This window comes from Sphingobium terrigena, assembly GCF_003591655.1.
GTDB classification, from domain to species: Bacteria; Pseudomonadota; Alphaproteobacteria; order Sphingomonadales; family Sphingomonadaceae; genus Sphingobium; species Sphingobium terrigena.
On record NZ_QVRA01000025.1, the window covers coordinates 1 to 56,419 of the forward strand.

General features: G+C 60.0%; 52 protein-coding genes and 8 pseudogenes (1 of these 60 cut by a window edge). 26 read left to right on the forward strand and 34 right to left on the reverse strand.

What is annotated here, in order from left to right; translation table 11 throughout:
* Window positions 1-1,488, forward strand: a 1,488-nt coding sequence (locus D0Z70_RS19525) for a Tn3 family transposase (RefSeq protein ID WP_119749360.1), incomplete at its 5' end; no start/stop codon positions are given.
* Between the two features lie 430 nt (window positions 1,489-1,918).
* Here D0Z70_RS19525 and D0Z70_RS19530 read toward each other — a convergent pair.
* The 3 genes from D0Z70_RS19530 to D0Z70_RS19540 form a co-directional block, all read right to left on the reverse strand.
* Complete coding sequence (locus D0Z70_RS19530) at window positions 1,919-2,662, reverse strand: TorF family putative porin (protein ID WP_119749362.1); 744 nt, start codon at window positions 2,660-2,662, stop codon at window positions 1,919-1,921.
* Window positions 2,659-3,108 carry a hypothetical protein gene (locus D0Z70_RS19535; RefSeq protein WP_119749364.1) on the reverse strand — a complete coding sequence of 150 codons (450 nt, stop codon included), beginning with the start codon at window positions 3,106-3,108 and terminating at the stop codon, window positions 2,659-2,661. The genes D0Z70_RS19530 and D0Z70_RS19535 overlap by 4 nt, the downstream gene beginning before the upstream one ends.
* 92 nt (window positions 3,109-3,200) lie before the next feature.
* Entirely contained in the window at window positions 3,201-3,353 is a 153-nt protein-coding gene (locus D0Z70_RS19540) for a DUF465 domain-containing protein (RefSeq protein WP_338054921.1), read from the reverse strand.
* 427 nt (window positions 3,354-3,780) lie between these two features.
* Here D0Z70_RS19540 and D0Z70_RS24680 point away from each other — a divergent pair, with 427 nt between their 5' ends.
* Window positions 3,781-4,065: a hypothetical protein gene (locus D0Z70_RS24680; RefSeq protein WP_147418796.1), complete on the forward strand. Its 285-nt coding sequence runs from the start codon at window positions 3,781-3,783 to the stop codon at window positions 4,063-4,065.
* A 47-nt stretch (window positions 4,066-4,112) separates the two neighbouring features.
* On the opposite strand, the pseudogene D0Z70_RS19545 reads toward D0Z70_RS24680, so the two are convergent.
* Window positions 4,113-4,535 (reverse strand): annotated as a pseudogene (locus D0Z70_RS19545) (bifunctional ornithine acetyltransferase/N-acetylglutamate synthase); the annotation flags it as partial.
* A 463-nt stretch (window positions 4,536-4,998) separates the two neighbouring features.
* Here D0Z70_RS19545 and rnk point away from each other — a divergent pair.
* From rnk to D0Z70_RS25795, 3 genes are all read left to right on the forward strand, one after another.
* Window positions 4,999-5,415, forward strand: coding sequence for a nucleoside diphosphate kinase regulator (gene rnk / locus D0Z70_RS19550; RefSeq protein ID WP_119749368.1), 417 nt, complete (start codon window positions 4,999-5,001; stop codon window positions 5,413-5,415).
* A 4-nt stretch (window positions 5,416-5,419) separates the two neighbouring features.
* A complete protein-coding gene (locus tag D0Z70_RS19555) occupies window positions 5,420-5,716 on the forward strand; it encodes a hypothetical protein (protein WP_096063962.1) in 297 nt (98 codons plus the stop codon).
* A gap of 578 nt (window positions 5,717-6,294) precedes the next feature.
* Window positions 6,295-6,681 carry a hypothetical protein gene (locus D0Z70_RS25795; RefSeq protein WP_338054922.1) on the forward strand — a complete coding sequence of 129 codons (387 nt, stop codon included), beginning with the start codon at window positions 6,295-6,297 and terminating at the stop codon, window positions 6,679-6,681.
* Window positions 6,682-6,691: 10 nt separating this feature from the next.
* On the opposite strand, the pseudogene D0Z70_RS25800 reads toward D0Z70_RS25795, so the two are convergent.
* Together D0Z70_RS25800 and D0Z70_RS19570 are read right to left on the reverse strand one after the other, a co-directional pair.
* Window positions 6,692-6,916: pseudogene (locus D0Z70_RS25800) on the reverse strand (TehB-like domain-containing protein); the annotation flags it as partial.
* A gap of 11 nt (window positions 6,917-6,927) precedes the next feature.
* On the reverse strand, window positions 6,928-7,371 hold the full coding sequence (locus D0Z70_RS19570; RefSeq protein ID WP_037479448.1) for a globin domain-containing protein: 444 nt from the start codon (window positions 7,369-7,371) through the stop codon (window positions 6,928-6,930).
* Between the two features lie 93 nt (window positions 7,372-7,464).
* Here D0Z70_RS19570 and D0Z70_RS19575 point away from each other — a divergent pair, with 93 nt between their 5' ends.
* From D0Z70_RS19575 to istB, 3 genes and pseudogenes are all read left to right on the forward strand, one after another.
* Window positions 7,465-7,926, forward strand: coding sequence for an RrF2 family transcriptional regulator (locus tag D0Z70_RS19575; protein ID WP_037479447.1), 462 nt, complete (start codon window positions 7,465-7,467; stop codon window positions 7,924-7,926).
* Window positions 7,927-7,939: 13 nt separating this feature from the next.
* Entirely contained in the window at window positions 7,940-8,614 is a 675-nt protein-coding gene (locus D0Z70_RS19580) for an HPP family protein (RefSeq protein WP_119749376.1), read from the forward strand.
* 316 nt (window positions 8,615-8,930) lie between these two features.
* Window positions 8,931-9,494, forward strand: a pseudogene (gene istB, locus D0Z70_RS19585) (IS21-like element helper ATPase IstB); the annotation flags it as partial.
* 332 nt (window positions 9,495-9,826) lie between these two features.
* Here istB and D0Z70_RS19590 read toward each other — a convergent pair.
* The 3 genes and pseudogenes from D0Z70_RS19590 to D0Z70_RS25225 form a co-directional block, all read right to left on the reverse strand.
* The gene (locus tag D0Z70_RS19590; protein ID WP_119749443.1) at window positions 9,827-10,855 is read right to left on the reverse strand and encodes an IS110 family RNA-guided transposase; all 1,029 of its coding nucleotides are present in this window, start codon (window positions 10,853-10,855) and stop codon (window positions 9,827-9,829) included.
* Between the two features lie 191 nt (window positions 10,856-11,046).
* Window positions 11,047-11,612 (reverse strand): annotated as a pseudogene (locus D0Z70_RS19595) (Tn3 family transposase); the annotation flags it as partial.
* A 224-nt stretch (window positions 11,613-11,836) separates the two neighbouring features.
* Window positions 11,837-12,106 (reverse strand): hypothetical protein, encoded by a 270-nt coding sequence (locus D0Z70_RS25225; protein WP_119749378.1) that lies wholly within the window; start codon window positions 12,104-12,106, stop codon window positions 11,837-11,839.
* 38 nt (window positions 12,107-12,144) lie between these two features.
* Between D0Z70_RS25225 and D0Z70_RS19605 the strand changes: the two genes are divergently transcribed.
* From D0Z70_RS19605 to D0Z70_RS19620, 4 genes and pseudogenes are all read left to right on the forward strand, one after another.
* Window positions 12,145-12,891 carry a carbonic anhydrase gene (locus tag D0Z70_RS19605; RefSeq protein WP_119749380.1) on the forward strand — a complete coding sequence of 249 codons (747 nt, stop codon included), beginning with the start codon at window positions 12,145-12,147 and terminating at the stop codon, window positions 12,889-12,891.
* Window positions 12,888-13,583 carry a DUF2490 domain-containing protein gene (locus tag D0Z70_RS19610; RefSeq protein WP_119749382.1) on the forward strand — a complete coding sequence of 232 codons (696 nt, stop codon included), beginning with the start codon at window positions 12,888-12,890 and terminating at the stop codon, window positions 13,581-13,583. The genes D0Z70_RS19605 and D0Z70_RS19610 overlap by 4 nt, the downstream gene beginning before the upstream one ends.
* Window positions 13,584-13,676: 93 nt before the next feature.
* Window positions 13,677-13,928 (forward strand): annotated as a pseudogene (locus tag D0Z70_RS19615) (tyrosine-type recombinase/integrase); the annotation flags it as partial.
* A 386-nt stretch (window positions 13,929-14,314) separates the two neighbouring features.
* Window positions 14,315-15,136 carry an IS5 family transposase gene (locus D0Z70_RS19620; protein WP_011950763.1) on the forward strand — a complete coding sequence of 274 codons (822 nt, stop codon included), beginning with the start codon at window positions 14,315-14,317 and terminating at the stop codon, window positions 15,134-15,136.
* 142 nt (window positions 15,137-15,278) lie between these two features.
* Here the strand turns inward: D0Z70_RS19620 and bioD are convergent, their stop codons facing one another.
* Genes bioD through D0Z70_RS19635 form a run of 3 tightly spaced genes read right to left on the reverse strand, consistent with a single transcriptional unit; the run spans window position 15,279 to window position 16,781 of the window.
* Window positions 15,279-16,001, reverse strand: a complete 723-nt coding sequence (gene bioD, locus D0Z70_RS19625; protein ID WP_328804712.1) for a dethiobiotin synthase — start codon at window positions 15,999-16,001, stop codon at window positions 15,279-15,281.
* On the reverse strand, window positions 15,961-16,437 hold the full coding sequence (locus tag D0Z70_RS19630; RefSeq protein WP_239019036.1) for an acyl-CoA thioesterase: 477 nt from the start codon (window positions 16,435-16,437) through the stop codon (window positions 15,961-15,963). The genes bioD and D0Z70_RS19630 overlap by 41 nt, the downstream gene beginning before the upstream one ends.
* Window positions 16,434-16,781 (reverse strand): hypothetical protein, encoded by a 348-nt coding sequence (locus D0Z70_RS19635; RefSeq protein ID WP_119749384.1) that lies wholly within the window; start codon window positions 16,779-16,781, stop codon window positions 16,434-16,436. Before D0Z70_RS19635 ends, D0Z70_RS19630 begins: the two co-directional genes overlap by 4 nt.
* 283 nt (window positions 16,782-17,064) lie before the next feature.
* On the opposite strand from D0Z70_RS19635, the gene D0Z70_RS19640 reads away from it, so the two are divergent.
* Complete coding sequence (locus D0Z70_RS19640; protein WP_119749386.1) at window positions 17,065-17,973, forward strand: hydrogen peroxide-inducible genes activator; 909 nt, start codon at window positions 17,065-17,067, stop codon at window positions 17,971-17,973.
* Window positions 17,974-17,977: 4 nt separating this feature from the next.
* Here the strand turns inward: D0Z70_RS19640 and D0Z70_RS19645 are convergent, their stop codons facing one another.
* Genes D0Z70_RS19645 through D0Z70_RS19665 form a run of 5 tightly spaced genes read right to left on the reverse strand, consistent with a single transcriptional unit; the run spans window position 17,978 to window position 26,172 of the window.
* Entirely contained in the window at window positions 17,978-19,363 is a 1,386-nt protein-coding gene (locus D0Z70_RS19645; RefSeq protein ID WP_119749388.1) for a TolC family protein, read from the reverse strand.
* Between the two features lie 46 nt (window positions 19,364-19,409).
* Window positions 19,410-20,468: an HlyD family secretion protein gene (locus tag D0Z70_RS19650; RefSeq protein WP_119749390.1), complete on the reverse strand. Its 1,059-nt coding sequence runs from the start codon at window positions 20,466-20,468 to the stop codon at window positions 19,410-19,412.
* Between the two features lies 1 nt (window position 20,469).
* Window positions 20,470-22,176: an ABC transporter transmembrane domain-containing protein gene (locus D0Z70_RS19655; protein ID WP_119749392.1), complete on the reverse strand. Its 1,707-nt coding sequence runs from the start codon at window positions 22,174-22,176 to the stop codon at window positions 20,470-20,472.
* Window positions 22,177-22,219: 43 nt separating this feature from the next.
* Window positions 22,220-24,772: a DUF2309 domain-containing protein gene (locus D0Z70_RS19660; protein ID WP_119749394.1), complete on the reverse strand. Its 2,553-nt coding sequence runs from the start codon at window positions 24,770-24,772 to the stop codon at window positions 22,220-22,222.
* A gap of 44 nt (window positions 24,773-24,816) precedes the next feature.
* On the reverse strand, window positions 24,817-26,172 hold the full coding sequence (locus D0Z70_RS19665; protein ID WP_119749396.1) for a proton-conducting transporter transmembrane domain-containing protein: 1,356 nt from the start codon (window positions 26,170-26,172) through the stop codon (window positions 24,817-24,819).
* A gap of 106 nt (window positions 26,173-26,278) precedes the next feature.
* On the opposite strand from D0Z70_RS19665, the gene D0Z70_RS19670 reads away from it, so the two are divergent.
* From D0Z70_RS19670 to D0Z70_RS25855, 11 genes and pseudogenes are all read left to right on the forward strand, one after another.
* A complete protein-coding gene (locus D0Z70_RS19670) occupies window positions 26,279-27,142 on the forward strand; it encodes a LysR substrate-binding domain-containing protein (RefSeq protein ID WP_119749399.1) in 864 nt (287 codons plus the stop codon).
* Between the two features lie 339 nt (window positions 27,143-27,481).
* Window positions 27,482-28,480, forward strand: a complete 999-nt coding sequence (locus tag D0Z70_RS19675; protein WP_239019037.1) for an efflux RND transporter periplasmic adaptor subunit — start codon at window positions 27,482-27,484, stop codon at window positions 28,478-28,480.
* On the forward strand, window positions 28,480-31,581 hold the full coding sequence (locus tag D0Z70_RS19680; protein WP_119749401.1) for an efflux RND transporter permease subunit: 3,102 nt from the start codon (window positions 28,480-28,482) through the stop codon (window positions 31,579-31,581). Before D0Z70_RS19675 ends, D0Z70_RS19680 begins: the two co-directional genes overlap by 1 nt.
* Window positions 31,578-32,954, forward strand: a complete 1,377-nt coding sequence (locus tag D0Z70_RS19685; protein ID WP_119749403.1) for an efflux transporter outer membrane subunit — start codon at window positions 31,578-31,580, stop codon at window positions 32,952-32,954. The genes D0Z70_RS19680 and D0Z70_RS19685 overlap by 4 nt, the downstream gene beginning before the upstream one ends.
* 10 nt (window positions 32,955-32,964) lie before the next feature.
* The gene (locus D0Z70_RS19690; protein WP_119749405.1) at window positions 32,965-33,639 is read left to right on the forward strand and encodes a response regulator transcription factor; all 675 of its coding nucleotides are present in this window, start codon (window positions 32,965-32,967) and stop codon (window positions 33,637-33,639) included.
* On the forward strand, window positions 33,639-34,982 hold the full coding sequence (locus D0Z70_RS19695) for a sensor histidine kinase (RefSeq protein ID WP_119749407.1): 1,344 nt from the start codon (window positions 33,639-33,641) through the stop codon (window positions 34,980-34,982). Before D0Z70_RS19690 ends, D0Z70_RS19695 begins: the two co-directional genes overlap by 1 nt.
* A complete protein-coding gene (locus D0Z70_RS19700) occupies window positions 34,979-35,758 on the forward strand; it encodes a COG4705 family protein (protein ID WP_239019038.1) in 780 nt (259 codons plus the stop codon). Before D0Z70_RS19695 ends, D0Z70_RS19700 begins: the two co-directional genes overlap by 4 nt.
* A 152-nt stretch (window positions 35,759-35,910) precedes the next feature.
* A pseudogene (locus D0Z70_RS19705) lies at window positions 35,911-36,225 on the forward strand (DedA family protein); the annotation flags it as partial.
* Between the two features lie 114 nt (window positions 36,226-36,339).
* A pseudogene (locus D0Z70_RS25515) lies at window positions 36,340-36,693 on the forward strand (transposase); the annotation flags it as partial.
* A gap of 136 nt (window positions 36,694-36,829) precedes the next feature.
* The gene (locus D0Z70_RS19715; RefSeq protein WP_119749453.1) at window positions 36,830-37,705 is read left to right on the forward strand and encodes an aldo/keto reductase family oxidoreductase; all 876 of its coding nucleotides are present in this window, start codon (window positions 36,830-36,832) and stop codon (window positions 37,703-37,705) included.
* Window positions 37,706-37,813: 108 nt separating this feature from the next.
* A pseudogene (locus D0Z70_RS25855) lies at window positions 37,814-38,267 on the forward strand (transposase); the annotation flags it as partial.
* 681 nt (window positions 38,268-38,948) lie between these two features.
* On the opposite strand, the gene D0Z70_RS19725 reads toward D0Z70_RS25855, so the two are convergent.
* From D0Z70_RS19725 to D0Z70_RS19745, 5 genes are all read right to left on the reverse strand, one after another.
* Window positions 38,949-40,079, reverse strand: coding sequence for a site-specific integrase (locus D0Z70_RS19725; protein ID WP_119749455.1), 1,131 nt, complete (start codon window positions 40,077-40,079; stop codon window positions 38,949-38,951).
* Window positions 40,080-40,332: 253 nt separating this feature from the next.
* Window positions 40,333-40,872 carry a lytic transglycosylase domain-containing protein gene (locus tag D0Z70_RS19730; protein ID WP_239019040.1) on the reverse strand — a complete coding sequence of 180 codons (540 nt, stop codon included), beginning with the start codon at window positions 40,870-40,872 and terminating at the stop codon, window positions 40,333-40,335.
* Window positions 40,844-43,807, reverse strand: coding sequence for a MobF family relaxase (gene mobF, locus D0Z70_RS19735; RefSeq protein WP_119749409.1), 2,964 nt, complete (start codon window positions 43,805-43,807; stop codon window positions 40,844-40,846). The genes D0Z70_RS19730 and mobF overlap by 29 nt, the downstream gene beginning before the upstream one ends.
* Entirely contained in the window at window positions 43,804-45,837 is a 2,034-nt protein-coding gene (locus D0Z70_RS19740; protein WP_119749411.1) for a type IV secretion system DNA-binding domain-containing protein, read from the reverse strand. The genes mobF and D0Z70_RS19740 overlap by 4 nt, the downstream gene beginning before the upstream one ends.
* On the reverse strand, window positions 45,834-46,136 hold the full coding sequence (locus D0Z70_RS19745) for a hypothetical protein (RefSeq protein WP_119749414.1): 303 nt from the start codon (window positions 46,134-46,136) through the stop codon (window positions 45,834-45,836). Before D0Z70_RS19745 ends, D0Z70_RS19740 begins: the two co-directional genes overlap by 4 nt.
* A 488-nt stretch (window positions 46,137-46,624) precedes the next feature.
* Here D0Z70_RS19745 and D0Z70_RS25520 point away from each other — a divergent pair, with 488 nt between their 5' ends.
* Window positions 46,625-46,996: a hypothetical protein gene (locus D0Z70_RS25520; RefSeq protein ID WP_239019041.1), complete on the forward strand. Its 372-nt coding sequence runs from the start codon at window positions 46,625-46,627 to the stop codon at window positions 46,994-46,996.
* Window positions 46,997-47,074: 78 nt separating this feature from the next.
* Here the strand turns inward: D0Z70_RS25520 and D0Z70_RS19755 are convergent, their stop codons facing one another.
* The 6 genes from D0Z70_RS19755 to D0Z70_RS19780 all read right to left on the reverse strand — a co-directional run bounded on the left by D0Z70_RS19755 (window position 47,075) and on the right by D0Z70_RS19780 (window position 51,367).
* On the reverse strand, window positions 47,075-48,073 hold the full coding sequence (locus tag D0Z70_RS19755; RefSeq protein ID WP_119749416.1) for a DUF2493 domain-containing protein: 999 nt from the start codon (window positions 48,071-48,073) through the stop codon (window positions 47,075-47,077).
* Between the two features lie 371 nt (window positions 48,074-48,444).
* Entirely contained in the window at window positions 48,445-48,819 is a 375-nt protein-coding gene (locus D0Z70_RS19760; protein ID WP_119749418.1) for a DUF6915 family protein, read from the reverse strand.
* 11 nt (window positions 48,820-48,830) lie between these two features.
* Window positions 48,831-49,319: a DUF6878 family protein gene (locus D0Z70_RS19765; RefSeq protein ID WP_119749420.1), complete on the reverse strand. Its 489-nt coding sequence runs from the start codon at window positions 49,317-49,319 to the stop codon at window positions 48,831-48,833.
* 158 nt (window positions 49,320-49,477) lie between these two features.
* Window positions 49,478-49,708, reverse strand: coding sequence for a DUF6117 family protein (locus D0Z70_RS19770; RefSeq protein WP_119749422.1), 231 nt, complete (start codon window positions 49,706-49,708; stop codon window positions 49,478-49,480).
* A gap of 65 nt (window positions 49,709-49,773) precedes the next feature.
* Window positions 49,774-50,787: a DUF2493 domain-containing protein gene (locus D0Z70_RS19775; RefSeq protein WP_119749424.1), complete on the reverse strand. Its 1,014-nt coding sequence runs from the start codon at window positions 50,785-50,787 to the stop codon at window positions 49,774-49,776.
* Between the two features lie 76 nt (window positions 50,788-50,863).
* A complete protein-coding gene (locus D0Z70_RS19780) occupies window positions 50,864-51,367 on the reverse strand; it encodes a DUF736 domain-containing protein (protein WP_119749426.1) in 504 nt (167 codons plus the stop codon).
* A 347-nt stretch (window positions 51,368-51,714) separates the two neighbouring features.
* On the opposite strand from D0Z70_RS19780, the gene D0Z70_RS19785 reads away from it, so the two are divergent.
* Window positions 51,715-53,148 carry a DUF6880 family protein gene (locus D0Z70_RS19785; protein WP_119749428.1) on the forward strand — a complete coding sequence of 478 codons (1,434 nt, stop codon included), beginning with the start codon at window positions 51,715-51,717 and terminating at the stop codon, window positions 53,146-53,148.
* 17 nt (window positions 53,149-53,165) lie between these two features.
* On the opposite strand, the gene D0Z70_RS19790 is transcribed toward D0Z70_RS19785, so the two are convergent.
* The 6 genes from D0Z70_RS19790 to D0Z70_RS19815 form a co-directional block, all read right to left on the reverse strand.
* Entirely contained in the window at window positions 53,166-53,372 is a 207-nt protein-coding gene (locus D0Z70_RS19790; RefSeq protein WP_119749430.1) for a hypothetical protein, read from the reverse strand.
* A 151-nt stretch (window positions 53,373-53,523) separates the two neighbouring features.
* On the reverse strand, window positions 53,524-53,811 hold the full coding sequence (locus tag D0Z70_RS19795; RefSeq protein ID WP_119749433.1) for a type II toxin-antitoxin system RelE/ParE family toxin: 288 nt from the start codon (window positions 53,809-53,811) through the stop codon (window positions 53,524-53,526).
* Window positions 53,811-54,080 carry a type II toxin-antitoxin system ParD family antitoxin gene (locus tag D0Z70_RS19800; RefSeq protein WP_043150469.1) on the reverse strand — a complete coding sequence of 90 codons (270 nt, stop codon included), beginning with the start codon at window positions 54,078-54,080 and terminating at the stop codon, window positions 53,811-53,813. The genes D0Z70_RS19795 and D0Z70_RS19800 overlap by 1 nt, the downstream gene beginning before the upstream one ends.
* Window positions 54,081-54,184: 104 nt before the next feature.
* A complete protein-coding gene (locus tag D0Z70_RS19805) occupies window positions 54,185-54,508 on the reverse strand; it encodes a DUF5983 family protein (protein WP_130754530.1) in 324 nt (107 codons plus the stop codon).
* Between the two features lie 44 nt (window positions 54,509-54,552).
* A complete protein-coding gene (locus tag D0Z70_RS19810) occupies window positions 54,553-56,220 on the reverse strand; it encodes a sensor histidine kinase (RefSeq protein WP_130754528.1) in 1,668 nt (555 codons plus the stop codon).
* Window positions 56,221-56,347: 127 nt separating this feature from the next.
* Window positions 56,348-56,419, reverse strand: partial view of a DUF5983 family protein gene (locus D0Z70_RS19815; RefSeq protein ID WP_130754526.1) — the end only. The gene runs 333 nt beyond the window's last position; the window shows 72 of its 405 coding nt (coding positions 334-405); the start codon falls outside the window, past its right edge — the gene reads right to left on this strand; the stop codon is at window positions 56,348-56,350.

Genomic DNA, 56,419 nt, shown 5'->3' on the forward strand with positions numbered 1-56,419 from the left:
CCGGCCACCTATGCGGCGCTTCGCGAGAAGGGACCACTGCCGCTCGCCATCGAAACGGATTTCGAGCGCCATATTGAGGAAAGGCGCACCAGGCTCGACACGGCCATCGAACAGGTAACGGTCCTCGCGCGACAAGGCGAGCTGCCCCAGGTCAGGCTTGACGAAAACGGCCTCATCATCTCGCCGCTGAAGGCGGCAACGCCGCCCGCTACCGAAATTGCCCGTCGCGCAGCCTATGATCGCCTGCCACGGGTGAAGATCACCGACCTGCTGCTTGAGGTCGATGCTTGGACCGGGTTCAGCGAATGCTTCATCCACCGACGTTCGGGCCGGGAGGCCGACGATCGCAATGCGCTTCTCACCGTCATCCTCGCCGATGGCATCAATCTCGGCCTCACGCGCATGGCGGAAACCTGCCGGGGCGCAAGTCTGCGCCAGCTTGCTCACTTGCATGACTGGCACATCAGCGAGGCCGCCTATGGCGAGGCGCTGGGAAGGCTGATCAACGCCCATCGCACCATGCCGCTCGCCGCGCTGTGGGGAGACGGCACCACCTCGTCGAGCGACGGACAGCAGTTTCATGCCGGCGGTCGTGGGGCCGCGATCGGTGACATCAACGCGCGCAGCGGCAACGAACCGGGCGTCGCCTTCTACACCCATGTCTCGGATCGATATGATCCCTTTGCGAGCCGGGTGATCGCGGCGACCGCAGGCGAAGCGCCCTATGTCCTGGATGGCTTGCTGTATCACCAGACCGGCATGACGATCGAGGAGCACTACACCGATACGGGTGGAGCATCGGACCATGTGTTCGGTCTCATGCCCTTCTTCGGCTACCGCTTCGCGCCGCGCTTGCGCGACATTAAGGAGCGTCGTTTGCACCTCCTTCCCGGCCAGGAATCCGGCCCCTTGCTCGCCGGCATGACGACCGAACCGATCGCATTGGGCCATGTCGCGGCGCATTGGGACGAACTGCTACGGTTCGCCACGTCGATCCGCACCGGCACCGTCACTGCTTCGGCGATGCTGCGCCGGCTATCCGGCTATCCGCGACAGAACGGACTGGCCCTCGCGCTGCGCGAGCTTGGCCGCCTCGAACGCTCGATCTTCATGCTCGACTGGCTGCGCGACATCGACCTGCGCCGGCGCACCCAGGCGGGCCTCAACAAGGGCGAAGCCCGCAACGCGCTCGCCCGCGCGCTCTTCTTTAACCAGCTCGGCGAATTGCGTGATCGGCGGTTCGAAAACCAGACTTATCGCGCCTCCGGCCTCAACCTGCTCGTCGCCGCCATCATCCTGTGGAACACTCGCTATCTCGAAATGGCGCTGGCTGACATCGGCACGCCCGACGAGATCGCGCGCCACGTCGCGCCATTGGGCTGGGAGCATATCTCGCTGACGGGGGACTATAGCTGGAATGTCGAAGATCGGCCCGATCCGGATGCCTTGCGGCCGCTGCGCGCCGTCAGCTCCCTGCTCGCCGCGTGAAGTTCGCTATCCGTTCGCCCTTAGCGTGCAGATACGTCACTTTCGTGTAGTCACCCCNCTTTTAGAACGCGTGAAAGTGCATTCGGCCATACGCCGTGCAGACAAAAATGTTATAAAACTGCGTTGAGGCTCACACGGATAGACCTTTAGGATATAACCATTTCGGCGTTAACAAGGTGCGGATTCTAAAAGCCAGCTATCCGCTATTCAGAATCACAACCGAACGGCTGTGATCCTAGCATTGGTGGGATTCCTGTTAGTGATCGGCGTCAACATTTTCTCGTTTCTACGCTCTTGACTGATTTTGGGAAGCCGCTCGCGTTCAGAAAACGCGAGCGATTGTGGGAACCACTAAATTAACGGCAAAGCGTCGATTGCTCGCCGATCGCAACCTGTTGGTATCATCGGATGATGGAGCATCTGGTAATCCTCAGAACGAAACCTGTACGCGCCCTACGATTCTGTCTCCGGCGTTGCGTTGATCGGCAAACCGGCTGGCAGTGGCGGTGCGGGAGACTTCAGTCCCAATATAATCGACGCCGATCGTCAGACGGTCACGACGATGCTCGAGACCCAGCCGCCAGTTGGTGTAACTGCCGCCCGGACGAAGACGCTGCGCCCGACTGGGGTCGCGGACGCTGCCGGACGAGTGGCCGACCTCGGCCAGCATCGTCAGCGGCGTACCAGGAATACCGGCATTGGCGTTCGCATAGGCATACACGTTGCTGCCACCGATCGCGCGCTGCGACGGCGCGCCGATCACGCCGACCGTGGCGTAAAGCGGACCATAGGCATAGCTTGCCGACACGCCGGCCTCGACATAGTCCATGCGGCCCCGCGCGCCCGCGAATGCGTGGCCGGTGGCGTCGGTACGGATACGCACCGCACCCAGATCCCAGTCGGTTCCCACCGAAAGGTCGACGACCGCATCGGCGCCACCGTGTCGCACGCTGTTTCGAAGCGTTACCACGCGCGCCGATGCATCAAGCCGGCCGCGCGAGACGCGAATATCGCCTGCCAGCGCGGCACGTCCTTCACTCCAACTCAGCCCGCGGCGTTCCTCCTCGCTCATTACCTCCAAGGTTACCGAACCGGCATCCTGTGCAAACGCGGGCGTGATCAGGCCGCAGCTCGCGGCACCGAGCACTCCCGCCAATTGAACGCGGCGGATCATCCAGCGCGCTGCGGACTGTGGATCTGGTCGAGCTCGACGCGCAGCATCTGCTCGTCTTCCTGCGCCAGCTTTACCAGATGCTGCTGCATGTCCGCGGACTTCGTCGCGACCTCCTTCCTGATCGCGCCATGGCTCGAAACGCACCAGCCGGGCCGGGTGCCCGAAATCACCGGTTCGCTATTCATGCTGCGCACCAGCCTGGTACCCGATGCCGCGACCGCGTGTCGCGCCACCGACATGCTCGCCGCCCAGTCGCAGCGTAGCGACGACGGTCTTCCGCCAGGTGCAACCGCGCCCACCTGCTTATGGGTGATGACCACGTCGCCGCGATATTTGACGGCGACCGGACCGCTGCGGTGATCCACCTGGTTCTGATGATCGACAGTTATGCCGAGGGCCGCACCGGTAGCAGCAAGCACCAAGCCGGCAGTTAGAAAATAGGCCATTTTCGCTCTCCTTTTGTCATCCCGATCCATTCTGATCGGTGAAGCCAATCCTTACGGACGATGATTCTACAACGATGGTTCAGCGTGTCGGTTCAGCTGAACTGCGGCCGCAAGGCGCGTGCGTGCAGGCGGTCCTTTACGCCGAGACGCAACCGCTTCAAACGAAATAGCCGCAAGGTATCGGGCATGCGTCGCTTCATCTCGACGCGGATCTGCTCATCCAGCCGCGCATGCAACTGGGTCAACTTGTGAGAAAATATAGGCAAAGCCGCTCTCCAACCAACGATTAAACGATCGGATCAGCCGCGATGAAAGCAGGCAAACAGGCCAGGCCTAGACATCGAGATAACCCGATGCGGTCCGACATCACGTTCGTCCAGAGACGATCGCCAGAGGGGCCCGGCCCGCTCCCTCGAGCTAGGGTTTTCGCCGGTCAAGGTCAATAGGAGAGCGAATGGATTTGCACGAGTTGACATTAGGACACGGGTCCCCGATGTTACTGACATGTACGCTCCTACGACACATAAGCGTTTCCGCGACCACGCCGGCCAACTCGCCGCACGCGCTTAGCCCGAGCTCGCGGCCACTGCCGTTCGAGTTCGGGCTTTATTCGATCTGACCTTTGGGACGCGTTCTGCGCGCCCATGATCTCGAATAAGTGGAAACCGTGTAGTGGAAAACCAAGTCTCGAAATCCGATGACTTGTGTCAAGATGACCGTCAGCATCAGGTTGCCAATCCAGCACCTCAGCCTTTCCTGCGGATGAGGCCACAAAACTTTTTCTCGAACGAATTTGATCTGGAAATTGTAGAAGACTATTCTAAGGCAGATACCGAGGATAGGCGAAATGAAGGTAAAGACTGGCTAAGCCGACTTATGGAGCTTAACCTTTTACTTTTAATCGTTCTGGTTGGCGTACCGGTGCTGGTATATTGCGTCTTATCCTCCGCACTTTAGACAGGACAAGATCCCGCTTTTGCGCCGCAACCGGGAGTGCGGATAAAACCGATCTTGATTTCCTGACCCATCAGATATGCCGCCACAGGCGCCTCGTCATACCCGCTCAGCGCAAGCCCACCCTCGGCAACCTGCGTGTTCCCAAAGCGGATCGACAGCGTATCGCGGTCGGCGGGTTCACCGGCCTTGCCGACCGCCATCACGACCCGGCCCCAGTTGGCGTCCTCGCCGGCAATGGGCGTCTTCACCAGCGGCGAGTTGACGATGCTCATCGCGATACGGTGTGCGCTGCGGTCGCTCTCCGCGCAAGTGACCTGAATCTCGATCAGCTTCTGTGCGCCCTCGCCATCGCGGACGACGAGCATCGCGAGCTGGTGGCAAAGGTCCTCTAACGCCGCGCGAAATGCAGACGTCTGACTCGTATCACTGAAGGCTCGGGCCATACCGTTTTCCGACACCCTGCAGATCACCGGTGTTCTTGCTTTACCCCGAGGTCCCTGCCGCTGCTCAGTAGCACTGTCGGAAAGGTTGTGTTTTCCGACAGGGTTCGGCTCTTAAAAGCTGCCGGGCCGCTTCCTCCCAAATTCACGAGAAAAGTCGGCCACTTTTTGAAAGCGGACGTTTCGAACCGTGGTTCTGACACTTCCTGCCTCGCAAAATGTGTGGGGCCTGCGGCAGCTTCACAGCCGACCGGTTGTGACACCGTACGCTCGATAGAAGTGCCAAGGGTTGACGTAACCTGTTGCAGGCATCATCTTCGATTGATGTACGCTCCCGCGACATACAGGCGCTTTCGCCACCACGCCGGGCAACTCGCCGCGCGCCTGTAGCCCGGGCTTTGAACGGCGTTGCCGCCTGAGTTCGGGCCTTATTCGATCTGATCCTTATGGTCGCGCCGTGCGCGCCGGTCTTGAATGGCGGAAAGCTGCTGCAATGGAACAATACACTCTCCCGGCGAATAGTCGTCCGACTATCCATCTTACCGCTGGCGAATGCGACGCGCTCTCGGAACTGGCGCTTAGCGCCGAACACAGGGACCCACATTCCTCGGCGATGCTTCTGGCCGAGCTTTATCGCGCCGAGTTGTGCGAGCCGGGCGAACTGCCGGAGCAAACGGTGGCGATGAACTCGCGGATCGACTTCATCTATGAAGGCACTGGCGCGCGCCGCACCGTGCAACTCGTCTATCCGCGCGATGCGGACATAGCTGCAGGACGCGTTTCGATACTGACTCCGATTGGTGCCGGCCTGATCGGCATGACAGCCGGGTCTTCGATCCGCTGGCCGGATCGCGATGGCCATGACCGGCTGTTGCGCATCGTGAGCGTGACGCCGCCCGGAGAGGGTTGAGGCCATGATCGAGGAACTGGCCCGTCACCGCTGCACCGGGGATGACGGCACGCCTTTGTTCGTGGTTGAGCACCGCCACCTCTTCACTTCGCAAGGGGGAGTAGGAGCGCGACAACATCGCGGCTCGGCCTGGACAACTCTGCTCAACGGCGAGCCTGTGCGCTACATCGACAACCGGACCTTTGAAGTGATCGCGACGGGTGAGCTGCTTGCCCACGATCCGCAGCGTTGCGACTGTGCGCCCGCAGTCAGGATCGCGACACGGGATGGTAGCAAGGAAAATATGGCGGGGCAGACATAGCCATGTCCGTCTGGATTACCCGATCAGCCCCCGATAACCTGCGCACGGCGCGCGAACTGCGCGCGTTGGGACAAATAATCGATCGGCTGCCGCGTCGATTTGACATTAAGGAGGTGTACCGCGATGTTCGCTGGATGCCTCTGCTTGAGACATATAAGCGGTTCATTGATCACGCCGGCCAACTCGCCGCACGCCGCTAGCCCGAGCTCGCGGACATTTGCCGCTTGAGTTCGGGCTCTATTCGATTTTGATCCCGCGGATGCGCGAAGCGCGTCCGCGATCTCGAATAAGCGGGAATCGCACATGTCAGAATTTACTGAAAAGCCGCACCATCGCCTATCGCACCATATCGATGGGATTCGCATCGTAGAGAATCGCCAGCGGTTACGCTCAAGACCCAAGCACTTCTTTTCTAACAATTTCTCTCTGGAAATAGAAGACGAAGCGACCACACATTATGAAACCGATTCCAACAGCAGGCTCAGTCGTCTGGGTAGATTTATTGACCTAAACCTTGCTTTCCTAATTCTGGTCGTTGGCGTTCCAATACTTGTTTATTGCGTGATTAGCTCGTCGCTTTGATAGGCCAGATCGGCATCATCGTCCATGACCGTTGGTATCACCGGTCATGGACGGTGCGTCGAATTTTGACATTGGCTTTCCCGAAGCCTGTTTCCGATCTGATGCATAAATCACAATTTGTGCATCAGATCGAGAATGGCGGAAATCTGCGCCTCTCCCTGATGCAAAAATCTGATGCACAGATAGTGCCCATAATAGTGGGCGAAGCCACCGTTGGGCAAACTAATCTTGCGGCTCTGCCGCAGTGGCTCCGCTGCGCAGTCGGTTTTCCCGTGTTGCCAGTTCTTCAAACCGACACAGCGGCACAGCCTCGGAAAGCTGACGGTAGAATTGAACATGAAACCGGACGGGTCCAAGCGGCACAACATGATGGAGGATCGTAGGCTCCACCAAACCTGGTCTGCTCTCAGGCGTCAGTATAAGTTCGGCACCCACTCGGCGTGGATCGGTTACGCAATAGCGCAATCGGCCTTCCGCCACCTGTATCAGCCCCCATACCCCTGGCTTCGTACAATGATCCTTACGAAGGCCCGCTGGAATCGAAACCTCTGTAAACACGTCAGTCTGACGATATGGCTCCAAGCCTTCGGGAAGTTCGGCAGCGGCCTCTGATGGCATGATTTCCGATGTCACGCCGCCTCAGTGTAGAGCATGGTTTCACGTGCCTTCAGAACGTCAGCAAGGAACCAATACGCCTCGCCCCATGCATTCAGCACGGTATCATCAACCGCATCCCCAAGAACGTCCTTGATCGCCGGGAGCAAGGCGTTCGCAACGGCAGGGTAATGCTCTGGCTTAATGTGCGTCGCGACGTGGCGCGCAGCGATGCGTTCGATCGCGGGTTTCAACGCCTCAAGCTTGTCGGCGTTCTGTGCGAAGGCAAGGATGGCAGCCGCAAGCCGCTTAGGCTGCTCGCCAGATTCTTGAGCCGCCATATCGAATAGGGCTTTGATTTCAGGATCGACAAACAGCCGTTCGTACATGCGCGTCGTGATTTCCACGCCATGAACCTGCAGGATCGGCGCAGTGGATTTGACGATGGCGATAGTCTGTTCAGAAAGCGGCGTGGTCATGGGCAATTCCATATAAACATGCTGATGGAATGCATCTATACTCCTGCTCTAAAAAGATGCAATGCACCTGCATGTTTAAGGTCAAGATTTGAGATGCGCCTGACCGCGCATACCGACTACGCGCTACGCATTTTGCTCCATGCAGCACTAGCTGCTCGGGATGGAGACGGGCTGTTGGGGGTCGCGCAAGTGGCTGCCGACCATGCTATTTCACGCAATAATGCGATGAAGGTAGTAAATGTGCTTTCCAACGCTGGTCTACTCCAGACCGTGCGCGGGCGCAGCGGAGGATTTCGTCTCGGGCGTTCAGCCGAAACTATCACGCTTGGTGAAGTGGTGAGACTTACCGAGCCATGTCTGAATCTTGCCGATTGCGAAAACTGCATCCTGCGCGGCAGCTGTGGTCTAAGAGGTATGCTTAACAAAGCTATGGGCGTATTTCTCGCTGAGTTGGACCAACAAACTCTTGCGCAGGCTGCCGCTGGCTCACGGCTCCCTGCAGCGATCCAGCTCTCGAACGTACCCCGCGCCAGCACCACTTTAGTCTACAACTAATTTCCCAGATATCGTGCTAAACATATTCAAGCCAATCCTTGCAGGCGCGACCTTGCCAGATCGATTGATCGCAAGTTTGGGTGCTGCGATTGCCATCGCTCTTACCATCGTAGTTTGTGCTGGCCTTCCTCTTTCTGCTATGGATTTGCCGATCATTGTCGCACCCCTTGGTGCTTCAGCGGTACTGGTATTTGCCGTGCCTTCCAGCCCTCTAGCCCAGCCTTGGGCCGTGGTCGGCGGCAACACCATTTCAACCTTGATTGGCGTATGGGCGTTCAATCTGTTTCCAGACATCACACTTGCCGCTGGCGTCGCGGTGGGCGGCGCGATTCTGGTGATGTCGCTACTACGCTGCCTACATCCTCCGGGAGGCGCGGCTGCGCTTACTGCAGTAATTGGCAGCCAAGGCATTCACGCAGCAGGGTATAGCTTCGCTTTCGCGCCGGTAGCGATCAATTCCATAGCACTTGTGTCGATAGCTATGTTCTTTCATCGTATGACCACACATAGCTATCCGCACGTACCAGCCCTCACGCCGGAGCCTCGCGTTCCACGAGCTTTTCATTCATCCGATATCGATGCGGCACTGGAAGATATGCATGAAAGCTTCGATATCAGTCGTGAAGATATCGAAGTGCTGCTGGCACATGTCGAACGACATGCTCTAATGAAATCCCAGCGTCGGTAAATCCGTCAACTTCTCGATAATTTATGGCATTGTGGTTGCCCATTTCGTTGATGCAAAAGTTTTGATTTTTGCATCAAAAGCGACCGGGATGGCAAAGATCGACCTGAACGAAAGACCGTTTTTGGATCCCCCATTTGTAACTCGAGCGTCCGCTAATGGGGTTGCGATCGGAACACCGGCCTTCGACTCCCGCAAGCACAAAAACGGCCATCTTCCGCATCAATGTGCGACAAACAGGTGTTTTCCGACACCTGAGCGGGGCTGTCGGCGCTTAGCGTATATCTGGGTCCGTTCTATGTACTGACCCCAGCTTACAAAGGACCTAGCCGGGTTCGACTTCGCATCCAGCGAGGCCAACGAGGCCTTGGTTCGGCAACTCCATGGCGGCGAGTTCATCGACGGCGCTGACAACGTAGTACTGATTGGCGGGCCCGGCACCGGCAAATCGCACATCGCCACTGCGCTGGGAGTTCAAGCCGTCGAGCATCACCGCAGAAAAGTGCGCTTCTTTGCCACGGTCGATCTGGTCAACGCGCTCGAACAGGAAAAAGCAGCCAACAAGGCGGGGCAGATTGCCGAACGTCTGCTCAAACTCGATCTCATCATTCTCGACGAATTGGGCTATCTGCCGTTCAGCCCATCAGGCGGAGCTTTGCTGTTCCACCTGCTCAGCAAATTGTACGAACGCACCAGCGTCGTGATCACCACCAACCTCAGCTTCAGCGAATGGGCCGAGGTATTCAGCGATGCCAAAATGACCACCGCCCTGCTGGATCGACTAACCCATCATTGCCACATCATCGAAACTGGCAATGACAGCTTCCGGTTCAGGGCAAGCTCTGCATCACCAAAACCACGAAAGGAAAAATCACCAGCTTGACCCAAAACCCGCTCTGCGGGACATACCATCACCCGGGTCAATTCTCGATGGAAATACCGGGTCATGTATGGATGCCCCCAGTCGCGCAAGAGGTTTTGGAACGGCGCCGGCGTGTGATCGGATGCGGTCATGTATCAGGCCTGTTCTGCGGACTGATGTCCACTGGCCGGTATGGAGATGCGCGGATCTGATGCAAAACACTTCTGCGGGCTCGCAGCCCCATGACTCGGAATGCTTTTTCAGAACCGGATCTGTCCGATCACTTTGCCCTTACTACTCCTCGATCTTCTCACACGCCCGACGCACCGGGAACTGATCGCGCGATCGTCTGATCAGGCCGCGACAGTCACCGGATCCCTGTAATCCTCACCCTTGGTCAACATCGCCCAGACTGAGCGAGCCATTTTATTGGCCAAAGCAATGGCAACCAGCATTCGCGGTTTGCGCTCCAGCATGCGAGATAACCAGGAACCTTCTGGCGGCGCTTTACGGCCTGCCCAGCGTACCATCGTCATTGCGCCCGTGATCAGCAGTCGCCGGATATCGCGCTGGCCCATTTTGGATGTTCTGCCAAGGACCTGCTTGCCGCCGGTAGATCGCTGGATAGGCACAAGTCCAAGCCAGGCGGCAAAATCCCTCCCGCGCCGGAAAGTCTCCATTGGAGGCGCGAAGGCCTCGATAGCCATTGCGGTAACATGACCGATCCCGGGCACGGTCAACAGCCGGGCCGTCGCAACCGCCTTGGCCGCTTCTTGCTGGAGAACTTTCTCAAGCATCACGATCTGCTCACTCAGCGAGGCGATCTGCGTAAGGTAAAGCCGTGCCGTCTCGACGATCAGCAGCTCGAGCGATGTTTCGGCTTCCTCAATCGCAGCCTCCAGCATCCGGACGTTCGTCACCCCCTGCGGAGCGACAACACCATGTTCGGCAAGATGACCGCGCAGTGCGTTGATCAGCTGTGTGCGCTGTCGAACCAGTAGGTCGCGAGTCCTGAACACCATCGCACCTGCTTGCTGGCTCTGCGATTTGACCTCAACGAAACGCATGTTCGGCCGAACGGCCGCTTCAGCGATCGCCTCCGCGTCCGCAGCATCGTTCTTTTGCCGCTTCACAAATGGCTTTACGTAGATCGGCGGGATCAAACGAACCTCGTGCCCCAGCTCTCTGATAGCCCGCCCCCAAAAATGAGCGCTGGCACATGCCTCCATCGCAACAATACAGCGTGGCTGCCGAGCCAGAAATGGCAGCACCTGTGATCGGCTGAGCTTCCTGCGGAATATCGCGTCCCCGCTGGAGGACGCTCCATGAGCCTGGAAAACCCGCTTTGCCAAGTCCAGGCCGACAATGCTAACTTCGTCCATGGATGCCTTCTCCTCTACTGTGACGTTCGGAAACATCACAATGGCACATTTGATGCCGTCGGGAGGGGGCATCCACTCCATCACTTCTCAGCGGAAATCTACAGCCTGATTTTCGGCCATCTGAAGCAAACTCGTTTGGAGAACGATAATAGGTTCAAGCGGGTGTCGGCAACTCGTGCTCGCCGATTTACAAGACCGGCGTGGCACCGCCGGCGCAGGTCGGGATTTCAAGCCAGTCCAGCAAGAACAGGGGCCGCTCAATCTTGCCGATTTCTTGTAGCGCCACTTCGAGTTGGTTCTGCCGCTCATAGGCGGCGAGCTTTCGCAACATGACCGAAGGCGCGACATGGCCGGTCTTGACCGAACCGACAAGCCGCAGCACGTCCCCCCATTGCTCACGGATAATATCGGTCCGGATGCGTTTGCCCAACAGCGGGCCAAGGAGTGGATAGGCTGTGGCCAGGGCAATCGGCGCGAGGTGTCTGTCGGGGAACCCCCTCAGACGCGGGCAGAAACGAAATCCCAGCATGGCGCACAGAGCGAAGACATGATCGGTCGTTCCGCCGGTGTCGGTATAATGCTCGGAGATCACGAGATCGGTGCCATGTCTGGTCAGGCCATCAAGCATATAAGATGCCTCATGTGTCGCGGCCGAGATCACATTGACATGGTAGGGTGCGCGCTGATCGGAATTATGGGTGTAGAATCTGAATACATGGTCAACGCCGTAGCGGGCGTTGATGTCGCCGCCACGTTTCGATCAACACTTTCGCCTCGGTCAGGCTGTAGAAGATCTCGCCATTGCTTCCCCATCCAGGACGTTGTCGGATCGTATATGATGCGCGCGGGCGGTCGGGTTCCACATGATGGCTTCCAAGGTTGGTCTCGCAATCCCTCGGGATCATATCGGACTTCGATCGTGCACCGTTACGCCAGCGTTCTGACGCAGCCTCTATGCGCGTCTGTGCGGGCCGCCATGCGCTAAATGCTCTTGTGATCGCTAGAGCCAATCAAGCCGGCAATATAGGCGGTATACATCTGACGTTGCGTCTTGTTACCCAAGTTCTTCAGATGAAGAAGCGGCGACTGACGCCCGCGTGCGGTTGCTGGACGCTCAAGCGTGCGCAGCACTGGCTGCCGCCGATTTGGCCGCCGCTTCCGATGACCGCGCCCGGCTGTGGCTTTAAAGAAGAGGATATAACTTGATATTGCGGCTGTCTTGGTCTTCTGTTGAATGGTTAAATATCCCATTTCACCTGCAATCTTTTAAATAGAAGGAGAGGATACCCATGTTCGACATTAATTTGTCGCGCCGCACTCTTGTGACCGGCGCGATGACCACAGCGACGATCGCCGTCGCACCTGCGAGCGCGCAAGTCGCATCGAGACACCAGTCGCGCGTTGTCCCACCCGCACCGACCAAGGACGGCAAGACAACACTCGACCCTGATGGGGCGCTGCGGCTCCTCGAGGACGGCAACGCCGCGTTTCTGCGCAGTGAAATCCTCAATCCCGACATCTCGCCGCAGCGCCGCCTGGAACTCGCTCGTTATCAGGCGCCGTTCGTTGCCTATGTTTCCTGCTCGGACAGCCGAGTGCCGCCGGAGTTGTTGTTTGGACGCGGCTTGGGCGAACTGTTCATCGTCCGCAACGCTGGCAATACCGTCGACACAGTCGCCAAGGGTTCGATTGAGTTCGCGGTAGCAGTTCTAGGTGTGCCCTTGATCGTGGTCATGGGGCACGAAGCGTGTGGTGCGGTCAAGGCCGCGATGGACGTGGTCAGTAAGAACGCGCGTTTCCCTGGTGCGATCGGCACCATGGTCGAGCCGATAATCCCCGCCGTGCTTGAAGCGCGGGGCATTGCTGGCGACGCCACCGAGGCCGCGATACGCCAGAACGTCCGACGCACGGTGCGTAACCTGCGCGAAGCTAGCGATCCACTATTGATGAAGCCACTTGTAGAGGGCAAGCTCATGATTGTCGGGGCTTACTACGAGCTCGGCACTGGCCGCGTTGATTTCTTCGATCGCTCATGAGCACGCACCCCATGCCCCTTTTCCGATACATCGCCGCACCGCTCGCCATTGTCGTGGGCACGATTCCTGCCCACGCATCCGAACATGACGAGCAAATCTGGACTTCGATGACTGGAACGACCACCCTGTTCGACAACGTGGATGCAACGCTCGAACTCCACGGTCGCTATACGGACGAAGTATCTAGACTAGGCCAGGTACTGATCCGACCGAGCCTGACCTTAAGGCTGCCGCGCGGGTGGTCCGCGACGGCGGGCTATGTTTACGTCCACACCCGGTTCGCTCGCACCGTCGCCAATGAGGAGCATCGGGCATGGGAGCAGGTCGCCTACATCTTCAAACAAGACAGGGCGACTGGGTTGTCGATCAGCGGCCGTACGCGGGTCGAACAGCGTTTTCGGTCGGATTCGGAGGGAGTTGGTTGGCGCCTTCGTCAACAGCTTCGGGCACAGTTGCCGTTACCGCGGGGGCCCTTACGTGTAGTCGTGTGGAACGAAACGTTCGTTGGTTTGAACACAACCCGATGGGACCGGCACAAGGGCATCGATCAGGTCCGAACCTTTATAGGTGCGAGCTTGCCAGTAGCGGAGGGAATCACGATCGAACCAGGCTACCTCAACCAGACGGTGTTTCGGATTGGCCCGGACCGGGTGAATCACATTTTAGCAACCAACGTATTCATTAGGTTTTAACTGAGCTCGCGATCGTGTCCCACCTGAACCGCGCCGGGTTTGTCTGAGGCTCCAACTCCTGAGAAGGTGGAGCTATGACGAGCAAGGCGCGGCACCCCCCTGCCCCAGGCCAATGCCTTCGCGATGGTGCGCCGGCGCGCGGCGGCCGCCGAGATCGGGACGGCGATTAGCAACCACAGTTTCCGCGCGACCGGGATCACCGCCTATATGAAAAATGGCGGCACGTTGGAAACGGCCGCGACGATGGCGAACCACAGTTCGATCCGCACCACCCAGCTCTACGATCGGCGGCCCGATGATGACGATGATGTGACGCTGGACGAGGTGGAGCGGGTGTTAATTTAGGGTAGCGGAAAACCCCACTAGGCCGGTTGTCTGTAGCTCACCATTCCGACAGGGTTTTTCGTGCAGCCAGATCGGGAGCGCAAAGTCGTGATCGGGCGGGACGATCCATGTGTTTTCCGGCAAGGAGACTTTCGATCGATAAGCTGCCTGTTATGATGTAACGATGCAGTATATAAGGAATGGAATCCCTATAAAAACGATTGATATTAGTAAATTAGAGTCCGTAAATCGTTCCACATAAATCTTGAATTGAAATATATTTATGTATAACTTTCTAACTGTTAGAGCCCGATCCGAAACTAAGTTGAGTGGTATCAGCGGGTTAGCTTGACGTTCGCCGCAGTCGTTGATTCAGGGGTTTTGCAACAAACTTCCGGAGATCAACGATGTGGACCGATACCACTCGGACGCAGTATGCCCGCGCGGGGCTGGCTTTGCCAAGCGATTTGACCGATGCCGAATGGTCGGTACTCGAACCGCTATTGCCGCCGCCCTCCTATGTGGGCCGACCACGCAAATGGCCGCTGCGGCGAATTGTCGAGGCAATCCTGTATTTGCTGCGCGGGGGACTGCCGTGGCGAATGCTGCCGCCCTGCTTTCCGCCGGTCTCGACGGTGCGGCGCTGGTTTTACCTGTGGCGCGATAACAAACTGTGGCTCTCGCTCAATCATGCCCTGCTGTTGATGGCTCGTGAAGCGACTGGTCGCGAGGCTTCTCCCAGCGCTGGCGTGATCGATAGCCAGAGCGTGAAAACGACTGAAAGCGGCGGCCCTCGCGGCTATGACGCGGGCAAGAAGATCAAGGGCCGTAAGCGCCACATCCTCACCGACACCGAGGGCAATTTGGTACATGCGGTGATCCACACCGCCGACATTCAGGACCGCGACGGTGCGCCACTGGTGCTGCTTGAAATCATCTGCCGCTTTCCATGGCTGCGCCATGTCTTTGCCGATGGCGGCTATGCTGGCGACAAGCTCAGGGAAGCGCTCCGGCGTATCGGCAAATGGACCGTCGAGATCGTCAAGCGATCCGATGTGGCAAAAGGCTTCGTGGTTCTCCCGCGCCGCTGGGTCGTCGAGCGAACACTGGCTTGGCTGAATCGCAACCGCCGCCTCGCCAAGGACTTTGAACAGACCATCGCATCGGCAACTGCGTGGTTGTTCATAGCTTCCATCCAGCTATTCGCCCGTCGCATCGCAAGGCTATGAAATCTCATCGGATAATTATGAATCAGGCTCTTAATCTTATTAAATATCGGCACATTTTTGCCTCGTATTTATCATCGTAATTATCATATTTTTTCGTAATAGAATACGATTTCAATTTTTCGAACAATATCATCTATGTTTATTAGTTTTTACAATTTATAAGTGAAATATCAATATAATCATTCATAGCCTGAATTAGGCTTTCAGTATTAAGTGTACTTAATATTGGCAAAATTCCTAGATTTGGTATTCCGGAATAATGCCCTATTATCCTCTGATTTTCTGTATGTTCTGGCGATCCTGAATAAATTACACCAATCAGTGGTATATTATATCGCTTCAACTTATCAATTGTCAGCAATGTATGGTTGATTGTTCCTACGGAATTTCTCGCACACAGAATTGCTGGCAATTTCCAGTCTTTGAATATGTCGATGAATAGAAGCTGTTCATTTAGAGGCACCATGACCCCGCCCGCCCCTTCGATTACCACTCCCTTTGCTTTGTCAGGGGTGAGGCAGAGGCGGCTTGGATCGATCATTTCACCCGCAAGACGGGCTGACAGATGCGGTGACGCCGGGACTGGAAATTTATAGACTTCCGGGACTATTCTTGATCGGTCGATCCCAGCCAATTCCATCACGCGTTCGGCATCGCCATCGGGATCGAGACCGGACTGTACAGGTTTCCAGTATCGCATTCTGAGCGATGCTACCAAACCGGCGGCGACCACGGTTTTGCCGACGTCGGTGTCGGTCCCGGTTACGATGAACGACATGATATTGCTTTCTGGATTGGATGAATATCGGTGTGATTTTCGTCCATCACCTTCGTTGGCCCGGATCGACTTTTTGAGGGCTTCCATCCGGCCCGATAGCCACAAATGTGAAGCGGCCCTCGGTTACCCGATGCTTGATCCCGCTGTCCTCGCTGTTGGCGATGGCGCGGACCTCAACGATCAGGGAGGTCCGCCCCTCTTCGACAACATCGGCGTAGAAGCTCACGACGTCGCCGACCTTGACCGGACGCAGAAACTCCATCGCGTCGACGGCGACGGTGACTACGCGGCATCTAGTCCTTTCTCTGGCGGCCGCCTCGCCCGCCAGGTCCATTTGGGCCAGCAGCCATCCGCCCCAAATGTCGCCTGCCGAGTTGGTATCTTTGGGCATCGCGCGAGTGCGGATTGCCGGTTCCTTCATCGGAGGCGGATTGACCGATACCGGATTTGGAGCATCCTCGTTCGCGCCGCCATTGCGCGTTGACATGGACAGGGTCCGCCGGGTGACTATCGGCTTGCTCATGGAACGTCCCAAGAAATTCCGTCAACTGCCGTGATGCTGACGAGTTGGGTGGGGCGAACGCAGCGGGATGCGATATTGAGGAGCACGGTGCAGGACGACGCCGATCCTCGGGCGATATAGGCCAGGGTTTCATGGTCTCTGGTAGCTAAGGGGACAGGCTTATAGGACGCCCGGCTCTCCACTATGATCTCAGCGGTTTGCGGTGTTGAAGGGGCGGTTTGCGAACCTTCGAGATGCTTCAGGTCGAACATATGAAAATTTGAAGCGGCGAAAGCCGTATCTGCCTGCTGCGGCGTTATCGCCGAGATTACCAGGAATGCCGACAACATAGCAGTCAGGGACATGGTGTAACCCTTTCAGGGAGAGGAAATAGTCTGGCGACGCACGAAGAGGGGGGTATCGACGTGCGTCGCCAGTGTCCGCCGCCAGCGATAAAGGCCGGTTGGGAGCCGCGGCGGCGGTAGCTGGCTGGGGTTGGCAACCTGTAGAGGAGGAAGAAACGATCTTGCCGATGTCTCTACAGTTTGCTTGCCCTTTGGGCTGTTGACGCCCTTATGGCTCATCATAAGTTTTCGAGCCAATCGAAATTTTATAGATTAAACGATAGAAGTTATCTATCGTTTGCCTATGCCATCCGTTCGCCAACTGGAATATCTCGTCGCGGTCGCCGACCTGCTGCACTTTGGTAAGGCGGCAGATGAATGTGGCGTATCTCAACCGACGCTGAGCCAACAGATCTCGGCGCTGGAAAAGCGGCTTGGTGCCGCGCTGATCGAACGAAAAGGCTGGGCGGTGCAAATGACACCGCTAGGTCGATTGGTGGTGGAACGGGCGCGACGGGTTCTTGTGGAAATTCAGGAAATTCGGTCAGTTGCTCGAAGATCCCGCGAGAAGATGGTCGGCGTCATTCGATTCGGAGTTACACCTACCCTTGGCCCCTACCTGATGCCGTCGCTGATCGCTTCACTCCATGCCGAACAGCCCGACATCAAACTCTATATTCGTGAAGGGCTTCCGACGGAGCAAGCCCTGGAGCTAGCGAGGGGTAACCTCGATATGATGATCGGGCCATTGCCTCTGATCGGCGAAGGGCTGGAAATCGAACCGTTGTTTCGCGAGCCGATGCATATCGTCGTCCCACCCCATCATCCACTTGCCGAAAAATCGAACGTGACGCGCCATGACCTGGCTGGTGAAGCATTTCTGTCGCTCGATCCTCGGCACCATTATCACCGGATGGTGGAAGGGATTTGTGACGACCTTCGTGCGGTCATTTTACGAGATTACGAAGGCACAAGCCTAGACAGCATTCAACAAATGGTAGGTTCCGGGATTGGCATAGCAGTCCTGCCTGAACTCTATCTGCGGTCCGATGTCGGGGGCGAGGCGTTGATACGTCGTGTCACGCCCGTCGATTGGCAGGTGACCCGCTCCATCGCGGCTGCATGGCGCCAAAATGCAGCAAATAGCGCCGATTTCCGCTTGATCGCGGCGCGCGTTCAAGCGGAAGCAAAACGCATTCTAAGCGACCATTGACACGTCACAGGCCAAGAGCCGCTGCATTGCCGGACGAGGCCGCAAGATCAGCATTGGCTGCAATCCGCCGCAATCGCTGATCAAGAAGGGTGAGAGAGACGCTGGCTGCTGCCTCTTCGCGCGAGTTCACGAGAAACAGGTCACTGGCCCCCATGGTGAAACGGCGCCGTTCTGCGGTCGCCATCTCCTGGGCGCGCTGCGTTTCATCCTCCGACAAGGCGATCAATCGATCTGCCGCGCTGAGGGTGATGCCGATACCGTCTATCTCCGCCCTGATCTGTTCGTCCAGCCACTGCGTCCGACGGCGGTTTGCGTCGAGTTCAGCCTGGGTCTGCATCAGCTTGCCACGCGCGGCCCGTTGTTCCAGTGGTACCGAAAAGCGCAGTCCAAAACGAACGTCATTGCCACTTCGTGACACTCCGCCCAAGCCAACATCGCCAATATCCCGCGCCACTTCCATCTGGAGTTCGAGACGGGGCAGCAAGGCGTTCCGGTCCAAGGACAGACGGTCACGCACCAGTCGTTCTCGCAACTGTGCGACAATGAGGTCTGGCCGCGTCACCACCTGCGGAACATTGGCCATAGGTAGGGCGGGCAAGCTGACCGGCATTTGTTCCTTGCGGGGGATAAGCGGCCTGCCATCAGCATCGCGCCAATAGAGCGATAGAGTGTTGGCGGCATTGGCGACCGCCTGCTCTGACTGGACGACCATGGCTTGCCTTCGCAGCAGCGTTTGGTCGTTCTCAACCAGAATGATGCGTGGGCGCAGTCCAGCTTCGAACGATCGCTGCAAGCCTCGCTGCCGCTCCTGCGCCAGATCGAGAAGATGGCGATAAATTCCAAGGCGCTGTCCGGCGGCAACCCAATTTAGATAGGCGTCGAATGCCCTGCGTTGCACGCCGATCGCGACCATCTGCCGTTCTGCGTCGGCAACGGCCCGATCGGCGTCGGCGGAAACACGGCCAAAGCGCCGTTCATCGATCATCCGGTCCCGCAAAAGCGAGAAAACCGCGCCAGCCCTGATTTCGCCCAACTGGTTAGTGTAGTTTTTGTCCTCATAGATGGGGAAGCTTCCGCTCGACACGCGGTATCCGCCATATATCTGGCCGCCCCAATTCTCGATAGGGCGCGCGACTTTGGCGTCGGCATAAGTGCCGTTATAATAGCCCAAGACGCGCGACCCACCCTCGGCCGAAAATAACGTGTCGAACGCGCCCTCCGCGCTCAAACGTCTGCCATCGGCTGAACGTGCACGAGCCAATGCTTCCAGAATCTGGGGCGATTGTTTGGCCGAAGTGGCCAACACATCGTCCAAAGACAGTACTCCGGCGTCGGTGGGCGCGAGCGCGGGTAGCGCCGCAACATCCTGGGCCTTCCCTGGTGAAATCATGGCGGTAATTGCGAACAGCACAGCGGACAGGACGGGGAGATGGAGCCTATTTGGCATTGCCATCCCCCGTTGCGGCCTTGCCGAGAGTTCCGTCGATAGCACCTGCGGGATATTGCAGCGGAAAGTCGTTGAGCAGTCGCCAGAGTTCATAGCCCGATGTCACGGTATCCATCATCACCCAGCCACGAACCTTTGCACCAAGGCGCACGAACGGTTCCTTGGGCCACGGCCGTCCGCCGCGCCGTTGTTCGACCAATATGCGGAACAGGCCGTTACTCGATGCCGACACGTCGATCGCGCGGACCTGCCCGTCGAACATGCCCATTGCCACAGAAGGCCATCCACTGAACTGGATGGCGGGCCATCCTTCAAATTCCAGTCTGACGGGGCGTCCGGGATAGATGAGCGGAACATCGCGCCCATCGACATAGAGTTCGACAACCCGAACAGCCTCCTCCGGTGCGAAGGTCGCGAGGATTTCCCCCTCCTTCACCATCGTAGCCGTGTCGCCGCCGAGGATACGCAATATGCGGCCATTACGCGGAGCGCGCACGATTTGCACGGATTGCCGACTGATATCGATGTCGAGCCGGTTGCGATCAGCGAGACCCTTAGCAACTTTCGCGCCATAATCTTCAACCTTGATCTGGGCGAGTTCCAGGTCGCGGCGTGGCGACAGGCCTTCGCTATAAAGCTGCCCCATGCGGCCGACATCACGCTGAGCAACACCCATGGCTCGCCGTGTCGCTGCAATCTCTGCGTCGGCTTGGGCGCGTTCGGCGCGCAGACGTGAAATCAAACCTGGATCATTATCGGAAATGCGGGCTATCGGGTCACCCTTTCTGACGCGCGATCCGTCCGTGACGAACCATTGTTCGACGCGGCCAGGCACCAGGGCGGTCACATTTTGAACCCGATCGCGCGGATCGAGCGCGATGACTGTCCCAGTGCCGGTCGATGTTTGCACCCACGGAACGAGCAACAGGAACGCTATGGACCCTGCCATGCCCAACAGCAATATCCATGCCAGTGCGCGCGCGGGCCGTGGAACCGCTATGCTGGCAAGAGTTTTGAAATGCGAAATATGGTCGGTGCGGAATGGCATGTCAGCGTCCTCGCGCAGCAGTGCGGACGGCCTGAAATTCCAAGGCATCGCGCGTCAGCAGTTGTTTGTCGTGGCCCAACCAGAGCCAGTGATCGAAGGCGAGATTTTCGGACCTGCTAGTGAAGCATATGATTGTCGTAGCGAAATCATCGAGCATTCGTAGCGCTGGTCGCAACTCATGTGCTGGCAGCATATCGAAAAGGCCCGACAGAACGAGGATACGAGGCTCTGCCAGAATTGCACCGACCAGCTTGAGACGCATCGTGTCCGCAAGCGTCAACGGCCAGCCAGTCGAAGACAGCACGCAGTCCATTCCACCGGGTAAAGTGCTTATGCGACTGCCAAGGCCAACGGCATCCAACACGTCGAGAGTGCGCTCTGACGTTGCCTGTGGCGCAGCCAGACGCAGATAGTCACGGATCGAGCTTTCCACAATACTGGGTCGGTCAAGCACGATGACGTCACTGCGCAACTGGAAGATATCCAGCGCACCAATGTCTGCGCCGCCCAAAGTAATCAATCCTTCGGCGGGGCGGTAGTGACGTTTGAGAAGTCGGCTGAACAGCCTGTCGGCACCCGTGTCGCAGTCTGCCACGATATGGAGCCCTGCCGGGATCGTCAGATTGAAATTGCCACGTTCGCCGCCAACTTCCAGTCGCACAGATCGTAACGCAAGCGCGCCATCGCGCGGCCTCACGCCAGCGCCGCCAGCCAATGGTGCGTCTTCCTGATTGATGGTCCCGAACAACGCAAGTTCCTCGACCGCTGCCACAAGGTCATAGAATCCATCGAGATATGGACCTAGCTGTGCTGCTCCATAGAATATGCTTGAAAGAATCAACTCAGCCGCGACAAGTTGACCGATGGACAACTGGCCTTGAATGACCAGCCAACCACCCAGCGCGAGCAAGGCGGCGCTGGCGACAGCATAGAGCAGTAGTAATGCCACGCTTTGAGGGAAAGTCGCGCGAAAATGCTTTTGATGGGCACTGACATATGCAGCAGTTCGCTGTTCAGAGACATCCATGGCATAGTCGAGATGCCGACTGGATTTGTAGAATCCGTTAGAAGCACCGACACTTTCCAGCCAGTGGGCCGCCTCGTATTTGCGATGGCTGAGCGCCACTGCCGTTTCCATGGCTTTGCCGGCCCAGCCTTTCCAGATCAGCCAGACGCAGGCAATGAAGAGCAGGTTGAAGCCCAGAAAAATCGGATGGTAAAAGGATGTAACGATAAATCCGACCGCTGCCTGGAAGAAGATTGAGAACCCCCCGACCAACAACGACGGGATGGCCTTCTGGATATTCATCACCTCGAAAAAGCGATTGAACAGGTCGCCGCGGCGGACGTCCTGAAAGAATGGATCTTGAGCGTGAACGGCCTGCAGGGTGATCTCCGCGACAAGCCGGGCAAAGAAGCGGCGACGGAAAATCTCCATCACATAGGTACGTAATGCACCCAGCAAAGCCCATAGCAGCAACAGGCACAGCAGGACGGCAGCGAGCGTGAAAAGTGGGGCCGGAAGGGCCGTGTTCGCAACCGAATTGATTAACATTTGCACAGAAATGGGCGTCGCCAGCGAAAGTAGGCCTATGGCTGCGCCGTAGATCAATACCAGGGTCATGAAGGCACGGTCGGGTGCCAGGGTGGCGCGCGCCCATCCCATGAATGCGCGCCAATCAATCCGTCCATGGGGATGGGCGGCCATTCAGTAACTCCTCATATCAAACAGAATTTTTCAAGGTAGTTTTTCAAACTATGGTTCGGGGCTCTGCCCAACCACCAGGCGCGTCCGAAAATCTGATTAGTTCATCGCCTGCAGTCCAGCGCGACACGCGGCCATTAGTAGGGTCGATCACGACCAGCTTGACCCAACCATTCCCGAACAGACGACCGAGCAATGCATCCTCCAATATTATGGCATCCACCCGGTCAAGTGGGGCCTGTACAATGGTGAGGAGGCGCTGAGGGACATGGTGAGGCGTACCATCGTCACAAAATAATGACTGACGGGGCAGGCCGACGCACAGGTCGCCGCCATTGCCTCGCACGACTCCAAAGCCGCCGAGCACATTATGCACTGTTTTATCCCCCGCGCCGTAGACATTGTTGTCGATCGTCGAGAATAGATATTGGCAGTTAATCCATTGCGCGACAACCATCGGAGCGGTCAATATTGTCTTCAAAGCACCGCCATCGCTGTCGGTGCGCCAGTCATAGCTATGAAGAAAAACTCGGCCATCGAGGTCGATCTCCTGTGTCAGGCTGCGCGGCCCCGCTATAAAGGCTGCATTGCCAGAAAGCCCCCATTCGGGCCTAACTTCGCCCCAATGCAATGCGCCAACCATCAGGTCAGCCGCTGACCTGTTGAGCTTCCGGCCACGTTCTTCACGGCTTCGCGTGCTAGCATAAGCCATATCCCAGGCAATTTTCCCCAGAGCGTCGCAATGGCTTTGGGGCACCTGCTCGCAATCGAACAACATGACATTATCAGTGGTAGTGTCGTGCTGGCCCGCTACGAACCGCGTGTCACAAGGAATGGTCATATTCTGCTCTGCCAGACGCGCACGCACATTCGGATCATTCAGGATTGCAGCCATGACACGTGCGTTAGGACCACCGGCCCTACCGCCACATGCCCCACATTCGAGCGCACCGCCGAAGGGATTATTGGTTGAGGTCGCACCATGGCCGACCAGCAGGACAAGCGGGGCCAGGGTTTCCGGCACAAGGCCCGTCAACTTGAAGAGGCCTGTGGCATAACTCGCCTTTTCCTCCAGACCTAAGCCGTGACTATGAACATCTGACAGGCATGGGCTAAGCTGCGCTGACAGGCCGGCATCATCCGGGCCGGTCAGTTGTCGGGCGATCCTAGGGGCAAGGTTGCGCAACAGCATCATCGCTCCAGCAATTGGGCCGGTGCCTTCCGCCGCAGCAAAGCTGGTTGCCATGGTCCGCTTGGCACCATTCAATAGCCTCGATGCAGAGGATTGCCGGGCATGGCTGGCCAATAGAGAACTGTCGCTGCCAAGGCGGCTGGAAGCAACAGCCTGGGCAACTTCGTGTTGCGGCTCCAGCAGCACAGGCAGTTGCCTGCGCGCTATACGGTCGGTTGGCGCGCGCATCGCGATCGGCAAGCCGAAAAAACCGGCATAGCCATAGGTGTCGTAACTGCCTTGCTGCTCAATCGCGCGGCGCAGTGGTTCGGAACGCACGTCAATACAGAAGATGAGCTGCGCATCATACCTCTTAGGCGTGACCTTTGGTGCACGCTCTGCGTTCCGCAAACCTTGCACGATTTTGGCCTGAAATCCACGCTCGGCAGCTTCCATGAACATCATCGACAGCTGGTGACCGTTGATGCCGAGGATATAATTCAACCGTGTTTTCGCAGCACCGTTTAAGGAGACGAACGCCTTAACTGGTATGCCGAAATGGGATGCGAGCCCTTCATACTCTTGTATGGGCAGACTATCGGCGACGGGCATAGCGGTGTCGAAATCGAGCACCAACATCCACAAGGCGAGATAGTCTGTGATGGTCGCCGGTGCTCCAACACTATAGGCCTGATCTGCATACTCGCTGCGCCAGCGAATATGACCCGCCCATCCGGGCAGTCTGCCCAACAACTCTCGTAAAAGGGCCAATTTGCCCAGTTGGTTGTCGCCAAAGGAATCGAGCCGTTGGGCAATGGCTGTGACAGGGTCCATGGGTGCCTTGTGATAGACTGCCTTTGCCCGTTTCCCGGTCAGCGCGATGAATTCCGGATCATGGACAATCAGGTCGAGAGTGGCCCTGTACAGGCCTTTTTCTCTGCCCGGCATCTCCACGGCGGATAGCCCCTGATCCAGAAAGGCCGCGCACCATTTCGCAACGAACAATTCAGCCCGGCTCGGGGAAGCCAGTGGCTTGGGTTCCGTGTCGTCCGAAGGTAGGTGCAACAGACGGGCCATGAGGATATCATGCGCGTTGATGTTTGGGAGCACCGCTTCGAAGGCCAGATTTAGACCCCCGAGGCGTTCGACTGCGACCTCAGCCAATATTGCGCGATCGACTTTGCTATTATCGGTGAGCCGGCGCCACAGCGAAACGGGCAAACAACTGCGCGCCTTGAAAATGTCGGAGGCCGCTTCAGCCGCGTCGAAGAAGGGCAAGTCCTCAAAGCCGGACAACGGGTTGACCGCAATCGGGCTTTCCAGCGGCCAGAGGGGAGCGACGGCCTTGGACGCCAGACCGACCAGCTTTGCAGTTTCCGCATAACCTGGAGCCAGAGCACATGATGGATGGGCAAATTCGAGCGTCATGGTTCTATTCCTTCTGGTAGAGGGAAGTCAGCGGTTTTCAGATGTCAGCGGGTCATGGCTCCGGCACTCAGCAGCCGGACATAGATCCAGCGAGGCATTTGCCACCGGCGGGCGAACAGTCGGTTCTGGACGACCAGACTACCTAGGAAAATAGCCGCAACAAACATTTGCAGGGTCATCGGTAGTGGCGATTGGGCTGACGGGAGCAGGCGGCTCACAAAACCAAGGCCGGTAGAATGAATGACCACAAGACCCGATATCAAGGCCGCCATGACCCAGCGCTGACGGCCAGAGTTGTCGCCGATGGCGGACAACATCGCGATTATTGCGGCAACCAGCGTAAGAGCAGTTGGGATAAGGCTCGTCCTATCCAGCGGCGATACGATATCGACCAAGGTCAGGCCGATGCCGGTAGCGCCGATTGCAAATCCTGCCTTGAAGCCAAATCCTTCAGCAGCCTTCAGGGGCTGGCGACGAACAACCTGCCCTGCGCCCAGAAACAGCCATGCCTTGAACAGACCATGGGCAAGAATATGCCATAGCGCTGCAGCATATGCGCCCAATCCGCATGTCATCACCATAAAGCCCATTTGCGAAACAGTGGAGGCGGCCAGCGCCCGCTTCACGTCGGGACGAACAATCATGATCGCTGCGCCTACGATTGCGCCGAAAAGGCCCAGCAGAACTATCGCAAGTCGAGCTGCCGGTAGCAGTTCGATAACCGGAGACATGCGGATAAGCAGGAAACCGCCAGCGTTGACCAGGCCCGCGTGCATCATGGCCGAGACGGGCGTGGGGGCGGTAACAGACGCGAGCAACCATCCCGAAAAGGGGGGCACCGCGCATCGTGCGAGCGCTGCAACTATCACCGTAGCCACTAGGCCTGCGAGCATCGGCGTGGGGAGTTCACCGGCCCGTGTGACAATGTCGGAAATGGCCAATGTTTTCAGGCGCAGGGCGGCCATCGTCAGGCCGCATATAAAAATCCAGTCCGTCGCGAGGAAGGTCTTGCGAGCCTTGCGAGCCACTTGCTGCGCTTCGGGCCAAGTATCGACATGGCCGATCATGCCTGCGAGCATCAAGCCGCTGGCTACCCAAGTGGACGCCAGGACAAGGATATTATCTGTAAGCAGAAAGATGATCGCCGCAGTGAACGTCGTTACCATGCTCACAAAAAAACGTGTTCGACGTTTGTGGAGGCGCATGTGCCGCCGCGCAAACCCGAACACGCAAGCTGCCACGAAGACGGTCAGGCCTGACATGGCGACTGACAATATGTCCCAATGCAAAGCCATCGGTTCGAACCTCAGCTCAATGGCCAGCACCAAAAGGCAGATAAATGCCCACACCATCAGGGGCACGGCAAATTCCTCACGCGGTTTTGATGGCATAGTTCCCATGGCGATCTCCTTCGGAACCGCATTGACAAACCAGCCTTTATTTATGAAATGATTTTATGCAATCTCATGAATTGATAAATCGAATGCTTACGGGGTGTATTGGGCTATGACGTTGCGAAATCTCGATATTGATCAGCTCCGCGCATTTCTAACGATCGCAGAAACGGGCAGCTTCACGCGTGCAGGTGAAAGGCTTGGGCGCACCCAATCGACAATCAGTCTTCAATTGAAGCGACTCGAAAACCACCTGAATCGTGTACTTTTGGACCGAAATGCGCGCGGCGTCCGCCTCACCCTTGACGGACACAAGCTAATGGGGACTGCGCGCAAACTCGTCCACCTCAATGACAAGGCCGTTGCTGAGTTGCTGGAGCCGGACATTCGGGGCGTGGTTCGCCTTGGTGTGCCAGAGGATTTTGCTACGGTGCATCTACCCGAAATACTCGCTCTTTTTAACGAGGCCCATCCTCTCGTGGAATTGGAGGTGACGTGCGATTTGACGCTTAATCTCCTTGAGCGATTCCATGCGGGGGCCTTTGACCTAGTTTTGGTGAAGCGGGAACCGGCAGCCGCGCTGGAGGGGATGCGCGTGTGGCGTGAGCCTTTGGTTTGGGTAGCCAGAGATCAAAGCGCAGCCGACAGTGTCGATACTGTACCACTCGTAATGTCGCCGGCACCTTGTGTTTACCGTAAGCGCGCGACCGATGCCCTTGACGCCATCGGACGCCCCTGGCGCATAGCCTACACGTCAACCAGCCTGGCGGGGAGCCAGGCAGCGGTTCGCGCAGGGCTTGGGATTACAGTGCTGCCGCGCGAAATGGTTCCGGAGCCTCTCGCAACTGTGACGGGTGAAGCAGGGTTGCCGGTCTTACCTGACACGGAAATAGCGTTGATCGAAGGTTCAGCGATTTCTGAGACGGGACATATGCTGGCGCAACACATTGTTGAAACGCTTGAACGGACAAACTGACGGATAGGGAGTGATTCTACATCTTCCGCTCTGAACTGTCGGAAAACCCAGTCGGCAATCGCCGTGTGCTGCCACCATGTGTTATCTGGCGGGAAGTAGGCGCTCTAGGCGGCAGGGCCGGTATCGCGCGATGTCGGTCGGAACCGAGCTGGATCGCCGACCTCATAGCCGACATTGTGAAGCGGGTTTCTGATCTTTGCAAAGCCGCGCACGCAGGTGGCGCGGCGCATGTGTCAAAACCTACCGATTGTGACAACCGCCTGTCGTATCCTGCCGAACATTGGGATTTTGTATAATCGCCCCAAGCTGCCGCCAACATGAGGCTGCTATCGTCGTGGCATGACGCATATCCGATGCCTTCCGATCGCCACGTTGCCTCTGCTGGCGGTCCTGACCGGCTGCGGCAGTGATCCGGCTACGCCCCCGGTTCCCCCCGCCAAAGCGGAGGCGGTCGCTCACGAAAGCGATCTGCTGAAGCTCACCCTCACGACAAAAGCGCAACAGCGTCTCGGCATCCGAACGGTAAGAATTGGCGATGGTTCGGCGGCGCAAGTCCGGGAAACCAGCGGTGAGGTCGTCGTGCCGGCAACCGGCGGGGCGGGTGTGCCAACGGGATCGACGAGCAACCTCGCCCAGATCGGGGTCAGTCAGGTTGCGGCCGAAGGCGAGATCGCGCGAGCGCAAGCGCAAGTGCGGCTCGCAGTCGTCGCCTATAACCGCGCCGACGCCTTGGTGCGCGAGGAAGCGGGTAGCGTGCGCGGTCGCGACGAAGCCGCGGCGTCGCTCGCTACCGCCCGGGCTGCACTGGAGGCGGCGCGCGCGCAACGCGGGCTGCTCGGTCCCTCAATCGCGTCGATGGGCAATCTTTCGACACTGTGGGTGCGGGTGCCGGTGTTCGGGACCGACGTGAGCGCCATTGAACGCGGTCGCACCGCAACCGTGCGTCCGCTCGGTGACGATCGCGCCGCCCCGCGCGCTGCGCGCCCGGTCCAGGCCCCGCCCTCTGCCAATGCGATCGCGGGCACCGTCGATCTGTTCTTCGCGCTTCATAATCGTGACCGTGCCTACCGCGTCGGTCAGCGCGTCTCGGTGGCGTTGCCGCTTGGCGGGAGGGTGGATGGACTGTCGGTCCCGAGCGCGGCAATCGTCCGCGACATCTATGGCGGCGAATGGGTGTACCGAAAGACTGCACCCGACACATACGTTCGCCAGCGGATTGAGGTCGCGAGCGTCGCGGACGGCCGTGCGCTGTTGTCGCGCGGCCTGGAGCGCGGTGCCGAAGTCGTGACGGACGGGGCGGTCGAGCTGTTCGGGACCGAGTTCGGGACGCCGCATTGATGCTTGCCTGGTTGGTCCGTGCCGCGCTGACCCAGCGCGTCCTCGTGCTCGCGCTCGCCGCGCTGCTGGTCGTTCTGGGTCTGCGCGCGACCGGCGACGTGCCGCTCGACGTGTTTCCCGAGTTCGCGCCACCAATGGTGGAGATTCAAACCGAAGCGCCGGGCCTCTCCACCGAGGAGGTGGAAAGCCTGATTACCGTACCGATCGAAACGGCGGTCAACGGCGTCCCCGATCTGATGACGCAGCGCTCCAAGTCGGTGCTCGGCCTGTCGTCGGTGTCGATCCTGTTCGCGTCCGGCACCGACGTGATCCGCGCCCGCCAGCTCGTGCAGGAACGGGTAACGCAGGTGCAGGCACGGTTGCCCGCCGCCGCGCGTCCCCCGGTGATGCTCCCGCCGCTGTCGTCGACCAGTCGGGCGATGAAGATCGGCATATCGTCGGCAAAGCTCGATCAGATGCAGCTTTCCGAACTGGCGCGATGGACGATCCGGCCGCGCCTGATGGCGGTGCCGGGCGTCGCCAATGTCGCGATCTGGGGTCTGCGCGATCGCCAATTGCAGGTTCTGGTCGATCCCGACCGACTGCGCGCTGCCGGCGTGACGCTCGCCGAACTGCGCGCCGCGGCCGGCGACGCGGTGCTGGTCGGCGGGGGCGGCTTCGTCGATACGGCAACCCAGCGGCTCGCCGTGCAACAAACGAGCGCGATCCAGTCCTCGGCCGATCTCTCGCAAGCGGTCATCAAGCAGAGCGGGGAAACGGCGGTCCGCATCGGCGACGTCGCCCGCGTGGTCGACGGCTTCGCCGCGCCGATCGGCAATGCGATCATCGACGATGGCCCCGGCCTGATGTTGATCGTGGAGAAGCAGCCGACCGGCAACACGCTCCAGCTTACCCGTGACGTGGAGGCCGCGATCGGGGAATTGAAACCGGGCCTGCGCGACGTGAAGGTCGATACGACGATCTTCCGCCCCGCGACCTTCATCGAACGCTCGATCGACAATCTGACGCGCGCGCTTGCGATCGGCTGCCTGCTCGTGGCCGTGGTGCTGTTCGTTTTCACCCGCGATTGGCGGCAGGCGACGATCAGCCTCGTCGCCATACCGCTGTCGCTGCTCGGCGCGGGCCTGGTGCTGTTATGGAGCGGCGCGTCGATCAACACGATGGTGATCGCCGGGCTGGTGATCGCGCTCGGCGAAGTCGTCGACGATGCTATCATCGACGTGGAGAACATTGCGCGCCGGCTGCGGCTCAACCGCGAGGCCGGCAATCCGCGCTCCAACTTCGATGTGGTGTTGTCGGCCTCGCTGGAAGTGCGATCGGCGGTGGTGTTCGCGTCGCTGATCGTGATGCTGGTGTTCCTGCCGATCTTCTTCCTGGGCGGGGTGGCGGGCACGTTCTTCCAACCGCTCGCCATCGCCTATGTGCTGGCGATCGCCGCGTCGTTGCTGGTCGCGCTGGTGGTGACGCCGACGATGTGCCTGTTCCTGCTGCCGAACGCGCCCCTAAAGGCAGAACGTGACACGCGGCTCGTCGGGGAGCTCAAGCGCCGCTACGCTGGGGTGCTGCCGCGCATGGTGGCGCGACCGGCGCTGGCGATGGGGATCGTCGCGGGCGGCCTCCTGCTGGCGGGCGTCGGCTATGCTGGATTCAAAGACCAGTTCCTGCCCGACTTTCGCGAAACCGACTTCCTGATGCACTTCGTCGAGAAGCCCGGCACGTCGATCGAGGCGATGGACCGCATCACGACCCGTGCCTCCAAGGAGCTCCGCAGCATTCCCGGTGTCCGCAATTTCGGCGCGCATATCGGCCGTGCCGAAGCCGCCGACGAAGTGGTCGGTCCGAACTTCACCGAGCTGTGGATCAGCCTGGACGAGAACGTCGATTATGACGCCAGCGTCGCGCGTATCAAGGAAGTGATCGACGGCTATCCCGGCCTCTACCGCGACGTGCTCACCTATTTGCGCGAGCGCATCAAGGAAGTGCTGAGCGGCGCAGGCGCGACCGTCGTCGTCCGCATCTTCGGTCCCGATCAGGTCGAGCTTCGCGCTGCAGCCGAACGTGTCCGCGCCAAGGTGGCGGCGATCGACGGGGTTGCCGATCTCAAGGTCGAGCAACAGGTTCTGGTGCCGCAAATTCAGGTCCGTCCCCGGCCCGGCGATCTCGCCACGCTGGGTCTCACCGCGGGCGAAGTACGGCGACAGGCGCAAACGCTGGTCGCGGGGCAAAAAGTCGGTGAAATCTACCGCAACCAGAAAGCGTTCGACGTGGCGCTGTGGGGCGAACCCAAGGTGCGCGGCGATGTCCATGCGCTTGCCGACATGTTGATCCAGACGCCTGCCGGTGCGCCGGTGCGGCTGCGCGATGTAGCCGATATCCGCATCATGCCCGCGCCCAATGAAATCAAGCGCGAGAACGGTCAGCGTCGGATCGACGTGACGCTCAATGTCGCCGGTGCGGACCTCGGAACGGTCGCGCGCGCCGTCGAAACCGCGGTCGGACAGGTGCCGTTCGCGACCGGATACCATCCCCAGGTGCTGGGCGAATACGCGGCGCTGCGCGATTCACGTCAGCGGCTCTGGACGACCGGGCTGCTCTGCCTGCTCGGCGTCCTGCTGCTGGTGTGGCTGGAGTTCCGCTCGGCGCGGATCACCGCGTTGGTCGCGACCAGCCTGCCGTTCGCACTGGTCGGCGGGGTAGTCGGCGTGGCGCTGACAGGCGGCGTGTTGTCGCTCGGTTCGCTGGTCGGGTTTGTCACCGTGATCGGCATCTCGGCGCGCAACGGCATCATGCTGTTGTCGCACTACGATCATCTGCGGCGTTTCGAGGGCGAAGTATTCGGGCCGCACCTGATCCTGCGCGGCGCGGAGGAACGGTTGGTGCCGATCCTGATGACCGCGGCGTGCGCCAGCCTTGCACTGCTGCCGCTGATCGTCGCTGGCAACGCGCCAGGCCATGAAATCGAGCATCCGATGGCCATCGTCATCCTGGGCGGACTTGTTTCCTCGACTGTGCTCAACCTGTTCCTGATGCCCGCGCTCTACTCGCGCTTCGGCCGGGAGAAGCCCGCGCCCGATGCCCCGCTTGCTGGAGTTCCCGCATGATCCGCCGGTTCGCTCCGATCGCCGCGCTCGCGGTCGCGGGGTGCATGACTGCGCCTCTGCCCCCGCCGACGATCGCACCCGCGTCCGCCACGGGTGCTTTCGCAAGCCTTCCGACCGCGGCGATCGGCCCGGTCCCGGATGACTGGTGGCGGCTGTATGACGATCCGGCGCTTGATCGACTGGTCCAGGCAAGCCTCGCCGCCAATGCCGATCTGCGCGTCGCCTATTCCAATCTCGACGGTGCGCGCGCGGCACTGCGGCAAGCGCGCGCCACGCGGCTGCCGCAAACCACGATCGAGAGCGCAGGAACGATCGACAACAGCGCCACGCAACCGAGCGCGTCATCGAACGTGCCGTCCACCGACTACGATCTTGCCCTGACCGCAAGTTGGGATATCGATCTGTTCGGCCGCTTGCGCTCGGGCGCGCTGGCGGCGGGGGCCGATGCCGATGCTCAGGCCGCGGCGCTGAATTCACTGCGCGTCGCGGTCGTGGCGGATACGGTGCTCGCCTATGTCGATCTGTGCGGTGCGACCCGTGCGGCGAATGTATCGCGCGAGATAATCGCGGTTCAGGAACGCACGGTTGGCGTGGTACGCGACCAGTTTGCCGCTGGCGAAGTATCGCCGCTCGAAGTCTCGCAGGCCGCCAGCCTGCTGGAATCCACCCGCGCCACGCTGGCCCCGTTCGAGGCGTCGCGCGCGAATGCCCTGTACCGGATCGCAACCTTGCAGGGCCGCCCCCCCGCTGAAGCAGGCGGGTTCAACATCGTCTGCAATGCGCCCCCGAAGCTCCGCGCGGCGGTGCCCGTGGGTGACGGACAAGCGCTACTTCTGCGTCGACCCGATATTCGCGAAGCCGAACGCCGCCTCGCCGCTGCCGCGGCGCGGATCGGGGTCGCCCGTGCCGATCTCTACCCGCGCGTGAACCTGGGTGGTGCAGTCGGGCTGTTGACGGGTGGCTTCGTCGCGACGGCTTCACCGCTGATAAGCTGGGCCTTCCCCAATCAGGCCCCAGCGCGCGCACGACTGGAACAGGCCCGCGCGACTGAGCGCGCGGCGCTCGCCGGTTGGGATGTGGCGGTGTTGCGGGCGCTGCGCGAAGTCGAAACAGCGCTCGCCGTCTACGATGGCGAAGTGCGCCGTAATCGTGCGCTCGAAGCCGCCCGCGTCCAATCCGCGCTTTACGCCCGCCGTGCAGCCGCCCGTGTTCGGCTTGGGGATGCCGCCTCGCTGATCCAGTTCGATGCTGAGCGGGCGCGGGCGCAAGCCGCGCTCGCCCAGGCACAGTCCGATCTCACCGTGGCGCAATCCCAGGTAGCGCTATTCCGGGCGCTGGGTGGGGGATGGCAGACGAACGGCCCGGCGGGCTAGAAGGGCAGCCATGCGAATCCTGATCGTAGAAGATGATGACGAGACGAACCGCTTCGTGGCCCGCGGGCTTGCGGAATTGGGACATCATGTCGTCACCAGCACCGATGGTCGCGACGGGCTGTTTCAGGCGACTGGCGACCAGTTCGACGCGCTGATCGTCGATCGGATGCTTCCCGGTCTGGATGGCCTGTCGCTTATCAAGGCGCTGCGCGCGGCGGGCAACATGACGCCGGCGCTCATGCTCACCGCCGTGGGCGGCATTGCCGATCGCGTCGAAGGACTGGAAGGCGGGGCCGACGATTATCTGGTCAAGCCGTTCGCCTTTTCCGAGCTGGCCGCGCGCGTGCATGCACTCGGTCGGCGTCCCGCTGCCCAGACCGAAGCGAGCGTGCTCGTTATCGGATCGATCGAGCTCGATCTTCACCGGCGCACCGTCACGCGAGACGGTCGCCGGATCGTGCTGCAACCGCGCGAGTTCGCGTTGCTCGCCGAGCTGATGCGCAATCCTCGCCGGGTGATGACGCGCACGATGCTGCTGGAGCGGGTCTGGGATTTCGATTTCGATCCCAAGACTAACATCGTCGAGACGCACTTGAGCCGCCTGCGCTCCAAGCTCAACGCCGGGTTCGACGATGATGCGATCGAAACCGTACGCGGCGCTGGCTATATGATCCGCGGCGCGTGATGACCCGCCCGTGGCGATCCACCTTCGGGCTTGTCGCCCTTGTCGCGTGCCTTTTCGCGGTGGGGACGCTCATCATCGGGGTCGTCGCCTATGAAGTGACGCACGAAGCCTTGGAAATCCAGCTCGATCACCGGGTCGCGATCGAAACCCGCGCGTTGATCGACGAAGGCGATGATGGTCCTACAGGCGTTGCGGCTGCAATCCGCCGGCGCGAGGCGGCGCGAAGTACCGCCAGCTTGGATTACCTATTGGTCGACCCTGCGGGTCGCCGCGTGGCAGGGTTGCTCGACGCGACCGCACCGACCGCACCGGGCTATCTGGAGTTCCTGCATTACCGGCGCGATGGCCAACACAGGATCGCACAAGCCCTGACCACACGCTTGCCCGACGACAGCCGGTTGGTGGTCGCCGCCGATCGCGGCGTCATCGACGAGATGGATGCGACGCTGCTGAAGCTGTTCGCGGGGGCGTTCGGGGTAATGCTCCTGCTCGGCATCGGCGCGGCTTGGCTGGTCGGTGCGGTAACGCGCGTGCGCCTGTCGCGCATCGACCGCACCGCGCTCGCGATCATCGATGGCGATCTGGCGCGACGTATGCCGCTCACCGGCGCGGGTGACGAGTTCGATCGCGTGTCGGCGACGCTCAACCGGATGCTCGACCGGATCGGCGGACTGATGGACAACCTGCGCCAGGTGTCGAGCGACGTAGCCCACGACCTGCGCACACCGCTGACCCGCCTGCATAACCGGCTCGATGAAGCGCTATCGGCACGGGACGTGGACGAGAAACGCCAGGCGATCGAGGCCGCTGCCGCACAATCACGCGAGCTGCTCGATATCTTCGGGGCATTGCTGCGCATCGCGGAGGTGGAAGCATTGTCACCCCGCGCCCATTTTCAGGACGTACCGCTGGACCAACTGGTCGATGAACTAGTCGAAACCTACCGCCCCGATATTGAGGCAAGTGGCCACCTGCTCGTCACAGCGATAGCCCCCGCGATATGGACGATGGGCGATCGACGGCTGCTGCAACAGCTTATCACCAATCTCCTCGACAACGCGCTTCGCCACACCCCCCCTGGGACGACGGTTCGCGTCGAGCTGGAGCGTGATGACGCCGTTGCTCGCTTGACGGTCGCCGATGATGGACACGGAGTAGCACCCGAAGATACGTCCCGGCTGTTTCAGCGGTTCGCGCGCGCGGAACGTAGCCGATCGTCGGAAGGTCATGGTCTGGGGCTTGCACTCGTCGCTGCGGTCGCGACCGCGCACAGGGGCGCGGTTTCGCTGCTCGCGCCGCCCGGATTTGGGGTTGTCGTTGAACTACCAGTTGGGAAAACATGATGACAATCGGCGACAGGCGCGAACTTCTGAGCAAGGTGCCAGCGATCACGTTGGGCTTCTGGATCATCAAGATTCTGGCGACGACGCTCGGCGAAACAGCCGGCGATACCGTCAGCATGTCGATGAACCTGGGCTATCTTGTCGGCACCGCGATTTTCCTGACGGCGTTGATCGCGCTGGTTTGGTGGCAGATGGCGGCGACGCGCTTCCACCCCTTTCTCTATTGGTCGACGATCATCGCATCGACCACCGCGGGAACGACGATGGCGGACTTCGCCACGCGGTCGTTGGGCATCGGCTATACCGGGGGTTCGGCGCTGCTGCTAGGATGCGTGCTGGCGTCCTTGTTTGCCTGGTATCGCACCCTTGGGTCAATCTCGGTCGATACCGTGCGGGAACCCAAGGCGGAACTGTTCTACTGGCTCACCATCACCTTCTCGCAGACGCTCGGCACGGCGCTAGGGGATTGGACAGCGGACACCGGGGGCCTCGGCTATCTTGGTGCAGCGGCGATCTTCAGCGCGATGCTGGCAATACTCGCCGGTCTCTACTTCTTGACAAAGGCAAGCCGGGTATTCCTGTTCTGGGCAGCGTTCATCATGACCCGGCCGCTCGGCGCGGCCGTGGGTGACTTCCTCGATAAGCCAATCGCAAAGGGTGGACTGGATTTCAGCCGCCCGCTCGCTTCCGCAGTGCTCGCGGCGGCCATCCTGGTCCTCATTTTGGTCCTCCCACAACGCGCAGGCCAACATCCTGGTGAGAACAGGGCCGGGTAAACTGAACCGGTATCTCGCCACGACACCCGACCATTGAAAGACAGCCTGTGTTCGATCGCCTAATCGAGTTCCTTAACGAAGCCGACTACCTCGGCATTGCCGCGCTGATGTTTCTTGAAAATGTGTTTCCGCCAATCCCCTCCGAAATCATTATGCCCGCTGCCGGTTTTGGCGCGGGGCAAGGGCGATTGAGTCTGTTCGGGGTGATCGTGGCCGGCACGGGCGGCTCGGTCGCGGGCGCACTTTTCTGGTACTATGTTGGCAAATGGATCGATGCCGATCGGCTACGGCGCTGGGCCGGACGGCATGGGCGCTGGCTGACGCTTGCACCACGGGACATCGACCGCGTAGACCGCTGGTTCGATCGACATTCCGGTAAAGCCGTGTTGCTCGGCCGGCTCGTCCCCGCGCTGCGAACGCTGATCTCGGTACCAGCAGGCGTGTTCGGTATGAGTCTACCGCGTTTTCTGCTGTTCACGACGCTTGGGACCGCGCTCTGGACGACACTGTTAGCAGTGGCCGGCTACCTTCTTGAAGGGCAATACCGGATCGTTGCCGCCTACCTGAATCCGATTACCAACATCATCGTCGGGCTGGTGGTCGCCGCATATCTTTATCGGGTGGCGACGTGGCGCGCCACTGTGCCTGCTGACCACCCGCTCCGACGTATCGACGCCCTCTTTGATTTCGGCTTCGTGCGCGACGCACTGGCGGCGAGCTACAGCGCGACCGGACGACCATCAATCGATCCGGAACTGATGCTGCGGATGCTGCTGGTCGGCTACCTGTCCGGCATCCGCTCGGAACGGCGCTTGTGCGAGGAGGTGCACCTCAACCTCGCCTACCGCTGGTTCTGTCGTCTCGATCTCGCCGATCGGGTGCCTGATCATTCGACTTTCTCAAAGAACCGGCACGGTCGCTTTCGCGCCTGCGACGCTCAGTCTTCGCCACGGCGAGGAACGCTGTTAGGTCTTCGCGGCCGGCATCCATCCTTTTCTGTACAGCTTGAGTGAAATGCGAGTTCTCGTACGCCTCGGGAACACCTACCTAGCGGAAGAAGAGGAGAGCGATATGCAGACCATAGATCAGGCTGGCAGCTTCCAGCTCGGCGACCGCAACGTGAAGCGGATCGGCTATGGCGCGATGCAACTCGCCGGACCCGGTGTGTTCGGACCCCCGCGGGACCGCGCCGCCGCGCTCGCGGTGCTGCGCGAGGCAGTCGAGAGCGGCGTCGACCATATAGATACCAGCGACTTCTACGGCCCGCACGTCACCAACCAGCTCATTCGCGAGGCGCTACATCCCTATCGCGACGGATTGACCATCGTGACAAAGGTCGGCGCCGTGCGCGGCGTTGATGGCTCATGGAACCCGGCGCAGGATGCCGGCGCGCTCACAGCAGCGGTGCACGACAATCTGAGGAACCTCGGCCTCGACGTTCTGGACGTCGTCAACATGCGGCTGATGGGCGGCGGTGCCGGACATGGACCCGCAGATGGTCCGGTGGAACCGCAACTGGCCGCGCTCGGCAGGCTCCGCGAGCAAGGGTTGATCCGAAACATCGGATTAAGCAACGCGACATCCAAACAAGTGGAGCAGGCGCGTGGCATCGTCGAGATCGTCTGTGTCCAGAACCAGTATAACCTCGCACACCGCGACGACGACGAGATGATCGATGCGCTGGCGGCGGATGGCATCGCCTACGTCCCCTTCTTTCCGCTCGGCGGCTTCAGCCCGCTCCAATCGGAGACTTTGTCCGACGTTTCCGCGCGTTTGGGAGCGACGCCGATGCAGGTGGCGCTCGCTTGGCTGTTATGGCGCTCGCCCAACATCCTGCTGATCCCCGGCACATCCTCAGTCGCTCATCTGCGCGAGAACCTGGCCGCGGCGTCGCTGGATCTTCCTGACGAGGCAATAGCGGCGCTGGGCGCGTTAGGACGAGCATGATAACCGAATGCGGTGGTGTCACAACCGGTCGAGACTGTTGAAAAACGGCTGCTTGCGACGGTGACGAGGGCGTGATTCACTCCTGTAAGGCGGCAGGGGATTACGGACATGATGGGTCGGCAGGTAGCACAGGGCGCGCTGTTCTACGGCTTCCGGCCCGACGACCATGTACCGGCCGGCCACCTGCTCCGACGCATCGACGGACTGCTCGACTTCGCCTTCGTGCGCGAGGCGCTGGCAGCCAGCTACAGCACAAGCGGACGACCGTCAATCGATCCGGAACTGATGCTCAGGATGCTGCTGGTCGGCTACCTGTTCGGCATCCGCTCGGAACGGCGCCTGTGCGAGGAGGTGCACCTCAACCTGGCCTATCGCTGGTTCTGCCGGCTCGATCTCGCTGACCGGGTGCCCGACCATTCGACCTTCTCCAAGAACCGGCACGGCCGCTTCCGCGCCTGCGACCTACATCGTCTGCTGTTCGAGCAGGTGGTCGCCCGGTGCGCCGCGGCCGGGCTGGTGGCGGGGCGCGAGTTGGCGGTGGACGGCAGCACCATCGTGGCCGACACCAGTCGGGAGCGGAGGTTGAAGGGCGCAGACGCCGCAGACGAACTCCGTGCCAGGGATACCGTATCGCGGCCCGTCGCCGAATATCTGGCGGCGCTCGATGCTGCCTTGCCGCCTGGTCCTGACGAACCGGCCCCCGTCGAGCCAGCCAGCATCTCGCCGACCGACCCGCAGGCGGCGCTCACCTGCAAGCACGGACCGGCGCGCTACGCCTACGCCAAACCCGTTGCTCGACCTCGAGACCGACTGCATCCTCGACGTGGAGGCGACGCCCGCCCGCTTCGCAGCCGAGGTGGCGGCGACCCGAACGCTGGTGTCAAGCGCCGGCACCAAGCTGGGCATCGAACCCGCCAGTCTCTCGGCCGACAAGGCGTATGGTGGCGGTCCGCTGCTTGGCTGGCTGATCGACCGGAACATCACGCCATACATCCCGGTCATCGACCGGACCCGTCAGCGGGACGCCTTCTTCACCCGGGATGCCTTCCGCTACGACCGGGAAGCGGATGCCTACCGCTGTCCGGCGGACAAGCTGCTCGGCTATTGCGTCACCAGCCATCCGCCGCGCCGGTTCCGCGAAGGCCTTTTTCAACGGTCTCGAACGGTTGTAGCCTCAGCGCACCAGCGGCTTTCGACCCTTGCGGTCCTAAAGGCGGTCCGGCAGCAAAGTCCCCAAGGGCAGTCATACCAATTTCGACATGAGCCGTCCTGCCGCCCCCTGTTCCGCCGCGAGATTGCGATTATAGGCCAGCGGCATGCGCGGCGACTTCCACCGCAACGCATCCATGATCCCAGCGAGGTCCTCGCCGCTCGCAAATAGGTCCTGGTTGAGCCCGATCCGCGTCGAGTGAGCACTGATCCCCTTGAGCAACCGCGTCAGATCCTCAGCCGTGAGGTCGGGAAGCGCGCCGAGATCGAACGCCCGCTGGATGATCGACCGGAAGATCGGCCCGATCGATCCAGGGTGCAGCGCCACGGTGCCGATGTCATATTCAATCCGCGCCTTGACCGCCGGCTTGGAGAGCGTCTTGCGCAAATCCCACGTTTCGCGGCCCGAAATGCTGTCGATCGGGCGACCACGAACAGCAGCGCGGGCCTTGTAACGCCGCACCTGCACCCGCCGGAACAACGGCCCTGCCGTGATCTTGGCGGCTTCGCTCCAGGCCGCGATTGCCGAGACGGTGCGCGGGCTAAGGTAGGCGGTCGCCCCCTCCCCGTCCTGGTCGCCCTTGCTGCGCAGAATCTGTAGGAGGCGCGCTTCTGGATCGATCGCTTCCTCGATTTGCTCGACCGCGACCGCCACCAACTCGGACGCGCGCAGCCCGGTGTCATAGGCGGCCGACAGCAGTGCCCGATCGCGCAGCCCCGGCAGATCGTCTCCGCAACTCTCGAGCAGCGCGCGGATGTTGAGCCCACGCGCCTTGTCGCGCTCGACGTCGCGCACCGGCCCCTTGAATCGTAATGGCCGTGCCTGCTTCTGCGCCGCCCCCTTCTCGCGCCGGACCGCCTGCAGGCGCAGCTTGACCAGCGGCGCCAGCGTCGGATCCTTCAGATCGAGCAGCTGGTGGATCTTGGCGATCGAAGCCTTGTAGCGGGCGAGCGACGCCGGTCGGCTCCCCTTCGCGGATCGCGCGTCGAGATAATCTGCCACGGTCTCGGCCGTCGCCGGCAGCGCGATCCGATTGCTGCGCCGGCACCAGGCGTCGAACGCCTCGATGTCGGATCTGAGTGCACGGATGCTGTGGGGCGAAGAGGCAGCCTGATAGGCGGCGATCAGCGCCTCGTTGATGGTGATGCGCTCCCCGGCCCGCATCTGCACCACCGCCCACGAGAGATCATCGGCCGCCGCTGCCGGCGAAGTCCTGCCCTCCCCCGCAATCAGGGCGGTTTCCTCGATCGGCGCGGCGTCATCCATCGGCGATGGCTGTACCGCACCTTATAAAGAGGCGTCAAATAAGGACATGTGATAACTGCACTTATCGAGTGTCCATATTAGAGTTATTTTGTCCGATTTTCAGATTATTAAGGCAGTTCGCTTTCCGATTTACTTGCAACATTGCATATTCTCATTCGAATAAATCTGAACCAAATCTTTTAATCAATTTTCCCGCGACATTCGCCCCATAGCGCTGCTGACGCCACTTTGTCGGACTATGGTAGGCGCCAACTGAATGCCAATAATCACCCGTCAAAGCGAGCCCAGATAGAAATATCCAACGTGCGGCCCGCACATTGAAACAGGCATCATGGATCAACCAATGCCGCACTTCCGATCCACTACGGCGGAGGATTTTGGAAATCCGTCCCACCCACCAACTATTAACCTGCATAGGTCCCAAATCATAGCTGCCGTCTGTGTTCAAAATCTCAGCACCAATCCACCCACCTTCCTGATCGCGCAGTCCCCACAGCGTCCTTTCGAGCCATTCGTGTCCCGCCGCTGCCTGCCTGATACATTGTCCAATCTTCGCTTCGTGCGAAGCAGAGAGTATTGATTTGGCTTGTGCGGGCGCAGTTTGCGTCAGCATCAACATTGCGAGCAACGCGACCCCAATACGGCAAACGATGGTTGCCCATTTAACGATCATGACCACCTCGATGATCACGCGATTGGGTTGGCGTATTAACATCAGATTGTCGTGACGCTGCTTGATCGGTAGCCTGCCGATGTTGGTCGTCGGACTTGGTCAGCAATGACGTCAGCCACCGATCAACCATCTGTGCAACCGACTGTGCGCGGCCGGCAAGGCTCGTCGCCAGACTGCCAGGCATCGGCTGTGATCGCCTCTCTCGCCCATCAAATGTCCGCAATTTGCGCGCTTCCCGATTCGCCTGCTGTAGCAACCGCAACTCGTCCCAGCGTTGCTCATGTCTGACTGCCCTGCCCTTCACGCTGTCCTTGTCGAGCCGACCAAGCCCTTCGAGCGCAGAGGTCTTGGTGCCAGAATTGCGTTCAAGCTTTTCGATCAGGCGATCCATATCCTCCGTCCAAAGCTTCACACCAAAACGCGCGCGGGTGATGGCCGTGTAATAATTCTTACCGGTGACCAGCGACGATCCTACCGGAGCGAGCACATAGACACGATCATAGGTTTTGGACTGTGCGGAATAGACCGTTTCCGCATAGCCATGGTCCCAGTTCTTGTGTCGTGTGAGGTCAATTTCCTGACGTCTGCCGTCACGATCCCATAATATCGTCGCGGTTCGACCTGTGAGCTTTTCTACGGTCCCCCGGTCAGCATTTCGGATACCGAGCGCATGATCGACCAGACGCCACTGGATCCGATCGCCTTTGGCCAGATCACGATGCTCCTCATTGAAGATATTGACCCTTGACGTCCGACCCAGGCGTGGATCCCACAGTATCGTGCGGTCGTTTTCATCGGAAAGACGGACGCGTTGTCGCCCTTTTTCGTCCTTCGCAATGCCAGCAACCCGGTATTCCCTGTCCTGGACGACACCAAGACCAATATTATCGCGCGAGAATATCAGCACCTGCCCAGGTGTATAAAAGCGGGGCAAGCGCTTTTCCTGATCCGTCATCCCGGAAGGCGTCAGAACGGAAAAACCGGTATCTTGCCCGGCGAGCGCTCCTTCGGCCTTCAACGCTTCGCGGATTTTGTTGTTGAGGATGAGACGGGTCGCATTTTCCAGCACCAATATGTTGGTCTTGGCGCGGCTCTTGGCACCAAGGCGCGTCCACTCGCCTACAAGCGCATGTGCCAGCTTTTCGGCGGTATCGCCACTTACCACTTTGTCGAGTGACGCGAGCGAAGCCCCGTAATTCTCAAGCCGGGCCTGCGTCACTGCGACCTTCATCGGGCGTGTTTCCTGCCGAACCGATGCGGTCAGTTCTGCCTTGGGCAGCCCCAGGCGCTGCATGAGCCAGAAAGCCTTACCCTGCTCGATCGCACCGGTCTGCATATTATCGCCAAGCAGGATCAGACGCGCGCCGGTCTTGCGACTGATCTCCAGCACCCGCATCGCCTGGCGGTTGCCAAGCTGCCCAGCCTCGTCAAGGATCAGGACATGGCGGTTATCGACATCGCGGCCACCACCCGCGATCAGGCTGGCCACGGTCCGCGATTCTATTCCCGCGCTGTAACCCAGATTGGCGGCGGCCGAAGAGGTGGGCGCCAGCGCGATCAGGGTCGATTCAGGCCCGGCGCATGCGTTCAATACCCTGACCAGCGTCGATTTGCCCGCGCCAGCAACGCCATGGACGCCGACCACGCGGTCAACCGTCGTGCCGATCATCACCAACGCCGCAGCCTGCTCGACGTTAAGGCCATTTTTGTCGGCCAGATTTTGAAGCTTTTCCCTGGTTGCGATTGGCTTTGCATCATTGAGCGCGAGCGCAAGTTGATCCGAGAGCGCCAATTCAAGTCGCGCGGTCCGGCGCGAAGTGCGCCCGCGCGTGTGGATTTCGTCACCAGTTGGGTGACGGGTTTCAAGCAGCCTGGCTCTGGCTTCATGCGCCTGCGCGAGGGGGCGGATATCTTCCAACCGCACCTCGCCGACATGAGAGGCAAGGCCGATACGTAACAGCTTGCCCAGATTGTTGACCGCCTCGCGCGCCTCCGCCTGGCGCAGGCCAAAGAGCATGGCGCGCGCAGCAGTGGCGGGCTCGATACCAAGACGGCGCTCCCCTTTCTGCTCGGCCGCCACCTTCACGCCTTCGATAGCATCCTGGTGGACACCCAGGCGTGCTGACCAACGGTCGTGAAGCGCATCCAGGGCAAGTTTTTCCTTAGGACCGCGCGTCTGGTAGAAGGACATGCGTCGGGCCGCCTGGCCCGCCAGGCCATTTTCCCGCGCATGCGCCTCGATCTGCTCCGCGCGCTGGGACATATGTTCGATGAGTTCTTTAGGCACATCACTAATCTCGAACAGTCCCTTGCGCGGATCATAGTCGATTCCATAGCCAAGCTCCTTCAGCCGATGGGCCAGATCGTTGCGATAAATCTGCCCTGCAACCATCTGTTCTGCAAACAGCGCCCGGGTTTCTAGGCTGGACATGGGCGTTCCGTCCCCCCGATTGGTCATGTTCATGATCACGACGTGGGTATGCATGTGGGGGTCTAGTTCGCGCGAGGCATGTTCGGTAAACCGGGCATAGATCAGACGCCCGGTGGTTTCGTGAACGATGTTGCCATCGACCCGGTGACGCAGCGTCGCATGCTCCTCCAGATAGGATAGCGCCGCGCTCACCGCTTTTTCATGCGCGGCAATGACCCGTTCGTCACCAGCAACGAGCGCCATGATCGACACTGATTTGGGCGCATTCACAGCAAAGTCCCATCCTGGATGATGCTGGATCTTGCCTTCACCACGGCGGCGACCCAGGCGCTGCTCACCGACCTTCCCATCGAGCAAAGCCTGGAAGGTCGAGGGATCGACCCTACCGTTTAGTCCAAGCTCCGCAGCGATGGCGCCACCCCATTGCGAATGTTCGTCGGCACCTTTGGTGTAATAATCACCCACCATATAATAGCGGGTGAGATTGGTCGGCGTGCCCTTCAAGCGACGAGGATGGATCATGCCGGCGTCGCCCTGTTGCGAGCACCATCATGGCGCGCATGCTGGGAAAGGCGGAAGCCCGCGGGCTTGCCAAAAAGCTCCAACGGCGGTGGTACAGGTGGCGCTTGGCTTTCACCATCATTCCTGCTCGGCATAACGGCATTTGGTGCGGGCGCATCTACCCCACCAAAACCGGCTTCTTCTTGTTCAGGCGGAATTTCGGCGGTCGCGTGGGATGACGATGAAGTCTTGCGACGGGTCGGCCTGGCCCTGCGTTTCGATGCAGTTTTTGTCGGTGCCCCTTCCCCATCCAGCTGCGGTGACAGCCGGACAGGCGGGGCGATCCGCTCTGCAAACGCGACAGCAATTGAGGGCAACTTATTATAGCTGTCGATAAAGCGCACCACCGGAAGACTGCGACCGAAACGCAGATAACCGACGAGATTGGGAAGATTGGTAACCTCGGTATGCATGACCAGCGGCCGGGTCACTTGCATGCGCGACAGGTTTACCCCATCGCGCATATCGTTGACGCCGTAGGACATGCCCTCATTGGCTTCGACCTGTTCAGCCTGTCCCAGATTTTCGCTGACATGCCTTGCGGTCGGGGTGTCGTTGGCGCGCAGCGCTACCCAGGTCGAGCAATAGCCGGTGATGGCTGCTGCATCCTGAATACCATAGGTGGCTTCAAGCTGCGGATAGCTCTGAAACCCCAAGATACCACATCCGCCATATTTGCGGGCGCGGGCCAGAAAGTCGGAGAGCGAGGGCAGTTTCTGGAGTGATGGCAGTTCGTCGATCACACAGTAAAGACGCCGATCCTGGTCCGGCTCCAGGCTCATGATGGCGCTGATCGCGATGTCCAGCCAGACCGTTATCAGCGGACGAAGCGAGGGCAACTGGTCAGCCTTCACGGTTATGAACAGCCAGCTATCGTCCTTCTCATTGGCGACCCAATCGCGGATCGATAGGCCGTCGTCTGTATCATCCAGATAGGAGAAGCTGCGCATGACCGAGGCGAGTTCCGCCTGAATGCCCGCTGAGGTTCGCTCTCCTTCGGTCGATATGAACGCCGACGCATCGGTTCCAGCTGCGAAAGCGGCCAGATCCTTGAGCTTGGACCGGAGCAGGGTGTCCAGCAGGATCGAAACCAGGGTCCGTTCCTGCCGCGCCAGCTTGCGCATGATGGCGACCAGCGTGCCGCGGGCCGCTTTTGCCCAGAAGGGATCACCCGTCTTGTCGGGGATGGTCGATTCCGCAATCTGGTCATAATGATAGTCGCGCGGCACATCGACCCAGGGGGCCCAGGCATCAGCACGGGCATCGAGCGGGTTGAGGAGGATGTCGGTGCCTGGCCGGTAGAATTTCTCCACAAACGTACCCGCAGTGTCATATACAATAGCCCGGCGCTTGGTCTTGCGTACGCCGTCAAGCATCTTGATGATGAGGTTGGTCTTGCCTGTGCCAGGCGCGCCGCAGATGAGGATATGCTCTGGCTCGAATGCGTGAGGCACGGGAACGCCGCCGATGGCGAGGCTGCCGCGCTTCTGCCAACGCAACGCCCGGCGTATCTGCCGCACGGTTCCAAAGCGCGCGCCGCGCAGGAACTGGTTCGACCCGAGCCCCCTGCCCATGCGGGTAAAATAGAGCCAAGCCCAGAACAGCATAGCGAGGGCAAATAGACCCGAAAGCGCCGCCCCGTGCAGGAGATAGGTTTCGAAAGCGGCAAGCGTATTATGGGCAATGCCGGATTCCAGAATATCTCTGGGCGTCGTCCAATATTCGCGGCCAGCGGGTGTCTTGAACAATATGGGTGTGACGTTGCCAGGGACAGTATCCCCCATCACCATTGCCTGGCCGAGCTTCATCAGAACGAAGCGTTCATAGTCGGATGACTTCTCCAGCGCATACCAGATGATGCCGCCAATCCAGATGATGACACTGGCAAGAAAGGTCTGGTAAAAGACCTGCGTGGTCATGCGGACATTGTGGACGATCGCCTGGCCGCCACGCGTCCAGGACCCCAATGTGTCATGTCGGAAAATGCTCATGGCCGGTCCTGCTCGGGATCGAGCAGCCCCCTTTCCTTGAGCAGGCGTCGGGCATCGGCCAGTCCTGCTGCCAATATGTCGGGCGTGCGCGCGCCAATGGACTTGGCGAGGATCGCCAGGGTCTGAATGGCAGTCGCGTGCAGCTCATCCAAACGAGCATGATAGCCCGATGGATCATCTCCCTCAAAGCGGTGCAGAATATCGCGAAGATAGGCAGATGGGGTGCTGCCACTGTTATGGGCCTGATCGACCAGTCGGTCGAACAGGGCGTCATCGAGACGGATAGTTATTCGGGCCATGCGCAGATCCTGTTTCTGCGCCGACGGGTAGTGAAGCCGTCGCTTTATAGCAGATTCGTCACTTGATCTCAATGCCATAGAGAAATGTTCAGTGTCTGCCATGTCCGACAAATGATGACATGGGCGATCAAAGACTTAGCGTAGAGAGACCGAGCGGGCGTCATACCGGTATGACGATCAGTGACAAACTGTCCGACCGGTGTGACAGACATAAGCTACGGAAATCAGGGCGGTTCGCGTTCGCAGCACCCGTGCGTACGGTGCATTACAAAACGGCCTCGTGCCGTGCGTCCTTACCTCGCAGCGCGCTTGCCGCTGCGCTGCCTCGTGCCGGAAGGCGCGGGGCTCCCCGCAGGGGTTTCTGTCCTTGCCCGCGGTACATCGCGCCAGAGGCAAAGGCACCCCGGCTGCAACATTTCCATTGCGATCATGATGCACTCCATCGATAAGAAACAGGTGGCGGGCAGGCCATCTGACAGGAAGATGCCATGCCCAGAATGACTGAACGCGAACGCCTCGCTGACCTTGAAGCGCGACAGAAGAAAGTCGCGCAGGAGATCGACCAGACCCGCCGCGCTTTGCGCGGCAGATATGCCGCTATCGTCTCCGAACTGCCGATCGAGTTGTTGACTGAACGCGAATTACGCGACATTCTCACCAACGCGATCCGCGCGGGTGGCGCAGCATCTGTCGCTACGCTCAAGGCCCTGCCGGCTGCCACAATCGCACATAACCAACAACCCGATCCGCGCCCGCAGGGCGTCCCTGCGACGAGCACGGCGGAGCCGCGCGCAGGAGGCCGGGGTCGCCCAAAGGGCGACACCGCATCGCTCCGCGACGGACCCCTTGCGGGTCCCTGAGCGGGGCGACATATCCCAACAGTAAAAACAGGAGGACCGGTCCGGCAAACCCGAACCGATCCTCCTCACCCCTTCCCGTCAGGACGCGCTGTGACGCTGCCCTGCTGCGCCGCTCCGCTGATCTGCCAACCGGAAGAAGTGCGCCGGCACCCCCTTCGCCCTCACCAATCGTGCCAGATGGGACTGAAGCCCTGAGCCTTCGCACACCACCGCCTCGACCGGCTGCAGCGCCATGAGTTGCTCATTGCGGGCGAATCCGGCCCTTTGTCCCAGCTTGCGGTTGAGGGTGAACGCAATGAGTGGTGTACCGCTGCGTGCCGCCCAGGATGCCGCGATCGCATCGCATCCCTTGTCCTGCGCGCTCGTCGCCAGCACCATTGTCGGAATGCGCTCACGGATCGCATCAAGGGTCGTGGTGATCTGGTCATGATCCTCCCAGACTTGCCCACCGGAGAATATGACGATCGGTCCCTTTGGGGAATGACTTGCAGCCTTTTTCTCCCTGCGGGCGGCCAGGAAGTCCTGGGCGGCAACCACCGAAGCTGTGCGCTTGCTCGACACCAGCGATCCCCGCGGTGAAGACCAGGGTCGCCCGGTTTCGTTATGATAACTTCCTGCGGCATGGTCGCGCATGCAGGCCACCGCATCGCGCGCCTCGTCGAGGGACTGGCAGATGGTTTGCGCTTCCTCCAGCTGCGCCATCAGCACCTCGCTGCCGTCGGCATCGCGGATCAGATCCCGGACCTTGAGCGCTGCCTTGTCAGCCTCGCCATCGAGCTGTCCTGCAACCTTGTGGAAGCTGTGCACGATCCCCCAGGCGATCCGTCCGGCCATGCTTTCAAGCCTTGTGTCTCGCAGGACGTCAAAAAGAGTGCAGATCATCAGTTCGGTCGCCTGCTGCACCTGCCAGGGATCGGGCATCCCGGCATCGCTCTCCTCCTCGGCATGCCCCATGCGGAAACCGTCGATCGTCTCGGTAAAAGCCTGGCTGAAGCGGTCGGACACCTGCCCGGTTTCGAGCGCCAGCAGGTCGGCAATTTCGGGGAAGGAACGGACGGTACGGAAAATCCTTGTCATGAAAACCTCCTCTTTACAGTTTGAGATTTTCTCTTCGGCACGGGCTCCGAGCAGCGGGGTCAAGGATCGGGCGTAGCCCGACCGCGCAGCGGCGGTGGGGGTCACGATTTTTTCTGGCGGCCACTCAGGCTGGATCGACAGACACACGTCAGACCCGCCGGAAAAAATGGTGGGGCCCCGCCGTCCTTGAGGCCGGTGCTGACCCCGTGCCACACTAAAAAGAGTTGAGAGAAGAGAGGAGGCTCCCGAATCTGGGGCTCGATGCCCCTGATTCGGGGATGGGTCCTGGGATGACCTGGCGATATTACGCCATCAGCAAACCCCGTTTGAACATGAACTCTTCAGGGCATCGCGCCTAAATATGCCAAAGTTCAGGCCGCCGCCGCGGTGATAGCAAAGGGATCGACCAGGCTATGGATAGGCTGCGCTCGTCCCATCCATGGTTCGGGCTTGATGGCGCGAACCCAGTCGGCAAAGGAAGGAATAAATCCCAGATCCTCGATTACATGCTGTTCGGCAATCAGGCGCACGGGAACAATGCGGCCCGTCGAAAGGGTGATCGTTGGTCCGAAAAAATGCTCCGCCATGAAAATGCCTTCGGCATGATGGCGCAGGCTTCGGTGGCGATAGTCAGCGATGATGAGTTTGGACGGCTCGTCGAACCATTGATGAAGCGGCAGGAAATCTTCCGCCTCACCGCCCCATTTGCGTATGCTCGAAAGCGCATGATGATAGCAATGTCCCATGACGCGCTCCTTTAGAAATGGTGGGTAAATTCTTCCGTGGCGGTGTAGCGGTCATAATGGTCGAGCCGGATCGTTCCTGCGGCAACATCGAAGGTAAATTCACCAAAGGCCCCGTCTCCATTTTCCCAGCCCGGATGGGCTGAACCCAGTAAATGATAGGTGATATTTTCCAGGGCCTGGCCCAGCGGGACCGTTTCGGATTTGGGGATATGCTCGCCCCAAGGCAGGACCAGCATGTTCACCGGCGTATCGGTTATCGGAAGGCTGATGCCCTGTGCATCGCGCGCTTCCATCTCTTCGATCTGGCCGCTATCGCCCGATCCATCGAAACGGATCAGCACCATGGCCATGCCAGCAGCCGCCAATATTGCGAAAATATTGGTCTTGTTCACCGGCAGAAGCTGCGCCTCCTGCGCCTCCCGACGCGCCCATCTGGCCATGATGTCGTCTACCTCTACAGGCGACACCGACGCATCGCCCCGTTCTGATCCTTCTTCCATGCGCAGGCTCCTTCATAGCTACGCGATGATCCTGTCATCGCGCCACATCCCCCCTCCTCCGCTCCTATCCTGGGGCCGCAAGCTTGCAGTCGCTCACTTGCGAGCAATGCCCCGACACTCGCCGTAGACGCCTGCCCGCCACGCGCGCAGATCTGCGATCAGAGTGTTTCAGGATTTCCCGGTGGCACATAGGCGAGGTAGGGATCGCCTTCACACAGATGCCCGAAAGGCGTCATAATATAAGCCTCTCCATCCCGTCCAACCGCGCACAGAACATATTTTGGTTCGCCCGTCACGGAATCGGTACATTCCATCAGCGCAAGATTGCCGTCTTCCGCTGCCCGCAGCAGCGTTTGAAAATTACGGCTGTGATGATCTGGTATCGCCATATTGGCCTCCCCAAAAAATGGGGACGGTCGCTCATGCGCCGTCCCCGGTTTAGTAGATTGGACGATCAGGCAGCGGCGCTGCGCCGGCGCATAGCGCCAGGCCTGCCCACGGCCTCAGCCGGGGCCTGATCCGCCTTGCGGAAGGCATGGATTGGAATGCCCGCCTTGCGCAGCGCCTGGTAGAGATTGGCCTGAATGCCTGATCCTTCGCCCAGCACCGCTTCGACAGGTTTCAGTTCCACCATCTTGCGGTTGCGCAGGAACGGGGCTTTGCGACCGGACCCCGCCAGGGTGTAAGCGACCAGCGGCACGCCGCGGTCACCGGCCCAGGCCGCGACGATCGCGTCGAACCCCTTGCGCTGGGCTGTTGTCACCAATGTCATGTGCGGCACCCGCTTGCGCACCAGATCGAGCCGGTCCCATATCGGTTGCCAGTCATGCCAGTCGGCATGGCCGGAGGCGACCACAATCGGGCCTTTGGGCAGATAGCGCTCGCGCGCAGCCAGATCGCGGGCGCGCATGAAATCCTGCACCGCGATCTGGGTGGCGCTGGATGCAGGCGACGCCCGCGTCCCCCGGGAGGGCGACCAGGGCCAGCCCGACTGAGCGCTATACATATGGGCGGCATAGTCGCGCATACATTCGATCGCTTCGCGCTGCTCGGTGGTCGATTGGCACAGCAACTGCCGTTCTTCCAGTTCGCTGTTGAAGACTTCGGAAAGATCGGGCCGCCGCAGCATGTCGCGTAGTTCATCGACCAGCGCGTCCTCGCGCCGCTCTAGTCTGGACGCCACGAAATGGAAGCTGTTGACGAACCCCCAGGCGATTTCGGCGGCAAGCGGTTCGAGCCGCGTACCAGAAAACAGGTCGAAGATGGTGGCAATGACGGCGCCGCATTCGGCCTGCGCAGCAAGCGGTTCGGGCATGTCATGTTCGCTTGGGCTTTCGCCCGGCTCGATGATGCTGAGCGGGATCGGATCGCCAAAGGCCCGCTGAAAATCGGGACTGGCGGTGATGGCGGCATAAAGCGTTTTAAGATCAGCAAAGCTGTCGACGCTGCGGGCATTATCCTGGGACATGGATTGTCTCCTGGGTGATGGCATGACAAAAAAATGGCCGGAGAAGCGAATGCTTCCCCGGCCACAGTGCGGATGATCAGCCGTTCAGCCGTTCAAAGTCGGCTTGCCTGTCGAACCCCGCGTCGGCACCGGCCAGCGACCCGTCCATGCCAGCGGTGCTAGCGCCAAAGCCGCTCTCTTCTGCCCGATCATAGCCAGCGTCACCGCCACCCATCCGGTCATAATTGGCCGCGCCAAAGCCAGTGCCACCAAAGTCCGAGCGCAGCGTGTCGCGCCGCCAGGCGATCGAATAGCCGCCATTGTCGGTCGGGAAAAAGGCAACCGGCAGCGGTTCAGGCAGGCTGGGATCATCGATATTGCCGGCGAGGAATATTTCGCCCGACTTTTTGGCCACCGCTTCCCACAGCGCACCGACCTGCACCCAGCGCCGCGCGACGTTAAGCGCGAGGATTTCATAGACCGGCGCACGCGGATTCTGGCTATCGACTTTGCGCAGGCCGATGCGGGGGAGATCGATGGTGCGGGTGGCGACACGGCCTTCCAGACGACCATTGACGATACGAACTTCTCCGATGTTCATTGACTTAACCTTTCCAGATCGTCGCTCGAAACCCATTTCCGGCGACAATCTTTCCAGATCCTCCTCTCCTCTGATCCTGCCCTCGCCCCCTGCGCCATTGGTAGGGGCGACCCACTGCCATTCGCCTATGCCCCCATTCTTCACGCCGCGCCGCGCTTCCTTTCCACGCATACCCCCGCCCCACGCGGCAGGGATGCGCGCCCGTCAGGGCCAAGACCCGCGCAGCGGGGCTTGGGGCGCCAGCCCGCCAGCCCGGTGCCCGCGCACCGCGCGGGCAGCCGCCCATTCCCAGTCCCAATATCATTCCACGCTTGACGTCCCTCGTCCCAGCAAGACAAAAATGGCCCATGGCCTCATCCAAAACCCTCAATCAGACCAACCTCGAAGCGCTGGGCGCGCAGCGCCTGGCGCAATTGCTGCTGGAGCTTGTGACGAGGGACGCGCAGGCCAAACGACGGTTGCGGCTGGAGCTGGCCAGCGTCAGTGGCAGCGGGGACGTTGCCGACCAAATCGGCAAACGAATTGCGACCATCGCCAAAGCGAAAGCCTTTGTCGACTGGCACAAGGTCAAGCTGCTGGCAGCGGACATAGAGGCACAGCGGCGAGCAATTATGGATCATGTCGCACCCCATGATCCGGCAACTGCATTGGATCTGCTCTGGAAACTGGTTGCGCTGGCAAGACCGGTATTTGATCGCTGCGATGATAGCAGCGGTCAGATCGGTTCGATATTTGCTACCGCATTGCCTGACCTTGTGCCACTGGCTGCGGCAGCAAAACTGCCAACTGCACGGCTGGCAGACAGAGTGTTCGATAGCGTGTGCGACAATGGCTATGGCCAGTTCGACGCGCTCATCACGCTGATGGCGCCGGTTCTCGGGAAGCCGGGACTGCTACTGCTCCAAGGCAAGTTTGAGGCGATGGCAAGCAGCCCGTCAAAGCAACAGACGCAAGCTGAACGACCTATGATCGGCTATGGATCAGGGGGCGCCATCTACGAGGATGATATGGAGATCCGGCGTCACGCCCGCACAGTCCAGACCGCGCTGCTGGAGATTGCCGATGCGTTGGGTGATGTGGATGCTTTCATAGCCCAATATCCCGTCGAACAGCGCGACAATCCCGCCATCGCCGCGGCGATCGCCGAGCGCTTGGGCGACGCGGGCCGGACGGACGAGGCGATGGCGGCTATCGAGCACGCGCAGGCCGTAAGGCAGAAAGATGGCCACTGGCCGGATTGGGACCGGGTGCGGATTGCTATCCTCGATTCCCTGGGCCGCACCGACGAGGCGCAGGCCGAACGATGGGATAGGTTCGTCACGGCGCTCGACGCCCAATATCTGCGGGCCTATCTCAAACGCCTGCCCGATTTTGATGATCTCGACGCGGAGAAGAAGGCGCTGGCCCATGTCCGCGCCTTCCCGTCCTTATCCCACGCCCTGCATTTCCTGCTCGCCTGGCCTGATATCGAGGGCGCGGCAGCTATGATGCTGGCGCGCGCTGACGAACTGGATGGCGATCCTTATGAACTTCTCAACCATGCTGCCGAAGCACTGGAAAGCCGCCATCCGCTGGCGGCCACATTGGCGCTTCGCACGATGGTCGATTTCGCGCTGGAGCGGGCGCGGGTCAAACGCTATCCGCATGCCGCCCGCCATCTGGAAAGCTGCGCGCATCTTGCCCGCAGAATCGATGATTATGGCAATCATCCCGACCATGAAACCTATGTAGCAGCACTCCAGGCACAGCATGGACGCAAGCGCGGTTTTTGGGAGGACTGATCGCAGCCCATTTCTGTTCAAGCGACCAGCGCGACAATATATTCCTGAAACCTGGGCGCACGACTGGTCGTGCGAAAGGGCTGCAGAGGGTTCGCCGTGCGAAGGATGAACTGGCTGACGCCGGTCTGCCGCTGGCGTTGCAAGGCGACGGCGTAAGAGTTTTCGAACGAGGACAGTCGCTGGCGACGCGGCGATAGCGATGCCGCAGCATCGGTGTTGGACATTGGGACTTCTCCATCAGGGGCTTTTTGCGCCGATGACTAACCAGCCAGCATCATCAATGCGGCATGACGGTTCGACTCCTGACAGGAAGGAAGTCGGTCCAGCTTAATGCGCGAGCACCGGCCGCCACGACCGGGCGATGCCACATCAGTCTTACGACAGGATAGTGCTCACATCCCGGGCACCGTGGAGAATGCGTTCAATGCGGACACTCCCCGGCACAAGCGTGTAGAAAATCACATAACTGCCATATACTCTGGACCGCAGATCCGGGCGAAGCTCGGAACGCACCGTGCCAGAGCCAGGAAAATCGAGAAGCTTTGTGCAAGCCGCTTGGAGTTCATCGATGAATGTCAACGCCCGATCAACATTATCCCGGGCAATGAAACTGGCAATATCTGTCAGATCAGCGTCGGCTGCCGGTGAAAACGAAAGATGCATCACTGCTCCTTGTTGGCAGCGGCGATGTCAGCAATGCGTGCCCTTGCATTTGCGAAGGCTTGCTCCGCAGGTATGCCAGTCCCGCTGCTCGCACCCAGATCGATCTCGGCGCGTAGCGCCTCAAGCCGCGCCTGTCGCATGGCGTCCTGCTCCTCTAGCAGACGCAGGCTGTCGCGAATGACCTCACTGGCCGATGCATAACGACCGGTGTTCACCTGTTGCTTGATGAAGCCCTCGAAATGGGTTCCTAAGGTGAAGCTGGATGGCATAGTCATACTCCTTTCCGACCTAGATATCATTTTATGATATAATTCTGCAAGAGCCGCGCTCGACAGAATGCTGACAAGCAGGTGACGAGAGGCGAAGTGCTCCCTCAACCTGCATCGAACGTCGGCCAGCAAGAGGATGGTGGTTCATCCCGGTCGAACAGCAGCCAGGACGCTCCGTCCGCATTGGCTGCCGAAAGCAACGCCCAGAGTTGAGGCGAGATGTCCGGCGGATCGGCGGCCTGGCAGGCCGCGATGCCGCAATGAACGAAGAATCCGTAGAGATGGGGTTCGATAACCAGATCATTATGCGCGACATGCAATCGGCCGTCATCATCGCGCGGCGCTGCCCTGATCAGCTTTTCGATCTTCTGTCGCTCGGCGAGCGGAATATGCATGGTGGACAGGGTAAACATCGCGGATCGTCGCATATCAAGCCTCCCCAGAGCAGGAATTTTTGGAGGGTGCGAAGGCGTCATGGCGCCGGTTCCAATGTCAGTTCGACGCCCGTACGGGTCGCTGTAACCGTGAGAGTGCGGTCCGGCGGTATCAGCCATTGCACCTTGTCGGTAAGCCTGTCGCGGATTTGCCGCAGCAGAGCCTCCTCCTCGCTCAGCAGCAACGCATAGGCGTAGTTACGCGCGCTTCGCTGAAAATTGTCCTGCTGGGTTTCCCAGCTGTCGCAATCGCTGCCATCCGATGCCCTAAAAAGGCTCTGCTCCATTTGCCAGGCCAGATCATCGGGTGAAACGACGGCATTGCTCCCAATAAGGATGATCGCATCCTCGAGATCATAGCCTTCATTGCGACACACCAGCAGTTCAAGCGGGAAGCATCGCTTCGTAAGCGTCGCACCAGGCAATGCGCAACTGGCGATCCCCAGTTCGAGCGTGATTGCGTCGGCCCGTCCCGATGTGCAGGACGGATCTAGTTCGGTGTCGGCCTCATACATATGTTCGAGACCATTTTGTTCGATCACAAAGGCAAGAGTCTGCAGGCGGGGCAGCCTGTCATACCAGTCATAGCCGGAAAATTCCGGCGCGATCCGCACCGTGCGCATGCCGAGCTTGTCCGGCGCATTCAATATCGGCGCAGCGCCTTGCTGAAGGTCTATCTCCAATGCGGGCACGACCAGCATATCAGGCGACGATATGGGTTCGCCCTGATCGCACCCCATGCTGTCGGCGGTCATCGGCGCCCAGCATGGAAGCCAGGGCGCTGCATGCGGTAGCATGATGCCCAATGCCCTGGCGCGCTTCCATTCCGTAAAGCCCAGTCGATGGTCGCCACTGTCGCAGATCATCCGATAGATAGCGGCTTCTGCAGCGATCTTGAGCGCGTCGAGCCCTGCATTACGGACCATTTCCTTGCGCGTAGGCAGAACCAGTTGCAGATCGGGCGCGTCGATAATGTCGACCTTCACGCACCATTTGTCGATTTTGCCCACCTCCGACACGAACGGCAAATCGCAAGGCACGGTGACACCGTGAAAATTAATGCGGGCCATGTCGACCGGCTGGTAGCCGCGCCAGCTGAAAATGCCGATGCGGCAGCCCTGCCAGGTTTCGACCCGAACAGCCTCGGCGAGGAAATCCTCGCGTGGCAGAGGCGTGCCCGACAAAGTTACCGGCAGCGGAAAATAGCGTGCGGCGTTGCGGGCGGCGGCAAGCAAATTCTTGGTCCATGCGTCCGGCAAGGCGATGCGCAACTGCGTACCGCCGGTTATGACGCAGGGCTGGATCGCGAGCGGCTCTGGGCTCTGCCAGCCTTGTTCGGGGATCTCGACCATCCAGCCCCTGCCCGCGCTGCGCGACCAGGATCGTACTTCAACATGACGTCCTGCAAGACTGAACATGCCCATGCCGGCCGGATCCTCGCGGTGGGCAACTGCATCATTCCAGCCTGAATAGCCAAGAGTCAGCAGCGCAACCGGGTCATCGATGCCCGAACCGTCATCACTCACGACAAGGATAGGGGCACCATCGGAGCCTTCAAGATCCAGAGTTACAGCGCTGGCGCCAGCGCGGCGGCTGTTTTGCAGCAGCTCGTTCAGCACATCGTGGATCGTACCATTGAACAGACGCGTGACGCGCGTGATGAGGGACGCGCCCACCTGTGGGGTGATCGTAAGAGGTAACGCCATGATCTATGTCTCCTTGGACAGGCGGTCATTTTCCGCCCCTTCTCAACGTCCCCCTCCCCTCCGATCGAAAATCCGCCGCTGCCAGGCCGATCTGTGCAAAGCGATTTGCCGTCGGCGCGCTTCATGTTCACCAGTCATGCACGAGCAATTGCGGCAGCGTTGGGCCATCGCAGTCGAAATGCAGCAGATCGATGCCGCG

Bases quoted from the DNA above. Each gene is read 5' to 3' on its own strand.
- D0Z70_RS19695 (WP_119749407.1), top strand. From the start codon at position 33,639: ATGACCCGCCCGTGGCGATCCACCTTCGGGCTTGTCGCCCTTGTCGCG.
- D0Z70_RS19570 (WP_037479448.1), bottom strand. From the start codon at position 7,371: ATGACCACGCCGCTTTCTGAACAGACTATCGCCATCGTCAAATCCACT.
- D0Z70_RS19635 (WP_119749384.1), bottom strand. From the start codon at position 16,781: ATGTCCCTGACTGCTATGTTGTCGGCATTCCTGGTAATCTCGGCGATA.
- D0Z70_RS19650 (WP_119749390.1), bottom strand. From the start codon at position 20,468: ATGCCATTCCGCACCGACCATATTTCGCATTTCAAAACTCTTGCCAGC.
- D0Z70_RS19745 (WP_119749414.1), bottom strand. From the start codon at position 46,136: ATGGCCCGAATAACTATCCGTCTCGATGACGCCCTGTTCGACCGACTG.
- D0Z70_RS19590 (WP_119749443.1), bottom strand. From the start codon at position 10,855: ATGGACGAAGTTAGCATTGTCGGCCTGGACTTGGCAAAGCGGGTTTTC.
- D0Z70_RS19680 (WP_119749401.1), top strand. From the start codon at position 28,480: ATGCTTGCCTGGTTGGTCCGTGCCGCGCTGACCCAGCGCGTCCTCGTG.
- D0Z70_RS19665 (WP_119749396.1), bottom strand. From the start codon at position 26,172: ATGGGAACTATGCCATCAAAACCGCGTGAGGAATTTGCCGTGCCCCTG.
- D0Z70_RS19770 (WP_119749422.1), bottom strand. From the start codon at position 49,708: ATGGCGATACCAGATCATCACAGCCGTAATTTTCAAACGCTGCTGCGG.
- D0Z70_RS19700 (WP_239019038.1), top strand. From the start codon at position 34,979: ATGATGACAATCGGCGACAGGCGCGAACTTCTGAGCAAGGTGCCAGCG.
- D0Z70_RS19810 (WP_130754528.1), bottom strand. From the start codon at position 56,220: ATGGCGTTACCTCTTACGATCACCCCACAGGTGGGCGCGTCCCTCATC.
- D0Z70_RS19670 (WP_119749399.1), top strand. From the start codon at position 26,279: ATGACGTTGCGAAATCTCGATATTGATCAGCTCCGCGCATTTCTAACG.
- D0Z70_RS19805 (WP_130754530.1), bottom strand. From the start codon at position 54,508: ATGCGACGATCCGCGATGTTTACCCTGTCCACCATGCATATTCCGCTC.
- D0Z70_RS19795 (WP_119749433.1), bottom strand. From the start codon at position 53,811: ATGCATCTTTCGTTTTCACCGGCAGCCGACGCTGATCTGACAGATATT.
- D0Z70_RS19575 (WP_037479447.1), top strand. From the start codon at position 7,465: ATGCGCCTGACCGCGCATACCGACTACGCGCTACGCATTTTGCTCCAT.
- D0Z70_RS19690 (WP_119749405.1), top strand. From the start codon at position 32,965: ATGCGAATCCTGATCGTAGAAGATGATGACGAGACGAACCGCTTCGTG.
- D0Z70_RS19800 (WP_043150469.1), bottom strand. From the start codon at position 54,080: ATGCCATCCAGCTTCACCTTAGGAACCCATTTCGAGGGCTTCATCAAG.
- D0Z70_RS19755 (WP_119749416.1), bottom strand. From the start codon at position 48,073: ATGACAAGGATTTTCCGTACCGTCCGTTCCTTCCCCGAAATTGCCGAC.
- D0Z70_RS19640 (WP_119749386.1), top strand. From the start codon at position 17,065: ATGCCATCCGTTCGCCAACTGGAATATCTCGTCGCGGTCGCCGACCTG.
- D0Z70_RS19790 (WP_119749430.1), bottom strand. From the start codon at position 53,372: ATGTCCAACACCGATGCTGCGGCATCGCTATCGCCGCGTCGCCAGCGA.
- bioD (WP_328804712.1), bottom strand. From the start codon at position 16,001: ATGGAAGCCCTCAAAAAGTCGATCCGGGCCAACGAAGGTGATGGACGA.
- D0Z70_RS19775 (WP_119749424.1), bottom strand. From the start codon at position 50,787: ATGTCCCAGGATAATGCCCGCAGCGTCGACAGCTTTGCTGATCTTAAA.
- D0Z70_RS19610 (WP_119749382.1), top strand. From the start codon at position 12,888: ATGAGCACGCACCCCATGCCCCTTTTCCGATACATCGCCGCACCGCTC.
- D0Z70_RS19675 (WP_239019037.1), top strand. From the start codon at position 27,482: ATGACGCATATCCGATGCCTTCCGATCGCCACGTTGCCTCTGCTGGCG.
- D0Z70_RS19660 (WP_119749394.1), bottom strand. From the start codon at position 24,772: ATGACGCTCGAATTTGCCCATCCATCATGTGCTCTGGCTCCAGGTTAT.
- D0Z70_RS19725 (WP_119749455.1), bottom strand. From the start codon at position 40,079: ATGCGGGCCGGGGAGCGCATCACCATCAACGAGGCGCTGATCGCCGCC.
- D0Z70_RS19760 (WP_119749418.1), bottom strand. From the start codon at position 48,819: ATGGGACATTGCTATCATCATGCGCTTTCGAGCATACGCAAATGGGGC.
- D0Z70_RS19555 (WP_096063962.1), top strand. From the start codon at position 5,420: ATGATCGAGGAACTGGCCCGTCACCGCTGCACCGGGGATGACGGCACG.
- D0Z70_RS19685 (WP_119749403.1), top strand. From the start codon at position 31,578: ATGATCCGCCGGTTCGCTCCGATCGCCGCGCTCGCGGTCGCGGGGTGC.
- D0Z70_RS19620 (WP_011950763.1), top strand. From the start codon at position 14,315: ATGTGGACCGATACCACTCGGACGCAGTATGCCCGCGCGGGGCTGGCT.
- D0Z70_RS19740 (WP_119749411.1), bottom strand. From the start codon at position 45,837: ATGAGCATTTTCCGACATGACACATTGGGGTCCTGGACGCGTGGCGGC.
- D0Z70_RS25225 (WP_119749378.1), bottom strand. From the start codon at position 12,106: ATGGGATATTTAACCATTCAACAGAAGACCAAGACAGCCGCAATATCA.
- D0Z70_RS19655 (WP_119749392.1), bottom strand. From the start codon at position 22,176: ATGGCCGCCCATCCCCATGGACGGATTGATTGGCGCGCATTCATGGGA.
- D0Z70_RS19535 (WP_119749364.1), bottom strand. From the start codon at position 3,108: ATGGCCTATTTTCTAACTGCCGGCTTGGTGCTTGCTGCTACCGGTGCG.
- D0Z70_RS19530 (WP_119749362.1), bottom strand. From the start codon at position 2,662: ATGATCCGCCGCGTTCAATTGGCGGGAGTGCTCGGTGCCGCGAGCTGC.
- D0Z70_RS19780 (WP_119749426.1), bottom strand. From the start codon at position 51,367: ATGAACATCGGAGAAGTTCGTATCGTCAATGGTCGTCTGGAAGGCCGT.
- D0Z70_RS19715 (WP_119749453.1), top strand. From the start codon at position 36,830: ATGCAGACCATAGATCAGGCTGGCAGCTTCCAGCTCGGCGACCGCAAC.
- D0Z70_RS19765 (WP_119749420.1), bottom strand. From the start codon at position 49,319: ATGGAAGAAGGATCAGAACGGGGCGATGCGTCGGTGTCGCCTGTAGAG.
- D0Z70_RS19605 (WP_119749380.1), top strand. From the start codon at position 12,145: ATGTTCGACATTAATTTGTCGCGCCGCACTCTTGTGACCGGCGCGATG.
- mobF (WP_119749409.1), bottom strand. From the start codon at position 43,807: ATGATCCATCCTCGTCGCTTGAAGGGCACGCCGACCAATCTCACCCGC.
- D0Z70_RS25520 (WP_239019041.1), top strand. From the start codon at position 46,625: ATGCCCAGAATGACTGAACGCGAACGCCTCGCTGACCTTGAAGCGCGA.
- D0Z70_RS19785 (WP_119749428.1), top strand. From the start codon at position 51,715: ATGGCCTCATCCAAAACCCTCAATCAGACCAACCTCGAAGCGCTGGGC.
- D0Z70_RS19630 (WP_239019036.1), bottom strand. From the start codon at position 16,437: ATGAGCAAGCCGATAGTCACCCGGCGGACCCTGTCCATGTCAACGCGC.
- D0Z70_RS19645 (WP_119749388.1), bottom strand. From the start codon at position 19,363: ATGATTTCACCAGGGAAGGCCCAGGATGTTGCGGCGCTACCCGCGCTC.
- rnk (WP_119749368.1), top strand. From the start codon at position 4,999: ATGGAACAATACACTCTCCCGGCGAATAGTCGTCCGACTATCCATCTT.